The following is a 57,671-nucleotide window of genomic DNA, read 5'->3' as shown; positions in this document are numbered from 1 at the left end:
TTCATGCTCATGAATCTATTCAATTTCTGACAACGAAATGCTTAATAGATCCCCCGCTAATTTTATTTGACAGATTTCTTCAAATACTTTAGCTATTTGTTTTTCGGTCAAATCTAATCCTTTTATCTCAGCATCAATGTCTTCCGTGGATCTTTTATCGATACCAACAATAGCCGACAACCAAAAACCACCTTTTAAAATGAAATTATCTCGATATTTTGATACTGAAATTCTTTCTAGCAAATCATCTAACATAATTTCTTGCCATAATCGACCAATCTCATTTCCTTTTATATTATGCTCTCTAGCATACCTTCTTACATCTGCTTTGAACTGCTTCTCATCAACATAATTTTTCACAACAACACCTCTAAGTAGCTATTTACCTTTCTAGTTACCCTAAACTTTTCTGCAAAAGACATTAATGTATTTATGTCTTTTTTCTTTTCCTTATTCCACATCTTGAAGGCATTGGTAATTATTTCGATATCTACAGCATTAATCGGTCGCAATATTTCAGCTAGAGTTCTTTCAGGAGTATAGAGATTAATCACATTTCCATTGAATGATTCAGTTTGAGTTATTCCCTGAGTAGCCAAACTTTTAGTTTGAATATGTGGATTTATTTCAATATCCAAAGTTGGATTATTGTAGCCCCTAGGAAAAGTCATATCTAAGCTAAAAGGATATTGATCACTTAACCCCCATAAATATAATGCTGTTTCTAAAGAATAGATTCCTTTTTTATATTTTTGTTGCAAACTATAAAATATATCCTCGGTATCATCACCAAATAAATAAATTCCCGGACGTATTTTTTCTAACGTACCATCCTGAACAGCTTTCGAAATACTATAACTTGATACTCCATTTAATGCTAATTCACGATGAGTAATTGTACCGTTATGTATTTTTGCTAGTTGACTAATCAATGATTTTTGTTTCATAAGTACTGTCAATATACGAATATGGAATTATATTACCTACAATTGAAAAATATATTTCTTCTTTCATTATTTCGAACACAAGTTTAATGAATTACAAATATAAAAACAAGCGAACAAATTATTAAGATTTTATTATTTCCATATTCTTCTTTTTCAATTGCTTTTTTACTTATTTTACTACACTTTACTATGTAGTGTAGTAAAATAAGTAAATTTAGCATCTTTATGGCAAGTATTAGAGACATTGCACGTATTGCTGGGGTATCGCCAGCTAGCGTATCACGAATTTTAAACAATGATCCAACTTTTAGAATCAATGAGGCTAGTCGTGCCCGCGTTATCGAAACCGCCAAAAGCCTGCATTATTCGAAATCTCAAAAACATCCTGGTCCCAAACAAACTGATAACCAGCTCTCGATTGCACTAATCATGCGCTATAACAAATCTCGTGAGATCACCGATCCCTATTTTCTCAATCTGCATAAAGGCATTAATGAAGAAGCCAAGAAATGGCATTTACGTATTGAGCAACCTTTTAGAATAGAAGATGATGATAAAAATTGGGCTGACTTAGCTAAATTTGGCGCAGTGCTAATCGAGGGTGAAATGACACCTGTAGCAATTAAGCAGATTCAAAGCATTAATCCCCATATAATTTTTATCGACGTCAACACCAATATTCATAATTGTAATATCGTTCGTAATGACTTCGTGGAAGAAACTTCTCATATTCTTGATACCCTCTATAATCTGGGACACAAGAACATTGTTTATATCGGTGGAAAATCATTGGTTCTTGATCTTGACGGTAAGATTGCTTGTGAAAAAAATGATCTACGTGAACTCACTTACTTGTCCTGGATGAAGCTACATAATCTTGATCAGTACTGTCACTCTTTTATTACTGATTGGTCAACAGATTCAGCATTTGACGCAGGAAAAGAAATTTTAAAATTAAAAGATCGGCCTACTGCTGTAATTGTAGGTAGTGATCCTATGGCACTAGGTGTATACAAAGCTTTCAATGATGCTAGTGTTAATATTCCAAATAATATCTCTGTTGTTAGTTTTGATGATGTAGATATCAATCGCTTCTTAACTCCTACCCTATCCAGTGTCTATATGAATACTGAAGAAATGGGCAAGACTGCCGTTCGTTTGGCTAAAGATCTAATTACGGAAGATATTCAAATTCCACTTACGATCACTTGCCATAGTCAATTAAATATCCGTGACTCCATTTCCAAAAGAAAATAATAAAAAAGAAAAGCCTCGAAAGCACACAACTTTCGGGGCTTATTATTTTAACCAAAAAAGAGTACTTATGTACTCCTTTCTGTTACAACAGTCTTTAGTAAAAGACTGAAGCGGCATCTGCCATAGTTTCTATATTCATCATAGCGAATTTATGCATAATAATCAACAACTTTAATCCATAGCATATTGCTATTTCTGAAATCTGTTAGATTGGCATTGTCTTGAATTAATTCTTAAACAATTCAATAACCATCTTCATCTATCTCATTCGTGATAATCCTTAAAAAATGGTTTTATCCCAGTGTTCAATATCAAGATAAGTATGCAATAAAATATATCTTAATTCCATGCCAACAAGAGCCATATCTATCAATTAAAAGAGACTTCAAGATTTTGAGTTTGATCAAATCTTATCAACTTGTAAAAAGTATGTTCTTTGCTTTAAATATTCCTCACTTATATTTTTATTAGTGACTTATACACCATAATTTTTAACTCATTTACTTTATTCTCCAAAAGACAATTTTTTATCTATTATACTTGTAAACTTCCTAAAAATTCGGTTCTTAATTGTATTATATGTAACCTCAAGAAAGATTCAAAATCAATAAGAAAAGCCTCTATAATCTTTCTAAAACTATCCTCTAGTAGTAAACAAATCCATGGTGTACTTGAAGCGTTGCGGATCTTCATCTGAGCCATCGCATTCAACAACTAAGAAGTAATTTTTGTTAATATCGTATTGCGCGTCTTGAATTGTGATCGTGACGGCGATTGTGCGATCGGCAGCAGAGCCCTTGCGATCGGCTTCTATCGTTACGCTGTTAGAGATCAACTTGCCATCCTCATCAGTGAAGTAAACATGGTATTGCGTTGGTAAAACTACATCGCTGACTGGTGCGGTTTGATTGAACAATAGATTCATCTTCAAGTTATTAATTTTGAAGGTCGTTGCAGCAAGTTTAATTTCTGCTGGCTTAGCGGCGGATCTTCTTGAAGTTGCCTTAATATCAAGTACAGGAATCAGCATTTCTTGAATGGATGAACCACCATGAACGTAATTTTTACTACCACTTTTGGCAATGAATTCGTTAGGACTTGTCGGGTAATAAACATTAGTCTGATCGTTATTGCCCAGACCAACGCCCATTGTGGTGCCTTTCACGCCCTTAACGCTAATCTTGTCTGGCGTAATCAAGTATCGTAAGTGAGCATTGCCCTCATAACTTTGATCACTCAAGTCAATCTTATCCGTATCTTGAATTGGTCGCTCTTGATAGATAAAACCGTGATCGGCAGTGACAATAATATGGGCTACACCGTTAGTTCTCAATGATTGTATTGCAGCTTTGATTTCTGCAATCGCCTTTTCAGTGGCATCAACCAACTCTTTGGTTGTCTTTAATTCATGACCTTTTGCGTCAATTTGATTGTGATAAAGATAAATTACATTTTTTCCAGTGATAAACTGCTTGATCTCCTTGGAGGTCATTTCCAAAATATCTTTTAATTGAGCAGCCGAATTACTGTCATCAACGGCCTTCAGAATCTTATCACGGTTAGGCGTTGTTTCCGCATTCTTGCCGTTTACTCTAACCTTGCCAGCTTTGACATCCCAAGTTAAAGCATCATGCGGCAACATCACATTCATTCCCGTGTAAGTGACTGATGGCAGTCCCGTCAAGGCATACTGCATCTTCATCGTTAAACGGTCGTTGCTGTTGAGTTCTTCTTCAAGTTCCTTAGCCACTTCAAAACGTAGCGCATCAGAGAAGATAACAACCACACGCTCACGAACATGTTTGACATAATTATGGTAAAAACGCTCTTGTCTTAATTCAACAGGCACTTGCGCCAGATCGAAGGTTTCATTCCATTGCTTAACTGAACTGTTAAGCAAACCGTTGCCGTAGTAAAGATCAACCGTCTTCTTAATTTCAGCATATTCATCAGTGTCCGCAATTCTGGTATAAGCTAGCAAGCATTTACGATAAATCGTGTCAATCTGGTACTCATTATCAAGATATTCGCTCAATTCTTTCTGCCAGTTTTCTACCAATGGCACACGCAAATTCAACAATTCAGCTGCATAACGCAAAAACTTATACTCATTCTCAGTACGGTTAGCGAAGTTATTGCGCGTCCGCTTCAGCATCTGATCAATGATCTCCAAAACTTGCTCATAGTCGGTAACTTGATTGCCAACGAATTTACTGCGAATTTTAGCTAAAATCAGATCATTAACTTCATCAAAAATTGTCACTTGCGTTAAATCGCTCAATGTCTCTTGCACTAGAAGATCATGTAACTCAAGATCAACCCAAACCCGTGTTGACTCATTATCATAATATTCTTGATACTTGTTAGAATCGGCGAAGCGATCAATGAAGATTTGAACGTTGTCTTTATTTTTAAGAACCAATTCTTGCAGCTTGTGTGGCAACTTGCTGCTTAATTCGTTAGCCAAATAAGTTACAAAAAGTCGGTTGAACAGGTCAAGAAGGCTAACATTCTCTTCTGTATCATAGCCAAAGTAGCTACCGACCATTTTCCAAAACGGATCCAAAACATTGTATTTAGCAAACGAGAACAAATAGCGATTATTGGAACTGCCAGCAGCGATGATTTTCATGAGCAGTTCGTTCATGTCTAGCTTTTCAGTCTTCGTAATTGCCGCAATAATGCCCCTTTCTGGATTAGATTCAAAGTCTTCTGACCAATATTTAACAAAATCACTACGTCTAGTCTTAGCACCAAAGTATGTGTGATATCGTTTTACGAAAGACAATTTATTCTCAGGCAGATTCAATTCTTCCAGAATAATTTGTGTTGCATCCGCGGTGAAGAGCTTGGAATAATGTTCCATATCAGTTAAGTAATTTTCTTGGATCTTTGGGCGCTCATATGGAGCATAAATCAAGTATTTATGTTGTGGATCATCTAAAAGATCGATCTTGGTCTTAAATTGTTGATCCGCTTGTGCCTTGTAGAGCTTAGCTTCAGTTAATTTGCTAGCGATCTGGTCAATGATGTCTTGGAATTGTTGCTTATTGTCATACCAAAAAACGTATTCATAGTCATCAGCGAAATAGTTATTAAGTTCTGAAATAATTTTATCGGTGGTTAATGTGGTCATGCATGTTCACTCCTACTATTGTTAAATAAATTATATCAGTAGGCGGGGATGCAAAAAAGGCAGATTTATCGCATACTAATTGACATTTCTGCCTATTAAGTACTATATGTAGCAGTTAAGTTTGCCGCTTAGTATACATGTTGTGTTTTTACTTGACATAATGATAATTTTGATGTTGAATGTAATTGTCGATTAATGAAGGAGACATAATAATGGATAACTTAGGCAAGCGAATAAAGGATTTACTAAAGACAAACGGTATAACACAGAAAGATTTAGCAGAAAGAACAGGTTGCACTCAAGCTGCAATTTCGCATTATATCAAAGGTGACCGCACGCCAAGAGCACGCGTAATGACTAAAATTGCGAGTGCATTAAATACCACTTCTGATTATTTAATTGATGGTATTCCTCAAGATCAAAAATCAGAATTAGGTTATGCGAAAAAGCTTATTGCTCGTAACGCTAAAAATATGACTAAAAAAGAAAAAATGGATTTAATTAATATTTTATTAGGAGAAAAAGATGATTGACTATCCTCATAAGTTAACAGATGAAGTATATGAATACATCAAAGGAGAAGCTACACATGTTCTCGTACAAGACCACATTCGTCTTCGGCCTATTTTAGGTCAAGAAATTGCTATGAAAGAACATATTAAATTGATTCCTTATTCAACCTTATCTGGAAAAAAACTAGAAGCAATCAAAGCACTTAGCAAAGACGGAGCATTTGAAGAAAACGGTAATGAAGATTGTATTTACTATAATAACTGTGACTGTCCTCAACGACAAAATTGGACAATTCTTCACGAGTTAGGACATTTCTTTTTAGACCATATAGGTAGAACTGATACTGAAGAAAGAGAAGCAGATTTTTTTGCTAAATTTATTATTGCACCACCTATACTTGTTTATAAAATTAAAGCTCAAGATCCTGATGATATATATGAAAATTTTAAAATTAGCAGCGAGGCTTCACAATATTCATTTAATTATTATCAAAAATGGCTACGACATTATAAGCAAAACGGTGAGTTAACCGATTATGAACAGCAACTTTTAGATTTGTATAATTTAGAAATTAATAACTTAATTGCTTCTTGATCGGCAATTAACAGCAAAGGAAGTGATGTCCATACAAATATTCCATTTTAGAAGAAAAATGTCATTTTATTTCGTAATTTGAGCAAAGAAAAAACGTATTAAATTGCTCAGGCAATAGCAATTAATACGTCAGCAAGTGTACGGAAATACAAGCTATATGATTCAGTTGTATTATCGCACATTTAGCTATGTTTCTCAAATATTATTGAAATGTTTCACCTTAAATGGTGTAGAAAGGAGCTAATTATGCCCCTAGCTATTAATAATATCGTAGATATTTGTCGATTTATGCAACAAATGCATGACGAATTAAAAGAGCAAATTGAATTCGATTCCGATGGTTGGCCTATTTTTCAAAGAACGAATTTTGTAAGTGAAGTTCCCGAAGAATTTGTAACTTTTGATTATCGTAACAATTCTTTAATTACTGCGCCTAGGAATAAAACCGTATTAGCTTTCTTTGAGCCCGATAGACGAATTTATCCTCGCTTAAGTAAAATCAAACAGGATTTGCCTATCTATAAGCAATACGCAGGAGTAGTATTCCCTGACATCACCATAACTACAGATATGGATCATGAATTACAAGAAACTCTCATTTTGGCTAATCATTTATTTGCGGCTTATCTTGTCGCCAATGGTGTTAAAGTTGTATTTAATACCCGTACTGCTGATATTACAACACTCGATACCTTTAAAAATATCCCTCAAGGAGTAATGTGTGCCTCTGGATTTTTAGGTTGTAAAAATTCAACTAATTTTTTTGAGGCATCTAAGTACACCAATAAGATTCTTAGAATCTTCCCTGAAACATTGCTTATTTACGGCAAGCATGACAAGAAAATTGACATGCAATTAGATACTTTAGGTATTAATTACTTGTATTTCCAAGATTTTCACAGTAAAAGCAAAATGGAGGTAGTAGCCTAATGAGCGATTATAAGACTAGATACTCCATTGCTTCAAATACTTATATTAAAAAAACGGTACCAGAAAATCATTTAGATCAAGAGCGGTATCAAAGAAGTAAAGAACGGGAACGAAAATGGAATAAAGATTGGGTTAAACAAAGCGTGGATTTAAACGAAGTGGTTAATAAATTTATTCCAACCAACGATCCCAATCGACATATTAAAACAAATTCGGGAGTTAAATTTAGCTTTTACGGAACTAGATATATAGTAAAAGCTGACAAAGTTGCAGGTTATCTTAGAATTTATGATAAACAAGCGCGCAAATATTGCAAGATTGACGGTACCCCATCAAATAGTTTGCGATTAACTCACTTTAAAATTAAAAAAAGAAAGGAAAAATAATATGTGGTTACATGTTGCGTTAAATCCTACGGCTGTTAAATGTGATCCAGAATACCCTATCCCTTATGTGGACGGTGAACCATCAGATAATTATTTTTTTGACGAAAAAGTGGCTCAAGCATTAGAAAAGGATGGATTTCTGAGTGAAATGTGGCACAAATTTGATGCTACTTTCGACTGGGGAGATTATGATTACTTCGATTACAAAAAGTGTATTACATTTCGTCAATGGCTTATTGAGCGTCTAAAATCTCCAACAAACACCATTGTAAAACCAGTATATGATACTATGTTAGACTATGCGAATAAGGCTATTAAATATCATACTGGAATAGGTTTTGATTTCTAGAGGTGCTTTATGAAATCTACTTATAAACTATTGTCAATTCAATTAGATGGTCTGCCATTACCCAGTTGTCCTCCAAAGATTGTTTTTAGTCTAGATCTTAATTCAATTGACGATCTTAATACTAGTTTCAATTTATTTGACTACGATCACTGTATAAGGAGAGTCAATTGTTCATCGTTATTAAAAACGAATTCATTCTCTGAAATTGATGCCGTTGTTAGCAAAGTTCCTGAATGTACTAAGCTAATTTTAGTAGCAGACGAATGCTGGTATGCTAAAGTAATGAATGAGCTTTACATCAGACGTGTTTTACAAGTTTACGCATATCTTGATAAAAAATATCCAAATCTTCAGCTTGAAATATATGTACCAAAAGATTCGACTCAAAAACTCTTTCCTATCCTGAAACAAATGAAATTTTCTTAGAATAAAAAGACGCGTTAATCTCACTGATTGACGCGTCTTTTTTTGGACTCTATAATCTATAACTTCGACAACAGCTTTTCGCCTTGTTGCAGCTTATCATGATTTACTAGTACGCCGTCATCAAGATCCAAGTCAACTGGATTTTGGGATAAGTGATCTAAGATTTGGTCATACTTAACCATTTCTGCCATTTGCTTATTCAGAGTTGAGATAGTCTTACGATACTTACTCTTAGCACTAGCTGTTGTTTCTTGATCTAATAAATTCTGGTCAACATTGATCAGGTTATTCATTGCTGGTTGCAGGTCATGAAGATAATGACGAACCATGGCAAGTTGATCTGGAGTGTAGCGGTGCAGATACATTAGAGCTTTGAAGCCTTTATTTCTGCCGGAACTGAATTCCCAGTAGATTGGTCTCTTTTGATAGATCTTAGAGTGATCCTTGTAGAAATCATTAAGGAAGTAATCTCTGATGATTTGCTCAGCGTTGGTACCTTTCTCAAATTTCTTTAGATCCAGAGTTTGAGCAATGAAATTCATATTATCTGATAAGTGATCTGGTTTGAAGGTCTTAGACAAGAATTCTTTCAGTCGAACAATGATATCACGACTATCTTCGAAGTATTGACGATCAGCTAAGAGAATAATGTTGTCTTTGTTAGGGATGAAGGTTTGATAATTAAAATCATTCCAATCACCACCAGCGTATGCAAGACCATCTTTATCTAATGAATAGCGTCCAAAGACACAACCGATGAAGTATGACAAAAATGCTTTGATATCACGGACTTGATCAGCCTTACGGACGGAGACTTCCTTATCATCTTCTTCTGGGGTTAATTCATCTTGTAAGCCATAGAGATCAATGAAGATTTTATTTAACTCTTCTTCATTTGATTTAAGTTGATTGAAACGATCTGATGCTTCTTGTGACCAATTATTATAGGCTTGTTGCAAAGTTGCTGCATTGGTAGTTAACAGTGAACTACGCTTGAAATCCCAAGAAGTTTCGAATGCATCCCAATCTTGCTCTGATAACTTAATACTATTTTGAATAATTTCCCTACTATTATCATAATTTGATGCTAAAAAAGGAACTGATATAATATTACCAATTTGGAAATTTATAGTAGGATTTAACATCGAAAGAAGATATTGACCTACTTTAGTGTTCATAAGGCCCATAATTATCTTTAAATCTTGATCTTTATAAAATAAAGACATACCACTTACATCATGAATACTACCCGCCAAACGATATCGCATTGAAAATAAACTGCTTGTTATCAGTGACCAAGTAATAGAGGGCTTAAAGTATGAATCAGTATTCTGAGGACGTGATCTTACTTTTCCCCTATTATCTGTAAAATGTCTAATTTCATATCCATCATTTTGCCAATTTACAACATAGTCATAATTTCCATACCATTTACGATAGGCACCGCCCTTATTATACGGAAACCATTTTTTCTTAGATTCTACAGATTCTTCGATACTACGAGAACTAAAGCTTATATTATCAATTTGCACTTCAAACCATTGACGCAAAAATTTTTTGTTGTCACCAGTTTGTAACCCTACTTTAGCATCAACTAATTGACCTAATGGTGTTCCCTTTTCAAAGTCTTTAAATAAATTTTGACTTGCCCAATAAGCAATCGGACTATTAGGAATTTTATCAAAATTAGATTGACCTACTTGATAAAGATCTTTTTGATCACTACCTTTTATTATCTCAAGAAAGGCATTCTCTTTTTCATCCTGTGAGCCATAGTTAACTAATCTTTCATAGCTACCTATATAGTTCTTTCTAGAGTGATTTTGCAAAATAAAAGTAGCAGTTTGGACAACTTCACCGCCAATATCTTCAAAGGCACGCGTACCAAGATGAGCCATATTGATAATAGTATGACTTTGAATTTTCACTCTTAATTTTTCAAAGTTGGATAAGAACATCCAAGAATGCATGGTAATCATTCCAATGTAGCCAATCTTTGTAGTTAAATTCATTAATTTTTCCATGAATACACTAAACAAATCAGCTTTAGCATCAGGATAATTCTTCTGAACATACTTCTTAAGTGAAGCATCCATCTTTCTTCCACCCATATACGGAGGATTAGTTACAGCAATATCATATTTATTTCTAAGTACTTCAGCTACGTTTAAAACTTCACTTAGTTGCTCACGTTTCATAATGGAATCAGCTAAGAAGCTTAACTGTTCAGGTTCTTCCTTCATTTCAGTTAACTTCCTTAAATTATCAATATCGATATCTTTATCCACCTTTATAATTGAGCCTAAATCATCACCATATTTAAATACATCTAGAACTTTCTTCAAGTCCTTTGTAGTCTTCTCTTTGTTTAAACCTAAGTCAGTAATTAAATCATGATAATCTTCAACAACATAATGAATTGTAGGTACATCATAAAGATGAACTTGATGATCTCTTCTGAATAAACGACGGTCATTTTGTCTAGCTTTCATTAACAAAGCAAAATACGAAAGTTGATAAGCACGAGTATCGATATCTAAGCCATAGAGATTATTCTTAATAATTAGGCTCGCCGCATCCCTATCAGAATACCCTTGAGTTTCATAGATTTGCATGAAAACTTCAAAGGCATAAACAAGGATATGTCCTGAACCCATTGCTGGATCCACAAATTTAATATTAGTTACATCTTTTTTAGCCAATTCATCACTAGTTTGAATTTCATTTTTCTCTGAACTTGGCATGTAATATTTCCATCCGAAATCTTCAGCAATTTCTTTTTCAGAACGGGAGTCCCCCTTACTATGAAGAATATCAATCCAATATCTTCCTAAAGAATTTTCTACCATATAACGGACAATCCAGTCTGGAGTGAATAATTGGGTTACTGGTGGAATATCATCTGTTTGATATCTCTTTTTCTTAAATGAGTTTTCTTTAGGAACTGTATTGTAATACTGATAAAGCCAACCAATAATCTGAACTTGACCTTCCTCATTTACGTCAAAGTAACTTTCCGGAATCTCATTAATCAAGTCCTGAATAACTCCGCGATCATAATGCGGCGTAAACAACAACTTCAGATAATTACGCGTCTTTTCAAAAAGACCAGGTAAAATTTCACTTAAAGCATCACATTGCTTAATAAACAACATCATATAAAGTTGATCCATCAACTCTGGCGTCTTATCAGTCAAAGCGTTAGTGATCAACTCTTTTTCCTGATCTGAATAGCCACCAAGATCATCTTCAATTTCCATTGCTTCATCAACAATGTCAGGTTCAGCCTTACCTTCTTCACTTGTTAACACTCTTACTCGACTTGGCAAGTAATTGTTAACTTCCATGAAGCGAAGCGCAATAATCCGGTTAAACCATGTGTAAGCAACTTCTTCAACGAAGTCGTTAAAGGCAGTTTTAGGATCATTATCATAATCACGATTCTTTAATTCATTAACAATATCTCTGCGCCAACCAATTTGTGCACCTGTTAATGCATTATTTTCGTTATCATCAACGTAATATTTTTTATCGGTGGTTGAGATCGGCAATTCATTGTTAATCTTATCAGCTGTGATGCCTAAGCCAGCTAATTTGACTTCAACCGTATCTCTTAAGTGTTGTCTTGCATTAATTGCAAACTTTTTAATTTTATTTTTGTCCATGAGATATCTCTCCAGTGCTTAATAATACCTATTAATTATAACAAGAGACTTTCATTATTTGTGTTCCCTAGCAAAAAAGACTGATTTTTCGTCAGTCTTTTTAATATTTGCTTCTTTTATTTAAAATCGACATTCAAGATATCAGTATTTTTTAATTCAGCTTCTAGCTTGGATCTTAATTGTTCAAGATACTTATCGATATCTTTTTCACTTTCAATCTTCCAAGATCCCTCAGTGACTAAATCATTAATGTTTCTAAAGATTGTTCTCTTCGGTTTAACAATCGGTTCAGTTGGTTGCGGTGCAATTGGAGTTACTGATGGTTTAGTATCCTCATCATTCTGAGCAGGTTTAGCAGGAATTGGTTGAGTGTTTTGCGTAGGTCTCTCTGCTAATTCACGACTAACTTCAGAAATCCGCTCCTTTAATTCACGATTGATACCATCGATCTTGTTCGTTAAACCAATCAAGTTCAAGTAAGCATCCCCATCATTACTCTCGCTATAGCCTTGTGCTTGAGCTGATAAAGAATCAAATTTATTATCGATCTCGTCATTTAACAACTTGGTTTCTTTTTCTGGGAAGCCAGTCTCCGTTACTTGTTGCTTAAAGACTTGCGTATTTTCCTTAATCTGCGCATCAATTTCGTCATATGCTTTTTGCATATCATCGTTATAACGCTCTGCAAAGGCAGAATTTAATTCACTCAACTTTGGAATTGATTTATTAAATTCATCCATTGCCAAGTATTTATCAAGATCGTTAGCTATATCTTTTAGCTCATTATCATTGACAAAGCCCTTCGCATGATTGAAGCGATCAAGGTAATCATGTGATCTATTCCAGATTCTCTCTTGGCTGCTCTGTCCTTCAACATCGCCGTAGAACTGCAAGATAGATCGATCATCTATGTCATCACGCCAATCTTCAAAGTCATCTAAATGATCTGAAATAACTTGGAAGACACGATCACTATCATCAACTTTAGTAATTCGGCTTAATTCGTTAATTCCTTTTTGCAATAATTCAGAGCCTGGATATGGTGTATTGAAGTTATACTTTTGTGTCTTAAGTAAATTCTCCAGAATGTTTACCGCTACCGCAGTCTTCTTTTGAATTTCATCAGCCATTTGTTCAGAGGTGGCATCTTCAGGTAAATTCAATTGCGCTTCAAGAACATCACTAACGAACTCGCGTGCATCTCTCTTTTCACGCATTGAAATTTCTCTAACTGGCTTAATCGTCAATTTAGAAATATTATTTTTACTAATGAAATAGCGCTGAACGGATTTAGGATCTTGATGAGCATCATTCAAAGAAATTTGTGAATTATTGAAGTAAAGCTTCAATCTTCCGTCAGCAAAGGCCTCAGCAACCATCCATGCAACATCGATTTGCTTATAACCGTATGGGATATTGTTAAAGTGACTAACCACACTAGCAAAGGAAACATTGTTCATTGAGCCTGCTTGAACGCCAACGTAGTTAACTACTTCATCAACAGCGTGGGCATTTTCCTTAAATAAGGTAACATCACTCTTACCCTTTAAGATATCAAGTACATCTTGATCAGATTTAACTGAAGCTAAGTATTGCAAGTTGCGGTAACTGTTATCAATTATCTCTTTCTTAGCTTGTTCTAAACGAGCTTCAAAGTTACTGCCTTTAGTAAGAACGTCATCTAAGACATAGATATCTGCATCGATTAAGTCGTCTCTAAGCATTTTTTGCGTAGATTCTTCCGCTTGCTTAGCTTCAGCACGACGGTTAAGAGCAATTTCTTGCTTTTTATCGTCCGAACGACTTTCTGGAGTTTGTAAATATGTAGTTATCTTCTCAATTCGGCGATAGTTTTCAATATAACGATCATCATCTTTTAAGACAATGATAATACGCTTACCATCACTAGCTTGTTGCTTAAAGTCAATATCACGATAGCTGCCTTCAAGTAATGGTGACACAATCTGAATATTAAGATCATTACGCAACGGGTTAAGCCCCATATCATCAATATACATGTTGAATTCAAAGATATATTGATTCTTCATCTTTGGATATGTGTACTTAGAATCAATCAATCCTGAAGTAAATAAGTAAGCACCGATATCACGTGCAACGCGACGATCATCGACTTCGATGGCATTAATTGCCTCGTTAACTTCTTGCTCAGAGTCAGTCAAGAATTCGTAAGTATCCATTTTCTTTTGGATGTAGTTCTGTCTAAGCAAAACGTGAAGAGCATCCTTAACTTTAGCAGTCAATGCTTGACGATCTTCGTTAATATCATCTAAGAGCAGCGTTACGATGTTTTCTAAAGTTGATGGATAATTATCAACATAACGAACCATGAATAAGACGGCTAAAACTTGAATATTAAAGCCGTAATCACCATGATCACCGTTAACATATTTATCGCCAATTGCCTTATCAAATACAACTTGGTGGTCATGACTAAGGAATTCTTTCATCCCAATGAAGAAGGCAGAGAAGGGTACTAACTTACCCAAATTATCATTCTCATATCTTCTAGTAGCTTCTTGGAATGTTGCCAGCATTGAACGCTCACCATCAGACATGTGGCTACCGTTTGCACCTTTTTTACGAACTGCAGACAAGACATCCTTTAATAAACCGAATTGATATGGCACAAATGGGTAATTATCAACGAAGGATTGCGCACTTTCATATTTTTCACGCTTAATCGCATCACTAAAGTTGATTTTATTATTGATACTGTATTCCTTCTGCGTGAATAAATCTTCTAGTTCTTCCTTGGCTAATGGAGTCTTAGCAAGCAAACGTTTACGAATAACTTCATCAGCGTTAGCAGAACTCATCGTAATTAAAGTATTGAAACGACCTTGAATCTTAGAAAAGTCACGCTCGTGCTTGGAGAAATTACCAGTAACTTCATCCATTTGCTGCTGCGAAGTTACGACAACCCACGCGCGGCCTTGGCATTGAACACCCAATTGTTCAACAATCGTTTGCAAGTTAAGCATCCGATTATCATCGTCACCAATGAATTGACCTACTTCATCAGCTAAGAAGACGAAGTGGTGATCGTTACCTTTTTTATCAAGATAATCCTTCACTAAACTGGCAAAGCCAATAGCATCAATACTGAACTTCTTACTTTGCAAGCCATCAACATAATTCTTAGCATCCACTTCATTTAAGGCATCACTATTAATAAGCGCATTTTGAATACGAGTGGTCATAATGGCATAGTTTCTGCGAGTAGCTTCCCAAGTTGAATTATGTTTGATATCAAGTTTCTGGAAAGCTTCCTTAAAGGCTTCATACTTACCTGCATTATCAAGCCAGCGTTCCATATCCGCAATTTCCGCAATCGGTGAGTAACCTAATTGTTCATTGAAGACCTTAAGAAAAACATTAAGGATCGCGTTACTATCATTAGCCGCATTAGAATCAGCTTTTGAATCAATGTTAAACAAAGCCACATCCGTTGGGACACTAGTTGCCTTGTTAATAGAATCAGCTAAATGGTCATCATCAAACTTGCCGTCTTCCAAGAAATAATCAATTGCCTTACGACCAGCAACTGTATCATTTTCTAATAAATAGGAAAGAATCTTTAAGAAGTGAGATTTACCGGAACCGAAGAACCCACTAATCCAGGCGCCTATCTCATCAGTTGGATTATTAATGCTCTTGTCATAAGCATCAAAAAATCTGGTGAAATTATTCTTCAATTCATTAGTTACAACGTATTCTTCTAGTTCTTGCTTCTTGATCGCTTCACTGTCTTGACCAATCTTAATAACTCCGCGGATATCACGATTGATATCTTTTTGGAAGATGTCTTTAATCTGTGTCATATCTATATTCCTTAATCTATTCTGAATGCTCTGTAATAATTTTGATCTTTTACTTCACCGAAGGCTCTTAGGCTCATTTCATCATAATTACCCGGATAGAACATCACAACAGGATTTTTATCTAAAACTTGATGCATCGTGTTGAGAATCTTATGTGCTCTAATAATCGGATAAACTTTGCCCAATCCGTCTAAAAAAACGATGCATTGCTCTGGCAATCTTGACTGGATATATTGAACAATCAAATTATTATTTTCGCTCATTTCAAGAATATTGTTGATTTGTTCAATCAGTACATCAAAACCTTGCTTTTTTTCTATATTTTCAAGAATTGGAATGGGATCAGCACCAGTATATTCTTCTTGCTCTCTGAGTAACTTCATCATGACATCATAAATATCAAAAACACGTAAATTTACTCTAGAGGCTAAAGGACTGTCACTTATTTTGGCAATTTGCTTACGCACTTCCAGCTCTTGATCAGCTGGATAATCGAAGATCCAATAGCCGACTTCATTGGATAATCCTTCATTATGTTGAAACTTAGGATCAACCATTTTTTCCTTCAGATGGCTGAATCTAAGATTGATATCTTCAGTCATTATATTCCTCCTAAAGCAGCCAATTCATAATCTAACTTGGCATTTTTCATAATTAAGGCTACTTGTGTATCAATTAGTGGAAAAAGCAATTTATCTTCTTTTTTATTTTCAGGATTGATTTCCATTAAACCTGCATCCCGCAAAAAAGTTTTGAGTGCACCCTTAAGCCGCTTAAACGTATTCAAGGACCATTTTGCTATTTCAGGACTTTCAATTCGCTTTTGATTAAGAAATGCTTCAACTTCGTAATCCTGCAAAGTAGTTTCGTGCATCGTAACTTTTGGCCGATAAACGTCATAGACAAATTCATCAAGAATCCGACTCGTTAACATCACTGAAATTAATGAAACCAATTTTTGATTAGTAGTATTTAGATGCGGAAAAGCATCGATCATTGGCTCAGGTAAGGCTGTTATCCTGATAGCTAGGTTTCTTGAACAGCGCTTAGCACGCGCTTTTGTCGACATTTGAAAAATATTTTCGTCATCACTAAGTTGCTTTATTTCATTGACACTCTTGCCAGATTGATAAAGCTGAATAAATTGCGTAAATTCTGGCAACCAAATTGCGTATGAAGCAATCCCACCATTATAACTGTGTGACATGATTTTTCCCCATTTTCGTTAATTGCTTACATGTTTATACCAACATGTAATTCTACCTTATTTATTATATATGTTGTTTTATAATAGAAAAGAGAATTATAGTTTTTTCTGTGACTCCTTATCTGACTACATCCAAACAAGAAAAGCCCCGGAAGCACTTAACTTTCGGGGCTTTTCTAACTTAATTTTATCTAGAGGGAGAGAAAATTATTATTTATTAAGTTATTCATCAAAGCCATTATTATCACTCAACTGGCGATACCAATGGCCCGACTTTTTAAGAGTTTTAATTTGGGTATGAATATCATCTCGGATTAAGCCATAACGATTGCGATATGCGTTCATCCATGACCAGCAATCAATTCCTGTCCAGACAAAGTAACCATGACAGTTAGACCCTGCCTCAATTCCTTTGTGCAATTCTAACAGGTGATCTTTGATAAACTTAATCCGATAGTCATCTTGAACAACACCATTTTTGATAAAGCGTTCTTCGCGAGAGACACCCATCCCGTTTTCAGAGACAAACCAATCGATGTTGCCGTAATTATCACGAATGTTGATCGCAATATCGTACAAAGTCTTAGGATAAATCTCCCAGCCCTTATCTACATTCATTACCCGACCTGGCATCTCATAATTATCAAAGTAAATGTCGGGCATCCAGTCTTGCAAGCTCTTCGGAGAAACCTGTGGAGCTTGAACTCTTTCTGGATGATAGAAGTTCACACGCTGCTAAAATTTTAGGCTTAAAACAATACTTGAAGCGTAAGCCTGCTGCTTTATCTGGTGGTCAACGTCAGCGTGTTGCTTTGGGACGTGCTATTGTACGGGATGCTCCAATCTTTTTGATGGATGAACCTTTATCAAACTTGGATGCTAAATTGCGTGTAACCATGCGTGCTGAAATCGCAAAACTACATCAACAATTAAAGACTACTACTATTTACGTAACTCACGATCAGACTGAGGCTATGACCTTAGCCGACAGAATTGTCATTATTAAAGATGGTATCCAGCAACAAGTTGGTACGCCAATGGAGGTCTACAACAAACCTGCTAATATTTTCGTAGCCGGCTTCATCGGCTCACCTGCGATGAACTTCTTCAATGTTACCTTGAAGGATGGTATGATTATCGACAACGATCACCACGATTTTGAGATTCCTGTCCCTGAAGGTAAGCTTAAGATCTTAAAGGACAAAGGCTATGAAGGTAAAAAGCTAGTCTTTGGTATCCGTCCAGAGGATGTGCACACTGAGGAAGTATTTTTACAAAGCTTCCCTAAACAAGTTGTCACAGCTAAAGTTGTTGTTTCTGAACTTCTTGGTGCTGAAACTCAACTCTATTGTAAGGTTGGTGACACCGACTTAGTATCTAAGGTCGACGCACGTGACTTCACTAAGCCAGGTTCTGAGATCAAGATGGGCTTTGAAATGAACAAGGCACACTTCTTCGATCCAGAAACTACTATGACTTTAGATAATTAATTATTCTACCTTCCCCCTCTAAATCAAAATAAAACAAAGAGCGATAGTACCGCAATCGTTGGTACTATCGCTCTTTTTGGTTTATTAACTTTTATTTTTGAATATGTTTCAAAGCATCAGATACGGCTTCTTGAAAGGCATGACTAGTAACAGAAGCACCGGACACAGTATCTACATCAGTAGTATTGTTGGCAATCATTGCTTTGGTTAAAACTGGAATTGCTTTTCCTCCTAATGATGGTGATTCTTTCTGTTGCAGAGTTTCAATCTTTTTAAGTTGATTTTTATCATTAAGTGTTACTCTAACTACAATCGGTAAATCACTTATTCCATTTGAACTGATACCTATACCCTGATTTTTACCAGCATCAAAATTGGCTATCATAGTATGAGCATCGGATTTCAAATCAGCAACTTTAGAGGCACCAGTAACTGCATCTAATCCAACCTCTTGATCCTTGGGCTTAGCAGCATTCTCGCCAGCTATCTTTCCCGAAATTAATAAGTCAGCAATACTATTAGCACCGATATATTTAGTAGCAAAAATATCACCTAATTCACCAGCCTCATATAAATGAGGGATAACTTTGCCATTTAAATCAATTACTTCACAATTTTCATTTCTTTTAGCTCCACCATGAGTATGAAGAATATTATGTCTTACAGGAATTGCATAATATGGTCCTTTTCCAAAACTACGCATAGTATCAATTTTTCGATGAAGAAACATATCTCGCTTTTTTACATCAGTTAAGAAATTAAAGTCTGCAACTTCTTGCTTTAATCTAGGAGCGGATATATTTTCAGCAAGTTCTTCAATCGTATTTGCTTTAATTGCGTAAGAAATTAATTCTTTTATTTGACTTGCCTTCGCAGAAGTATCGTTACTCAATTGCTCATATTGTCTTTGATCCATTACAATATGAGGATGATTTTGGTTAGGAATCATTATCCAATTGCCATGATTATATTTATAACCATGACGATCTTCCTCATCTTCACGGAAATAACGTGTACCATCATCACCCGCCACAAAAATTGAGCCATTAAACAATGATTTCCAATTAATCATATAGGCAAACTTTTCACGTGGGTCGTTCTGTCTTAATGATAAACCGTGCGAATCATAGTTAGACATATGCCATAATCGTGCTCCTGCTTCGACAGCTAAATCAATTCCTTTGCCTTGATTATATAAAGAGCCTATTGGAGCCAAAGATCCTTGACCTAAAAAGTTTTGAATCATCGCTTGATTATTTTCAAAACCACCGCAGCTTAGAACTACACCATTTTTAGCAGCAACCAGTCTTTTATTGCCATTACGATTAATTACTACGCCCATAATAGTCTGATTTTTTGGCGACTGAATCAAATGCTCTACAGGAGAATCAAACCAAATATCAATTCTATCTAATCTTTCATAAACTTTCTTACGTAGCAGCTTCCAGAAACCGCCATTATACATCCCTTGGGTCATACTTTGCGATTGCATTGCATCCCCATGCCGATATTCAGGATATTCACCCTTAGGTCTTCTTCCTGTAGCTTTTGCCTCAATACCAAAATACTTTTTAGAATATTCTTTCATCTTAAGAACATTCTCAACAAAAGCATCTAAATCTTTTTCATCGTATTTAAATGGATAATAAGTTTGTTTGTAGTAATCTTTTAGATCATCAAAATTACTGCCCCAGGCAAAAGCACCACCAGCATATCTGGTATTACCACCTTCGCTACCTTCTGGAGCCGAATCCACTAGTAAAACATGAGCACCGTTATCTGCTGCAAATCTTGCGGCTCCTGCACCGGCACCACCAAAACCCACAACAATTACATCATAGACTTTGTCCCATTTTAACGAAGAATTATATATCATTTTATTCACCTATTTTTACCAGTATCCAATAACTTTAGTCCAAAGCAATCCGCCACCAAGCCAGATAATGTTGAATACCACACCAATAATTGCACTTAACTTCCAGAAGTCCTTATTAGAAATATATCCTGTTGAAGAAACCATTGCAGCAGGGCCCGCAGAATATGTAGAAGTTGAAAGATATACTGTACCACACATTGCTAGCATTAGTGCTGCCATAATTTTTGGCACTCCCGCACCTAGAGCAATTGATAAAAAACCAGCATACAAAGCTGAAATCTGAGTTGATACACTTGGGAACAAATAGTGTAAGTAGAAGTAAACTAACCACAGAACTACTAAAACTAATACCCAATTCATGCCTTTAAGTCCTGCACCCAATGTCTTTGAGAACCATGGGAAAAAGCCTAAAGTCATTAATTTTTGTGACATTAGCATAATAACTGAAAGCCAAGTTAAAATATTCCAAGCAAAACTTTCATTTAGAATATCTTTGGTATTAATTACTCCAGTAATTAAAAGTAATGCTACAGCAATAAAACTAGTTTCAGTCGCATCAATTCCAATATGTGGCCCCACTAACCAGAGCAAAATAGCTACTACAAAGACCACTGACATAATTTTTTCAGCAGCCGTCATTTTACCTAGTTCTGTTAACTTTTTATCTGCCCAAGCATGAGCATTTGGAGTCTCTTTTACTTCTGGTGGATAAACTTTATACAATAAAAATGGCACAACAAGTAAAGAAATCAGTCCAGGGACAATAGCAGCTAGGAACCATTCCATCCAAGAAATTTCAATTCCTTGTGTTTTTGCCAAACCTAACGCTACCATGTTACCTGCCAAACCTGTTAAAAACATACCGGAAGTAACATTGTTGATTTCATATTCATTAAACACTAAGAAAGAACCTAATTTTCTCTGTGTTCCCTTTTCAGGATCAGAACCCATTTCACGAGAAAGACCATCGATAATTGGATACATGATCCCATTAACACGTGCATTGTTGCTTGGAATACCTATTGCCAAAACAGTTTCTACAAATGATAAAGCATAAGCTAAGCCTAAAGTGCTTTTGCCAAAAGTTCTAACAAAAATATATGCAATTCTTTTACCTAAACCTGATTTAATAAATCCAGCTGCTAAAAACATACACATAGCAACCATCCAAGAGGTTGAATTACCAAATCCAGCCGCCACTTCTTTCATGTTAAATATACCGGTTAAGGTTGCTATCACAACTGCAATTAAAGTGGTAGCCATCATTGGTAATGGCTTAGTAATACATGCTGCAATAGTTGCAACAAAGATTGCAAATAAATGCCAAGCTGGCACACTAATATCTGTTGGCTTAAATGGTGTTACAAGCCACAGTACAATTCCAATTACTAAAGGAAGAATCCATTTCTTCCATTGAAATTTATCTAACATTTTTCTACTCCCTAAATTATTAATCAAACTTTGTAAGCACTTATCTTTTGTTGACGATTACAATTTATAACATTATTTCGTTAAATGCTAATTTGAATTTGTGAATAAAATGATTTATTTTTTTGCTTTAAATCTCAATATAATAAGTTTTATAATGATTGTGAAGTTCATAACTTATAATCAAAAAAGATCAATATATAAAATATATTTATAAATGGAGTTTATGATGAATAATCAAGACTTAATGTATTTTTGCAAATTAATAGAAACTGGTAGTTACACTAAAACAGCTACATTTTTTAACGTTACTCAACCAACGATCTCAGCAGCTGTTAAACGTCTAGCTAAGCATTTTAAAGATCCTTTAGTTGAACAGGTTAATCGAAAAGGCAAACTCAACACAACAACTGCTGGAGACTTGCTTTACAATAAATCAGTTAAGCTTCTACATGAAATTAATAGCGTTAATTATGATGTAATGCATGCCAGTGAGAAGAAAATACGAATCTCTTTTTCTGGTGTTGCTGGCAGCATGTATATTCCTGAGGTTATCGCTCAGTTTCATCACGCTAACATAATGTCAATGCTTGACACGCATCTAGAGCGATCAGCAGATATATTCGAAAGTTTAACCAATGGAGATATTGATGTGGCCATTTATTCTTGGATGGTGCCTATTAACGACTCAAATTACTATATTCGTAATTTAAATAAAACAGAATTAGTCATAATAACTGGTCTTAATGATCCTTGGGCTAATAAAGAGCAAGTTAAAATTTCTGAGCTGTCAGAGCGAGACTTTATTGCGCGTTCAGAAGGATATTTGACCAGAGAATGCTTAGATCAAGAAGCAAAATTAGGTAATTTTTCTCCAAAAATAATTTTTACAGCTAGAACTATGCAACTAATGATCGACTTAGTTAGTCAAAATGTAGGTATTGCTTTAGCAATGGAAGATACACTTAAAGATAGAAGAGATTTGCATATTATTCACTTGATACCAGATCAAAGGTTATGGGCTTATATGCAAATTGCTATGCGTAAGAGCTTTATTCCAAATGACTATCAGAAAAAAGGTATTGATATTCTAAGACATTTTCGTGAAAATTAGCTATTTGGCCTTCTTAATTGCTTTATTAACCGCCTCTTCAACTGCTCTAGTAGTCGTTGAAGCACCTGAGACTGCATCAATTTCCGTACTATTAGCCTTAACAATTTCATCAGGTAATTTTTGAATAGCTACTGCTCCAATTCCCTCAGTTTCATGATTTTCAAGCACTTCAACATTCTTAATCTTTTTATCTTTGTAAGTAACTCTAACCACAATTCGACCACCAATACCAGCCTCGGTAGAACCAACATATTGATCTGGACCTAGTTCTATATTGTCAATTTTATCCCCAGCTATTAAATCATTAACCGATGGCACAGCATTTTCTAGTTTAACTTCTTGTGTATCCGACTTCATCTTAGCTGCTTGCTCACCAGCAATCTTACCGAAAATCAAGCATTCAGCGAGATTACCGCCACCTTGATAACGATTGACACACATACCGCCCATTTCACCAGCACTGTATAGGTGAGGAATTGGTTGATCATTGTTATTCAATATTTCAGCTTTTTCGTTATGTTCTGCACCACCCTGAGTGTTCAAAACGGCTGGAGCTAATTTGAGAGCATAAAGTTTGTTAGTACTGATTTCATCCATCGAGTCTGTGGCACGACCAAATTCAAGATCCTTACCATTTTTAGCAAATTCATTGAATTGGTTTATTGTAGCAGTCAAGTTTTTAGCCGGAACATTCATCTTATCAGCTAATTCAGAAACGCTAGTAGCATTAATCATCTTATCAAATAACTTGTTGTAACGAAGCTTACCGCTTTCTTTTTCTTCAACAAATTTTTGGTATTGTTTTTGGTCAAAGACTAACCATGCATTGTCAAAAGCATGAGGCATGTTGTATTCGCCATGATCATAAATGTGACCGTGACGGAACTTAGCATCTTCTTTCATAAATCTTGAACCATCATTAGCAACAGCAATAACTGAACCAGACTTAACATTCTTCCAGCCCCCGATCTGACGACCACGAGTGCCCTCTTCTTCAGCGATCACGTAGCTTGGGATAATTCCAAGTGATTCGTAGTTGCTCATATGCCACATCTTTGCACCAACGCTTTGGACCATCTTTACACCATCGCCACGGTTATATAAAGTACCAAGTGGGGTCAACTTGTGAATATGTAAGTAATCTTGTTGCATTTGTGGATTATTTTCAAAACCACCAGTTGAAACAACTACACCGTTTTTAGCATGGATAAAGTATCTCTTATGGTTACGTTCAACTATTGCACCTACAACTTGATCAGTCTCTGGGTCTTGAATCAGTTCTAAAGCGCGAGAATTAAGCCATACATCGATTTTATCTTTACGATCTGCTACTTCCTTACGAATCTTTTTCCATAGACCAGCGTCAAAGTCGCGGTTATGCACTAAAGCAAAGTCAAAAGTATCTGAACCTTCAAATTCTGGGTATTCACATAAGTGATCCTTGTGATCTAGGGAATCACCTTCTCGGAAGTCATCACCCCAAATAAATGGCTTAATACCAAAATATTTTTCAAAGTATTCGGGCATATTTACAAAACCGTCTAGATAAACATCCATGGTCTTCTTTGAATATGAATATGGTTCTGCTAATTGATCAAAGTACTTACCAATCTTTTCACGATCATGAGCCATGGCTACATGTTGAGCAGAATATCTAGTATTACCACCCTCATGTCCATAAGGAGCTACATCAACTAACAGAACATGAGCATTATTGTCTGCTGCAAATCTAGCAGCAGTACCGCCTGCTCCGCCAAAGCCTAAAACCAATACATCATAACTTGCATTCCACTTAATATTTTTTACATTTTTCATTTTTTGATCTCCCATAAAAATCAACTTGTCGTGTATTAAATATCATGTGAAAAACTAAAGTGCAAGCATTATTTTGTAAGCGCTTTTTCACAAAATAACCTTTTTGTCTTATTTCATAGAGCTTTAGACATGTGAAAAGTAATCTAAAATAATCAAATTTATATTTTTGTGAATTGATGATAAGCGATATATATATTTCGATAAATTATATTTATGGAGTTTAGTTAATGCTATAATCTATAATGTATTTGTGAACGGTTAATTTATATGTCCAATAATAGATATTTATTTAAAAATGGAATTCAGAGATTTAAAGTATTTTCAAAAACTTGTAGAAACTAAAAACTATAATAGAACAGCTGAATTTTTCGGAGTAACTCAACCAGCTATTTCTTCAATGGTTAAGCGACTTGAAAAAGAAATTGGTACCCAACTAATTTTTCAGGCCCACAATCACAAAAGAATGACTATATCACCCGCTGGCTTAGTTGTATACCGTAACGCAAAAGGGCTAATTCAGAAAGAACGATCAATTATTTTAGAAGCCAAAAGAGCAAACGAAAACAGTTTTCGTTTAGGCTATTCTGAGTTAGCTGGTAAAGAATGGCTAGCTTCCGTCATCACTCAACTTAACCAAGGACATTTGCTAGCTTCAGTTGAAACGCATGAAGAAAATTCTCATTATTTAGAACAACATCTTCGTGAAGGAAGATATGATGCCATTGTTTTTTCTCGTCTTGACAATGAAAAACTCCCTGGAATTAAATTAACCACACTTGAAACCTTCCAATACAATCTCGTTGTTCCCAGCAATAATCCGCTCGCAAAGCAAAAAGAAATTGATCTATTTCAAATTGCAGATATTCCTTTAATTATGAGACATAAACGTTTTCTATCTAGAACTGCCCTGGAACAAATTTTTACTAACACAAATTTTAAACCAAAGAAAAAATTAGTTGTTGATAGTATCGATGCTACTTTGCAACTAGTCAAACAAAATATGGGTGTTGGTTTCTTAATGGATATAGCTGCCAAAAACTATCCCGGAGTAAAATCTATTCCATTAATACCCAGCCAGCAGATTTATTGCTACTCTACTTTAGGGATTCGTGAGGATTTTATGCCAAACAAAATTCAAGCAAAATGTCTCTCCATTTTAAAAGGTTTTTAATTTCAAAAAAAGCGATAGTACCGCAATCGTTGGTACTATCGCTATTTTGGTTTATTAGAAGATTAGCTTTGCTTCAAGAAATCCTCTAACTGCTTATCGGAGAAAGTATTGCCATACTTTTGCTTAAGCTGTTGTAAAATATTTTGATTGTCTTCACCATAATCACGCAAAACAGAAATCAAGTTTTGCACTCCGGTGATCAGGCCTTCTTTCTTGCCTTCTTCCATTCCGAGCTGCTTTGCTGCTTCTGCGACTTCTTCCGTGTTCATGACGTGTTTCCTCCATTCTTCGGTTCTGCGATAATTATTCATTGTCTCCTTAACTCGGCTAATGAACTTACCATTTGAAGTTGGCTTGCCTTCAATCAAGCGATAAAGATCGTCAAGACCTGGTTTCACTTTACCTTTGGTTCCCTTGGTGTTTAAGTATATTATCTCAGATCCATCATTTAGTTCAACTGATGGGTCTTCTTTGGCAGTATAAACAAAACTATACCGCTTCAAGCCTTTTCCTTTTGGGTCAAACGGCAAGATGAAGATCACATAAGCCGCATGCAATTCTTCATATTCTTGTCTTCGCCGCAAAAAGCCATCCTCCATTAGCTTAAATAGATACTGTCTGGCGCGCTTATCCATGTCTCTTTTGTTGGCAACCTGCATCTCAACGTTGTAGCGCCTGCCCCGGCTATCGGTGATCAAAACATCAAGAATCGAAACCTTCTCCAGCCATTGAATGCGATCCTTTCCTGCGTGCGGACCGTTAAGTCCTTAATGTCCAAGTGTGGCAGCACCTCATTCAAGAACATACGGCAAATTTCTGGATCCTTCATGACGTTCTGAAACATCAGATCATCAGTAAAGCCCAATACTTCCGCGACATTTAGTTTTTTATCTTTGCTCATGCAAAGTCCTCCTAGAAAAATTTTTTGAGGATGTTTAACCCTCTAATATTTATTACGCAAAAAAGGCGCCAAATTTTTTTAGAAGTTGAAAAAAGGACAAACACCATAAAAATGTTCGTCCTTCGAATATTATTTGAAATTTTTTCATTTTAAAACTGCTTGCAAACCAGCTGCTAAAACACCACCAACAATTGGCCCCACCATTGGCACCCAAGCGTAGCTCCAATTAGCTGACGACTTATTAGGAATAGGTAAAACTGTATATGCTAATCTTGGCGACCAATCACGAGCAGGATTCAATGCGAATCCAGTAGTTCCGCCAAGAGCTTGACCGACAACCATGATCAATAGACCAACCGCAATCGGCTTTAATCCTTTATCAAAATCACCTAAGTTAAGTAACGCAAAAACAAAGATAAAAGTTGCTATCGTTTCACTTAAGAAATTAAATAAATTGTTCTTAATCGCTGGTGCAGTAGCAAAAATCCCAACATTGTTTCCTGCTTCTGATGTTTTAGTGGCCTTAAAATGAGGATAAAACTGAATTGCTACTAAAGCTGCACCGACAAAGGCACCTAAAAATTGACCCAGCAAGTATGGTCCAACTTCGCTCCATGGGAAAAAGCCAAAACTAGCAAAGCCAATGGTAACCGCGGGATTCAAGTGCCCCTGTGAACCAAGACTGGCAGCAACATAAACACCGAATGTAACCGCCATGCCCCAAGCAATAGTTACATAAAGCCAGCTAGCGCCTTTAGCATACGATTTTTGCAAATTAATTGCAGCACCACAACCAGTGCCCAAAACAATTAAGACTAAAGTTCCAAAGAACTCTCCTATGAATCCTGACATAATGCCCTCTTTCTATTAATCTTTAACAATTAGTGGTTTAAGTTGCTTTTCAATATCGTTTAAGCCCACACCTGCTTGAATAAGTGATGCAGCTGTATAAGCTCCCTCGATAAAAGCAGCATCATAGAGATGAACCTTTTTATCAGTCATTTCCATTGCCATCTCAAGGTTCATTTTCGCACTGCCTAAGTCATAAAAAGCTAAAATTTCATCTGCAGTGTTTTCATCAAACGCTGTCATAATCTTTTCCATGCTAGTGCCAATATCATTGTCGTTTGTACCACCTGCGGCAGTAATCGGCACATCCTTTGCTACTTGATTAAGCAATTTAGGTAATCCGTTAGCAATGTCTGGTACATGAGAAACCAAAGTTATACCTAAGCTCATAGCAAGCCCTCCGTCTCAAGCATTGCTTCAAAAAGATACCCGCTTGATTGAGAACCAGGATCAATGTGTCCCTTGGACCGTTCACCTAAATATGACGCTCTACCTTTTTTAGCAATCATATCTTTAGTAGCCTCAACAGCATCTTTGATTTTTTCTTCAGTTAAATTGCCACTCTTAACCTCTGGTACTAAAGTGTTCCAGACATCTACCATGGTCTTATCGCCTGGTTTAGCGCCACCACGCATTTCAATTCCAGCTAGCGCAGCATCAAACAACTCACCAATATCATCAGTTGAGGCACTCTTCTTGGCCATTTCTAGAAAAGCCGTTCCATACAACGGGCCAGATGCACCACCAACTGTTGAAATTAACGCCATGGCAATCGTCTTAAAACCAGAAGTTAAATCAGCTGGTTTAGTAGCTAATTTTTCTTTAACTGCAGTCATCCCGCGATCCATATTAAAGCCATGATCTCCATCACCAATTGGCGTATCAAGATCACTTAAATATTGTTTATTTGTATTAACCTTGTCAGCGAACTTATTCATCCAAATAGTTAGTGTATCAGTAGTTAATGCCATTGTTTTTCCTTTCTACCAAGCAATTGTTTTAACTGGATAATTCAAATAATCTAGCCATTTATCATCCTGAATTTCAAAAAGCGTAAGTGAAATACCGGCCATATCAATTGAAGTCATATAATTACCGACCTTCATAAAACTAGGTTCAATATCAAAAGTTTCTAATTTATTTAAGACATCGTTTGAGAAAATATATTGTTCCATTAATGGAGTAGCACCCATGCCGTTAATTAAACAAGCGTATTTCTTGCTACTATCAAGATGCATTTCATCGTTCAATTTACCAATTAATTCATCAACTAATTCTTTTGAAGGCTTAATTTTTTCACGACGATAGCCCGGCTCACTATGAATGCCAACACCATACTCAATTTCATCCTCTTTCAGGATAAAGCCGGGTTTACCAACTTCTGGATTAGTTGCTGCAGAAAGAGCTACAGCAATTGTCTTGATATTTGGTAAAACCTTTTTAGCTAAAGCTTCAATCTCATCAAGACTAGCTCCCTGTTCAGCAGCTGCACCAAGAATCTTATGCATGAAGATCGTTCCAGCTACTCCACGTCTTCCCTGAGTATAAAGGCTATTTTCAACAGCAATATCGTCATCAACTACGATTGACTTAACAGGAATATTATCCATACTTGCTAAATCCTTAGCCATGTCAAAGTTCATGACATCACCTGAATAATTTTTAACAACCATGAAGACGCCTTTACCCCGGTTAACAGCTTTAATAGCTGCATATATTTGATCTGGCGTAGGTGAAGTAAAGACCTGACCGCAAACAGCTGCACTGAGCATCCCTTTACCGACAAAACCAGCATGAGTGGGTTCATGACCCGATCCGCCACCACTGATAATTCCGACTCTATCTTTCATTGATGCTTTATCTGCGCGAACAACAGCTTCAGTTCCTTCAATTTTTTCAATATATTGCGGATATGATCTAGTCATTCCATCAACCATTTCTGGCACCACATCGTGTGGATCATTAATAATTTTCTTCATCAAGTACCCTTCTTTCTTTGTTTAGATTTTTAATCTACTTTTACAGAAATCGCTTACATAAATATTATAACTAAATTCTTCTCATTAGTTTAGTTTCTCGCTTATGTGCTAATATGTTATTCTCCAAAAAATGTACTTTGAAATCGTTAAGCTTATTCGTCATAGACAGAAGAAAATTCAAAACAAACTACAAGCACAAAAATAGTCAAGCATTGCAAAATTACAATACTTGACTATTTATCTGTATTTCTAACTCACTACAGTTTTTCGTAACTTAGCTTTTTTAGTAACAGTATTAGCCACTTTTACAAATTGACCATCAGCTAATTTGTAATATAACCTACCCTTGATTACATATTTATCTGCATTGTTCAATGCACTAATCCATTGATTCTTCTTAAGTAAAACTTTCTTGCCATGCTTTTTGACAACATTACCTTTTTGATCGTAAACATAAGCATTGTGAGTCAGCTTGAGTCTCTTAGGTGCTTGAAGAACAGTATTTGCCGTTTTAACAAAAGTATTGTTGCCTACTCTATAAAACTTAACGCCATTGATAAATGTTACTTTAGCATTATCCAATGCAACGATTGTCTGTCCTTTTTTGAGCAAGCTCTTAGCATTCTCAACATCAGTCAAAACAACTTAACCATTTTGATCATAAAGATATGCATTATGCAATAATTTAAATGATTTACCTACTAAAGGATCAATTGGTTTTGTTTCAGTAACTCCATCTGTGTCACTCGTGCTAGTGTCAACTACTACATCTGTATTGTCTGTAGGTACAACATAGTTAGGATCAAAATGCACAGTTAGCTTCTTGGTGACGGTATTTCCAGCCTGATCTACTACATTAACAGTAAAGATATGAGTAGTCGGTTGATCATTATTATCGTTAAGATTTTCAACTTGCTCAAATTCATGATCGCCATATGGATTTGTAAACTCTGTATCAGTATTCAAACCTTCTAAACGATTATAACCTGAGTTTAAGAATTCACGATAAATGTTATTACCATTAACGTAGAGTCTATAACCATCCAAGTTATCATTTACCTTACCTGATAAAACAAATTTAGGATTATTAGTCCAAAGCTCAAGTTCATTACCATTAACTTGGTTGACTTCAAGAGTTGGTTTTACTGTGTCTAAGATAAGATTTAATGTACCACGAACAGTTTGACCGTCCTTCGTCCTATAAAGATAAGCAATTGGACGTTGACCAGTACTATTTGCAGTCACGGCAAAGCTAAACTTACCATTTTGATCTAGTTTAACTTGATTTGCAGGGTCATTTTCATTGGAACTATCACTCAAGACAGTTAAGCTAGTTACATTATCGTCTACATTACCAGTTACCGTAAACTTCATTGTAGTGGGATCATAGTAACCCTTTAATACTGCGTTTTGACCAAAACGAGTGGTATCATTATCATTCATATAATCAAAATGAATGTTTGGATTAGAAGCTGTTCTAGTTGTTAAATCAGATGGAGCATGTCCTGGATATGCTCCTGGACCAAATGTATCCACATTTGCTGCCTCGTCTTTTACTTCAACACCTAGCTGATTACGGTTAGTATAAACTGGACGATCAGCTGCATCTACTTCATAGTAAACACCTAGGTGATTTGAACTTGCTACGCCTCTTTGACTAGTTTCTTGCTTATCATTATAAGATGGTCCATTAACAACAGTCCAACCAGTTAATAATGCACGCCTGCCACCATTAATTGAAGTATGTACATGGAAAGTTGCTACTCCATCGTTAACTTCACCTGTATATAATTCACCTGTAAAGTAATCTTTGGCAAAAGCTTGGATATTTTCGCCTTTAGGTACAGCAGCTTGAACAACTACATCATCTTTTCGATTAGTTTCAACAGAGTTGATTGAAACACCAAAGTTACCTGCAAAAGTGTCAGTAACTTGCCAATTAAAGAATGCTTTTGGAGTTACAGTTGAGAAATTCTTTAACACATTTTTACCAGCAGCATCAGTGCTAAATACCAAGTTAGTTGAATTGACATCAACGGGAACAGAATACTGACCATTTTGAACCTGAACTAATTTACCATTCAAATAGAAATCTTGATTTGCTCCACCAATTAACGTGTAAGTCTTAGTATCATTATTGTAACTAGTAGAACTTTGATCAAATGCTAATCCATTAGTAGCATTCCAAACACTGACTGCAGGTTCATTAATATCTTTTCCTGCTACATCAACACTGTAAACTGCAGTATTATCAGCCACATCACTCAAGGCAACACTTACCTTATTTTCAGCGTTTGATAACGCAGCAACCGCATTCTTGTCCAAAGCAAAACTGAAATATCCTTTTGTCTTTTCAGCATTATCAAAAGCCGACTGGCTATCACTAAGTTTATAGCCGAAGACTTTATCGTTAACTGTAACTGTCGCATATGAATAATTAGTAAAGCCAGCCCCAGTATCTTGGTATTCACCGCTTAAAGTATTCGTGGCTTCATCATATTTCACATTAGACAATGTTGGTGCAACAGTATCAATTACTACAGGGAAATCTGCAGTTTGCACTTGATGAGGTCCTTCATTCCAAAATGTAGCTACTAATCTATAAGTATAATTACCATCTTTAGCAACTTCCATTTGACCAGTTTTACTATTATATACCTTGCCGTCCCATTCAAACGCATCAGGATTATCTCTCATTGAAACTGATAAGCTTGTATCTTTAGTTACTCCGTTTTCATCATAAGACTTATCTACACCTTGCACATCTGCAACAACTCTTACGACATTACCTTGAGCGTCAAGGACCACAGCTTTTAAATCCTTAACATTTTGTTTCAAATAAGTATATGGTTTAAGAAGATCACTCTTATTGTCGTTATTTGGTGAGAAAGCTACCTTTCCGCTTTCATACAATTTTGCAACTTCTTGCCAGTTGTAATCTCCTTCTACATTAACAAGTTGCTTTAATGATTCTTGATCAGCAACACCACGAGGATAGTTTTGCTCATTAACGAATCGATTTTCCTGGATGTCGGAGTGTGCTTCATTAGCATTTTGATCAAAAACATTTTCACTGGTTAAGTCACCATAGTAAGCTAAATATGGTACTGAAACCGTAGATTTATCATTAGTATTGGTGAATCTTAAAAACCCTTCTACTAATTGATTGTTGTTTAAGCCATTTAGATTTAAAGAATACGTAACCTGTTTAGTTTCTTTAGGAGCTAAACTAAATGAATTTTCACCATAAACACGTGCACCCGCTAATTGAACATCATGATAAACTCCAGTATTGCTATCCCTTTGTTCAGTATATCCACCACCAAAGTCATCAAAAGTATAAACTTGTTCTTGGTCCGTTAGATTATGGAAAGTTAAAGTAAATGGCGTGTTTTCTTTAACTTGATGAAGTGAGACTGAACTTGTTCCATCATCAGCAATTACATAAACTGGATTCGAAGTCGCAGCACCAACATCGATTTGTCCGGCACCCTGTCTACGTGGAGAAACAGGTGTAGTATACCCATTTTGCGTTTGAGGTTTAGCACTGTTCATTAAAAGAGCTTTAGTAGCAGCAACCAACTGCGCTCCTTTTAATTCAGGATTAGTCTTCTTTAGCCGTTGCATTACCAGTGCAGCACTTGCTGCTGCGAATGGACCAGCCATTGAGGTTCCACTCATTGTTTGGTAATTATTATTGTTGACGGTAGAAACGACTTGATACCCTGGAGCAGCCAAATCAGGTTTTAAAGTAAAGTCTTGTACCGGTCCCCAAGATGAAAATCCAGCCATGTCACTATCTTTACCAGTAGCTGAAGTCTCTGCAGCAACTGTTAATGCATTTTTAGAGGCACCAGGATTGGCCACTGTACTTGAATTAAGTGGTTCATAATTACCATCTGCACTTCCAGATTCATAACTTTCTACAGAAGTCACATTACTTGTATTATCAACTGAACCTGAATGACCATTATTTGATGCAGAAATTGAAACAAACACACCATGATCAATTGCATATTGAACAGCTTTTTGTTCAATATTAGTTAATTGCTGATCTGCAACACCTTGACCAAGGGACATTTGAATTACATCCGCACCTAAATTAGTAGCATCGTAAATAGCCTTAGCAACATCATCAGTTTTTTCATCTGAAAACTGACCGAAAACACGCAATTGCATCAATTGAGCTTCTGGAGCAACACCGACAACGTATTCTTTATTACCATCTGGTTTTCCATCAGCAGCAATGATACCTGAAACGTGTTGACCATGAGGAGAATCATTTGAGTTAGTGTCATCAGAAGTAATGTAATCATTGTCTCTATCGGCATAGTTATAAACATATGGGAACTTTTCATTTACGTACTTCCCATACCCCTGCTGTTCAATCTTTTTTTGAATATCATCCTTTGAAAGCTTAGGATTTTCAGGCATTGTTTGAAAATCCTTATGGCTTGGATCAGCTCCTGAGTCAATAACAGCTACGACAGTACCTTGACCTTTATATCCTTGGTCCCATGCAGATTGAACATTTCCTTTAACATGATCAGCCTGATTGGCCGGTGCTTGTACTTGATTATTATTTTCCGGTGTATTGTTCTGATCAGCTGTATTAGTTTCTTGATTACTTTGTTGAGATGAATTAGCCTGCACTGTAGCATTTTGTTCAGTATCATGGCTATTAGCTGTATCTCTAGCTTGCGTCTTATTCTCTGTTGTGTTTTGATTTTGTGCTGTTACCTGCACTTCAGAGTTAGCATCTGAAGTTGCAGCATTAGCAGTATTACTAGTTAATAAAACGGTAGATCCAGAAGCAAGAGCAATCATGGCAGCAGCTACCCACTTCTTGCGAACACTAATAATCGTATCGGCCTTCTTTTGTGTTTCTAAAGCTGCCAATCGATCCACTGATTTAAATAAAAACGACAGATCTTTATGATCATTTGGATTTGTTAAATTGCTCATACTTGCATCCCCTATCTAATTTTGTAAGTTTTATTAAATCTCGTTAAAGAAATTTAACAAATAATATCATCTATTTTTTAGATAAGCAATATTTATTTTATATTTTTTTAATTTTACTAAAATAACAAAAAAGCCAACAATCAACAATATCATTAAATTGTTGATTTATTGACTTTTCTAAAATGCCCACTTGTTCGCACGAACAAAAGTTTATATAATATAAATGTGCGCACGTTAGTTCGTGCAGTTTACTAAAGGCGGACGGTATTATGTATGATTTCAAGTACGAACCTCATCGTATTATTTTTATGATTGATAACAAAAGCTTTTTCGCATCATGCGAAGCCCTACGATTAGGCCTTAATCCTATGAAAGCTTGCCTAGTGGTTATTTCAAGACAGCCAGATGCTCCCTGGGGATCAGGCTTGATTATGGCTGCTTCTCCTCTAGCTAAGAAAAAATATAACCTACACAATGTCATGAGAGCTAGAAACTTACCCTCTAAAAAAGAAGCACCAGACTTAATGCTAGTTGATCCACATATGAATCTTTATATCAAACGCAGCATGCAGGTACTCGATATTTTTCGTAAATATGCAGCTGATGAAGATATTCATATGTACTCAATCGACGAAGGCATGATTGATATGACAACCTCTTGGAAACTATTTGGTAATGATCCATATAATGTTGCTCATAAAATTCAAAAAGATATTCACGATACTCTAGGGCTTTATACAACTTGTGGTATTGGTGAAAATCCCTTATTAGCTAAACTTGCCATGGACAATGAGGCTAAGCACAATAAATCTATGGTTGCCTTCTGGCATTACATCGATGTTCCAGATACGATCTGGCGTATTCCAAAATTAGAAGACGTTTGGGGCATTAATACTCGCACTGCTAATCATTTACGTAGAATTGGCATTAATAATGTCTACCAACTGGCGCACACTGATCCAGCCATTCTCAAGAAAGAATTTGGTATTATTGGTGAGCAGCTATTTGCGGAAAGCTGGGGCGTTGATCGCAGTATTATCAGTCATAAGTATCACCCAAAAACTAAAAGCTATGGCAACTCACAGGTTTTACAAAGGGACTATTCTCAGCAACGAGAAATCGAAATTGTCATTCGAGAAATCGGCGAACAAGTTGGAGCTAGAATTCGAGCACATAATTTGTGTGCAGGCAAGGTCAGTCTTTATATTGGCTTCTCCCTTTCAGAACTAGATTATGATAATGATCGTGATGGTTTTAATGTTCAAAGAAAAATCACTCCAACTAATGTTAATCATGAACTTGTACAAACTTTACTAGCTATTTTTAGAAAAAATTGGCGAGGTGAAGCTGTACGCTGTATTGGCGTTAGCTATAGCGAGCTCGTTCCCGACCACAGTATGCAGTTAAATATCCTGGAAGATCCAGAACTACAGATCAAAAGATACAAGCTTGACCATGTAGTAGACAAATTGCGTAAAAAGTACGGCTTTTCGGCAGTAGTTAAAGCATCCAGTCTATCCAAAGGTGCAACAGCTATCCAGCGTAGCAAATTAGTTGGTGGACATAATGGTGGTAATGCTTATGAATAAAAATGCATTCGACCAAAAACTAGATGAGTTCTTTCGTAATTATCAGGATTCTGGCATGAAGAAATGGTCTGGTTTCTTTTTGAGTGATCATACTGTAAAAATTAGCAAGAGCAATATTGAAAGAAATACTAATTATTTTAAAAAGTCTGAAATGACTGTCGATAAAATTAGTGAAATTCTGCTAGATTCCTTTTGTAATCATAGACTGATCTCACTTCAACTAAAAGACCTAGATGAAAATGGTAATTTATCACCTGATATTAAAGGCTTTGTGGAAGGTTATTACGATCAAGAAACAATTATTGTATCAGGATCTAAGTTGCCTTTGGAAGCAATAAATCATGTGCAAATTATTAGCTAAAATATTAGTAAACCAAAAACCAGCATAGGTTAACTTACCTACACTGGCTTTCTTAGTTGATCGATATTGCGATGTGACTTTACTACTGCATCGTAGTTAGAATTTTTGGTTCTATGATAAATCTTGTTGATAGATTTCTATGATATTCTATCAATAGGATTTTTTGCATTAAAAAAGAGGCACAAGCCTCACTGCATAATGTCCTTTGATACCACTCTTTAGAAATTAAGGTGAATTGCTTATGTCCTCTTGCAATGATTGTATTAAATTTTCTCTGAATATTAAAGACCCTTTGTTAGAATTTTTGGATATCTCAACTGGCAAATATCGTAATCGTGAAGCCAAGTTCTACCACGCTATTGTACATTTAGACCATTGCTTAAACTGCGGCTCAGATACCATCGTACATAATGGTCACCTATATTCAAATGTGCGTTATCCTGCTTTAGATGCTAGTCTACCTGGCTTTATCAGAATAGCTAAAGAAAGAATTATCTGCCGTAATTGTCAGACGAATTCGATGGCTCAAACGGAACTAGTAGATAAATACTGCTGTATTTCTAATGCCACCAAGCGTAAAATTATTGGCTCTTTAACCGAAGACTGGTTCATGAAGAGCATTGCCAGACAAACTTCAACTTCAGCCAATACCGTGCAACGCGTACTAGAGAAATATAGTCCGTCTTCCTTTGAAGATACCGACTGGCTGCCGGAATACCTGGCTTTTGATGAATTCAGAGGCGTTGACAGACAGCTGCACTTTATTGCCATTGATGGTCACACGCACAAAATAGTTAAGGTACTGCCTACCAGATTAAAAAAAGATATTATCAATTACTTTAAACGTTTCCCAATAACCGTAAGAAACAAGGTTAAGACTGTAACTATGGATCTTAATTACTATTTATGACATTATGGCTAAGGAGCTTTTTCCTAATGCTCAAGTAATCCTCGACCGTTTCCATATCGTTCAGATGCTTAACCGTTCCTTTAATTCCTGTCGCATTCAAGAAATGAAGAAGCACAAAAAAGGTTCATGGGAATACAACCTGCTTAAATATTACTGGAAACTTTATCTTAAGCCTTTTGATGACCTGGAAAAAGTTAAGCCATGCTATCAATCCAGATTAAAAGATACCCTAACTCAAGAACAAATCGTGGCTGATGGGCTTTCTTTAAACAATAAGCTTGAAAATACTTATAACCTTATGCAAGATATCAGTAAAGCTTTAAAAGATAGAGATACCAAGAAGTTACGAAACCTAATTCAAAGCAAAGATCATGTTGGCAATATGATGCACACCACTTTAAATACTTTCAAACGTAATCTACATGATATTCTCAACGCTGCTAAGTTCGATGAATCAAACGGTTGCCTTGAAGGAACCAACCGTAAGATTAAACAGATTGAACGTACTGCCTACGGTTACGCTAACTTCAATCATCTAGTAACCAGAATCAAGCTAGAAGAAAAGGATGCCATTATTAAAGAAAAAGCATCAGACTACTATTTAGCAGCCTAATGCCTTTCCCTATTATTTAATTTTTAATTGACTTTTATCAACACCATTTGACAAAGAGCCTATTTTATTCACTTTTAATACTGTAGATCGCTAAATTGCTTGTTGGAGTTTTGCTTAGCCAAGGCTTCGCTCTTCCAGTAGACAGCATTAGTTGTTCCCTTAGAGTTAGCTGAAACAATTACACTTTGACCATTTTCAGTATGCGGTGCCAAATATGTACTGCCTTGACCTGGTTCTTGACCCATATTAGTAAAACTATAGAAATTAATTCCATTAATAGTAGCTTGTTTCATATAGCCTGAACTAGTTGATGAACCTGAATTTTTAGCCTTTACATCCATGCTAAAACCAGCTTCATCATTGATCTTATTAGCAGTTACAGTCAAAGTATCGATATTGCCATTGCCAGTATCTGCAGTGTACCAAGTACCTTGCAAGCTTGATGGAATTACGGCACTAGCAGATTCCTTAGCACCAGCTGCATTGTCATTATCGCCTTCAAGTTTAACATCTAGTTTGGCATTTTTAGCCAAGCTTTGAACTAGATCAACATCATTATTTTTATTAATGTAATCAACTACATCTTGTAAAGTTACAGTACCAAGGTTTCTTTGCTTAACAAAAATAGTAATTTTCTTTTGTGCTCCATCTCCGTTTAGCATGTAACGAGCATTACTGCTTTTACCGGTACCGGAGACCTCATAAACATATCCTGAGTTATCAGAAGTAATACCTGTTGCGGCTTTGGTTCTGAACGCAACACCTAAATTACCATTTTTGGCAGCATTAACTGCAATTTCCCAAGTGTCGCCATACTTTTGTGCAGCATAGACAGAGATTGCACTAACCTGCGTCTTATAGTCCATATTCTCAGCAGATAATTTTGCTGAGTTTTGACTGTTACTTGATTCTGAGGTGCCAGTTTTTTCTGAGTTACTCTTAGAAACTTGACTTGATTTTTCTGACTGTGATTGTGAATTACTATTACCTTGTGTACTTTGGCTACATCCTGCTAAAGTTAAAGCAGCTGAAATTGCAACCAAAACAGTTAATTTACTTTTCAAAAGGAATCCCCTTTTCTTTCAATAATTCTATCTCTTTGCTTAATAGTATTATAAAAAATACGATCCGCCAACTTCTTACATGATTATTTTACAAAAATTATACTTCTTGTTCATTGCAATTATTTTAATACTTCTTTACAAATATTAATTTAAAGTCTTAAATTCTGCATTTCGGTGTTCCTTGGCTATCTTGGTGCTCTTCCAATAAGTAGCCGTATAATGACCTGTATCAACGCTATAAGTTACTACTGCCGTATTGCCATTATCTTTTTGGACAGAATAAAGTAAGCCAAAATCTTGGGCATTCAATGTTTGAACATGATAGCAATTTAATCCATTAATATTTTCGATCCGAGCTCTAGCCCACTTTTTCGTTTGATCTAAGGATTCTGCTGCTACACCAGAATTAGAAATATGATGAATTTCTTCACCATTAACAGTATGATCAGTAATTACTAACTTCTTTCCTTTATAGTTGTACCAAGTACCCCAAAGTCTCGTTGGAACTAATGCTAGGCCATCGTCACCCTTAACCCCATATTTGTCAGATGTAACTTCAGCAGCCAAAGTAGTCTTAGTTGCTAATTTTTCTACAGCTTTTACTTGATTATGTTCATTTAAATATGAAGCTATTTCAGATAAACTTGCTACACCTAAATTTTTCTTCTGATTATAAAAATATACGGTTTCACTTTTCATTGTATAAAAAGCATTATTTTCTTGACCATTGCCAGTTACTTCATAAATGTAGCCTCTACCTTTTTTTATCCAATTAAAACCAGTTCGATTTTTTACACTAATGCTCAAACGATTTTTCTTGGCATCACTATATGCAGTCTTCCATGCATCCCCATATTTCATCGATCCATAAATTGAGATTGCACTAGATTTTTCAGTATCTGACATACTCTTAACAATTAATCTTTTGGGAGTCTGTTTCTGAGTCACACCAGATTTTTCAATAGTTTGGCGATTATTAGTCTGCTTTTGCGATTGGCAAGCAGTTAAATTGATCATTGCAGCTATCAAACAAAATGCTACTAATGTCTTATTTCTCATTCCATCGACTCCAATACATTCTCATTAACACAAAAGTATCCCTAAACTAATTAGGGATACCAGTCCGGTCATTATTACAATTATATAGCAGTTTGCTCTTCTTTGAAGAGAATATTTTTTGATTTTTGGTAAAAGTTTATCCTACTAGATTTAAAAACTTATCCATAAGTTCACTTATCTAATCGTAATTAGACTAATTACGATTAGATATGCTTTGGAAAAATCTATACTTTACAAAAAAATCTCGTGGCCTCAATCACCACGAGATTTTCCAATTACTTATTTATTTTTACCAGTTCATGTAACGTTGACGTTCCCAATCTGAAACTGATTGTGAGTACTTAGACCATTCTAATTCCTTTGATTCAATGAAGCTGTGCATTAAGTGATCACCTAATGAGCTCTTAATTAAATCATCTTTCTTGAAGGCCTTAATTGCGTTGTGAAGAGTAGTTGGTAATGGCTTAATACCATGTTCTGCTCTTTCTTCTTCAGTCATTTCAAAGATGTTTTCTTCAACTGGCTTCATTGGCATCTTTTGTTCTTTAATACCATTCAAACCAGCAGTTAAACATGCAGCAAGTAACAAGTATGGGTTAGCAGTTGGATCAGCTGAACGCATTTCCAAACGAGTATTGATTTCACCAGCACTTGGAATACGTACAAGTGGTGAACGGTTCTTAGCAGCCCAAGCAATGTAAACTGGAGCTTCAAAACCTGGAATTAAACGCTTGTATGAGTTAACGGTTGGGTTACCAATTGCAGTAATGGCACGAGCATGTTCCAAAATACCATTCAAGAAGTAAAGAGCAGTATTTGAAAGGTGGAATTCGCCATCCTTGTCATAAAAGACGTTCTTGCCATTCTTAAATAATGACATGTTGTTGTGCATCCCGTTACCAGCTTGACCTTGAACAGGCTTAGCCATAAAGCTTGCAAACAAACCGTGCTTTCTAGCAATTGCACGCGTTACCATCTTAAAGGTTTGGCATCTGTCAGCAGTAGTCAAAGCATCATCGAATCTAAAGTCGATTTCTTGTTGACCATCACCTACTTCGTGGTGAGCTGCTTCAACTTCAAAGCCCATGCCCTCAAGAGTTTCAACGATTTCACGACGGCATCTTGCACCTTCATCGTCTGAAGTCATGTCAAAGTATGAAGCATGATCTGGAACTTCAGTAGTCCAATTGCCATCTTCGTCTAACTTGAAAAGATGGAATTCCATTTCAAAACCAATATCAAAAGTGTCGAATCCAGCTTCATTCATTTCACCAAGAACACGCTTCAAGTTATTTCTTGGATCACCAGCAAATGGCTTGCCATCAGTGGTGTGAACTGAACAAATCAAACGACCAATCTTACCACCGTGTTCGTCACCCCATGGCAATACTGTCCAAGTTGAGAAGTCTGGATATAAAACCATGTCACTTTCTTCAAGACGAACAAAGCCATCAATTGAAGAACCATCAAAGCGAATGTCATTAGTCAAAACTTTATCTAATTGACTCTTAGGTACTTCAACGGCCTTTTCAGTACCGTTAATATCAGTGAAGGCCAAGCGTAAAAATCTAACGTCCTTGTCTTCAACTTCTTGCTTAATTTCTTCTGCAGTATATTGTTTACTCATAGTTAATTCACCTATAAAAACAAAAAATATTAAATTGGTATGGTCCTATGATTTATTCTTATCTCCTAGAACTGTTTAATACAATAGCAGACCAATTTTAAAAAGTCAAATTGGTCTAGTGATTATTTTTAAATTTTATTTTTTGTTAAAAAAAGTATCACGAACCGCGTTAATAATAGCTACTTTGTCATGCGCATAAGTCAAGCCACCCTGCATATAAACCGCATAAGGTGGTCTAATTGGACCATCCGCTGAAAATTCAATAGTTGAACCCGAAACAAAATTACCAGCAGCCATAATAATCTTATCTTCGTAGCCCTCCATATGCACAGCTTCAGGCGTTACAAAGGAATCAATCGGTGAGTTTTTCTGTACTTCTTGCACAAATTTAACCATCTTATCAGGATCACCAAAAATAATTGTCTCAATAATATCGCTTCGCTTCTCATCCCAAGCTGGGGTAACATTCAAGCCCATTTTGGCAAACAAAGCAGCCGCAAAAATCATTCCCTTTTCAGCCATACCGGTAACATTAGGAGCCAAGAAAAAGCCTTCATAAAAGTCATGCAAATTGCCAATAGTGGCGCCCTCATCGGTGCAGCCTGGAGCAGTCAATGCAAGTTTTGCATTTTCAACCAGGTCCTTTTTACCAACAATATAACCACCGGTCTTAGCTAGACCACCACCAGCATTCTTAATCAGCGATCCTGCCATTAAGTCAGCACCATACTCAGTTGGCTCATGTTTTTCCGAAAATTCGCCATAACAATTGTCAATAAAGACAATACTCTTAGGGCTGACCCGTTTAACAAAGGCAATCATGTCCTTAATCTGATCAACTGTAAAGGTCTTTCTGGTGGAGTAGCCACGTGAACGTTGAATGGCAACGATCTTAGGCTGATCACGTTTAAGAACCTTTTCAGCCTCGTCATAATCAACTAACCCATCATCGGTTAACGGCACATATGAAAAATGCACGCCGCGCTCGACTAAAGTACCACGCTTATCATCAGTCAAGCCAATCACTTTTTGCAAAGTATCGTAAGGCTGTCCAGTTAAATAAGTTAGCGTATCGCCGTATTTCAAGTTACCTGCTAGAGCTACAAACAAGGTGTGCGTACCTGAAACAAATTGAGGCCGAACTACCGCATCTTCAGTTTGAAAAACTTGAGCATAGATCTTATCTAGCTTATCTCTTCCCATATCATCGTCGCCATAGCCATTAGCCCCATTCAAGTCAGCTTCAGCGACATCATTAGCTTGGTAAGCCGCCAAAACTTTAGCCGTATTATAAACAATTTGATCTTCAATCTCAGCCAGTTTAGGTGCGATCTGTTGATCAACTTCTTTAACAATTTTTTGTAATTTTTCTGGCAAATTATTCATTTTTCCATTCCTTGACTTTCTTCAATATCTTTTGTTCGCAACCCGGATCATCTAACGGATCAAACCAAACTACTGGTAATTTATTTCTAAAATAAGTCAATTGACGTTTAGCATAGCGGCGCGAAGCTGTCTTTAAATCTTCAATGCAATGCTCTAGCGTCTCTTGCCCTTCAAAATAAGGGAAAAATTCCTTATACGCAATTGCTTGCAAGACCTGATACTCTCGTGCTCGATTTTGATAAATAAATTTTGCTTCATCGAGCATCCCTTGCTCCATCATCTTATCAACACGCAAATTAATCCTGCGATATATCTCTTGACGGTCAGAATTCAAGCCAATAATCAAGTAATCATAACGCGGCTCGATCTGCTTTTGTTGCTCTGAAAACTTTTTGCCTGTACGCTCAATCACAGTCAATGCTCGCATAGTTCTGCGACTATTGGCTACTGGTATTTTTTCTGCCGCCTTAGGATCTTGCTCATTCAAGACCTGCCACAATTTTTCTGCGCCTTTTTCCTTGAGGTAGTTTTCCCACTTTTGCGAAACGCTACGCTCTTCTGGAGTTTTCTCGCCTAGCTGCATCTTATTCAATAAAGCATTAACATAAAAACCTGTCCCGCCTGCAATAATTGGTAACTTACCTTTTTGGCTAATCTCTTCAATCGCTTTTGTTGCTTGATCCACAAAATCTTTAACTGAATACTCGTCAAAAACGGATTGCGTATCAACTAAGTAGTGTTTCACTTGCGCCTGTTCCTCTGCAGTTGCCTTTGCAGTTCCCACTGCCACTTCTTGGTAAACCTGCATGGAATCGCCAGAAATAATCTCGCCGTTCAACCTTTTAGCTAAATCAATCGCCAAGTTTGTCTTACCGATAGCTGTTGGTCCTACAATCGCTAGTACCTTTTTCATCCCCATCACCTTTCTTAATTTTGATACAAAAAAAGAGCGCATTAGAGTTACCCCCCTCCAAATGCGTCTTCTTTTCATTTAATATTTTGACTTCTTAGTTCTACCATCCCAAGCTTCAAAGCCATCTTTAAGCCAATGGATAGAAACAAAACCCTTTTTCTTTAAAAAACGGGCAGCTCTCAAAGTAATGGTCTTTGAATCTGAGTAAAGATAAACTGGCAAGTCGCTTCTAAGCTCAGTATATTGATACTTAAGCATGGTATATGGCAAGTTGCGAGCGCCATCAATATGCTTGCGTTTAAACGGTTCTTTTTCACGCAGATCAATAATTTGTGCCTTACGCATGCCTTCTTTAAATTCTTCATTAGTCAATTCGCCACCGATTGATTTAGCTTGAATTTTATTCCAAGCCCAGATACCAACCATGACTAAAATAATGACTAATAAAACTAAATCTAAGACAATTAAAAAACTCGACATAAACTAAATCTGCCCTTTCATAAAAAACTTACATCTATTATGATACCGCTAAACTAATTTACTGGCTATCATTTTTCGGATCTTTGAGCGCCTTTTTTTGTTCATTTTTGACTTCAATTCGATGTTCTCGACTCAAAATCATCTTGGCAATCAAATAATCATGTTGGTCAATCAGACCGGCACGATTGATATTGTCGAGCTCTAAAGCCATTAATTCAATATCCCAAATTCTTTTGCCAACATGAACCAAAATTCCGTATTTTTCTAATAATTGTTGTACATCGTAGAGAGTTTTCATTAGAAATTAATTATCATTCCTGTTCTAACCGTCCAAACAACATATACGACTAACACTGCAGCAGCCAATACGCGCCACTTAGGATTGTAGGTCTTCATTACACGATCGCCCAAGATAATCGCTAATAAGAAGCCAGCAATTAAGCCACCAATATGACCCCAGATATCAATCTCAGGCACAAAAATATCAAGCGCTAAGTTAATCAAAGCTAAGACAAAGGCTTGTCGACCTAAAAAAGCAATCATTGGATTATGCAAATTGCGCAAGCCAATGGCAGTCATTGCCCCAAACAAACCAAATAAAGCTGTTGAGGCACCAGCACTTAAGCCGCGATCAGCACTGAAAGCCAAGCTCATTAGATTGCCGCCGACCCCAGCTAAAAGATAAGTCACTAAAAAGCGCACATGTCCCATTAAGGGCTCCATATACTGCCCCATGTAGTAAATAATAATGGCATTAGAAACCAAATGCATGATGCCAATATGCAAAAACTGGGCCATAAATAGGCGCCACCATTGGTGTCCAGCCACCACGGCAAAATTATTCATGGCTCCCATTTTCATCAAGACATTGGTATTCTCTGAGCCACCTAAAAACACTTCAACTAAAAAGACTATTAATAAAACTACTAAAATTCCTAAAGTCACAAATGATTGTGAGAGGTTAATTTTTCGTTGAGTATTCATTTAATCCCCCTTATCTTCGTCATTGTGACTATTTTAATAAATTTTATCAGGAGTAACAATTGTTTGAACCGGAATATCGGTTTTTTCGATAGGCCAAATGCTAGTATCGAACGTCATCTTGCTATTGGCTAAAGCAACAGTTTTAGGATCATGCTTAGCCAAAAAGCGATCATAATAACCTCCACCAAAGCCAAGTCGAATATGCGAATCTAAGGCAAAGGCTAAACCTGGCACAATGACTAAATCCAAATCATTATTGATTTTCGCATCTTCATCGGCGACTTCTTCCACACCGAATTTAGATTTTACCAATTTGCTCATATACGTATAGCGTAAAAAGCCTAAAGTATGATTTTGATCGCTTCGTGCCTTTGCCAGATAAACTTCTTTTCCTTTATCCCACAAACGAGCAATTAATTCAGAAGTATCTACTTCTAGTGGTAAAGAAGCAGTTACCCCAATCGTCTGACTTCTTCTAATTAGATCTGTCGACATTAATTTCTCTAATAAAATCGCATCTTCTGCTCTTTTTTCTTTAGTATTGGCAAATTCTTTTAATTTACTGATTTGTTCTTTTCTTAATTCTGATTTTTCCATCTTTTTGTCCAAAAAACAAAAAATAGCAGGCACGTAGCCTGCTATCTTGGTTTATTACTTAGTTTCACGGTGAAGTGTTGCGCGTCTTTCAACTGGGCAATACTTCTTTAAGGATAAACGTTCCGGATGCTTACGCTTGTTCTTCTTAGATAAGTAACTTCTATCGCCACATTCGGTGCATTCTAAAATGATGTTATCTGCCATTTTTTTCACCACCTACACTTTTATTCTGACTGTACTAGAATAGCATTTTTCAAGCTGTTTGACCAGTATTATTCTTTATTTTGTTGAATGAAGTTTGAAATAATCTTGTACCATTGCTTTGGCAACTTGCAATGTGTATGTTCCTTCACCATCAGGGTCTAATCCTGGGAAAACAACCGCCACTGCTAATTTTGGATTTTTCGATGGAGCATAGCCAATAAAGGTTGCGTTAATCAATTCGATATTGTGCTTTCTATTAGGGTGTTCAGCATCATAGTAGAAAGTTTGTGCAGTACCAGTCTTACCAGAAATTGATGGCTTAACATTCTTCAATGGGTGAGCAGTTCCCCAACCATTCGTACCGTGAACAACACGATAGAACCCTGTTTGAACTACATTAAGTTCCGCAAGCGTCCAAGGAATTACTTGTTGGACATTTGGCTTCTTATTGTAGCTAATGTAAATCTTCTTGCCATCTTTGCTAGTTTTACCAACTGATTGCACAATATAAGGTTGCAATCTCTTACCACCATTAGCAATAGTTGACACATATTGAGCTAATTGAATTGGTGTATAAGCATCATAGTTACCATAAGCTAGGTCAAGTACAGAACCGGAAAGAATATTACCCTTGTCATTAAATGACTTACCTTCAATTCCTGACACTTCACCAGGTAGGTCAACGCCTGTCTTTTGACCTAAGCCAAACATAGCAAAATTACGCCGTAAAATGTCAAAGGCATCGTTTGGCATACGAATGTAGCTCTTCGGTACATAACTAGCCTTAACCCATTTCATTGCTAAGTGCATCATGTAAATATTACTGGAGACTTCCAGCGCTGTTTCAGCATCCAATGAACTGAAAGTACCAACTGGATAAACTGACTTTTTAACTGGTGAACCTGGCAAATAAATTGCCGTATCAGGCAAAGTATTGTTTTCGGGAGTAATAACCTTATTAATTAATCCACCACCAACAGTAGCCCCCTTAACAACTGATCCCATAACAAAGGATTGGTTAATTACACCTAAAGCATTATCAGTCGTTTTACCAGTGTTCGTGTTTCGATTAATCCCGGCTACAGCTAGCAAAGCACCAGTCTGAGGATTCATCGCCACGGCATAGGCACCATTAGAGTATCTTGCTGCACCGTTACCAACAGCTGTACTGTAAACCCGTTTCAAAGTAGCCTGTACTTGCTTTTGATACTTAGCGTCAATCGTTAACATTAAGCTGGCACCGGCTTGACCATTATAAACAGTCTTAGTCTGCTGGATATTACCATTCGATTTAGTAATAACCTGGTTAGTCGACTTAGTTCCCTTCAAAAGTGGTTCATATTCTTTTTCAAGATATGAAGTACCTACCCGGTCGTTACGTGAGTAACCATTTCTTAAGTAGTACTGCAAGCTATCACTTGGTAAACCAGATTTTTCAGTTGAAACCGAACCAATGATACTTTGAATAGATGAACCATTTGGATAGGATCTTTGCCAGTCAGTTCCGATACCCACACCAGGAAGCTCTGATAAGTGCTCACCTACTTGGGCAATTTCACGATCGGTTAAGCCTTTATTCTTGATATAAATCGTGGATAAAGTATAAGCCCCTGAAATCTTATTAAAGATTAAAGCCGCTGTTTTTTGCCGAGTGGTTAGTTTAGGATTCATTTTTTCAACATAAGCCAATTCCGCTTGATAGATTTCAGCTGAAGTCTTCTTATTGCCATCAGCATCAATCTTGGCTGACTTCGGCAAAGCATTAGATATCTTAGTATTATTATCTTCATTAGCTAAATAATAATCTGCTGCCATTTGCTTTGTCGGCTTTTCATCGCTAATCTTGATATAATTACTCAAGGCATTAGATATCTTGTAAATATCTGCTGTTGTAGTCGAGGCACTCTTAGTATAAGTAATAGCATTGGTTGCTTTATTACCTACTAAAACGCGGCCTTTGGAGTCATACATGACACCACGTGGCACTTGATGCAAAACAACAGTTGAATCAGTTTTTTGCACTTCTGCCTTGAAACGTGAACCATAAACTAGTTGCAAATAAGCCAATTGCCCAATTAACATGGCAAAGAGGACTAAAATTACCCCTAGAATGATTCGCATTCTAATTGGAGTTGAGGAATGCTTGTTTGAGCCAGTCCCACTATTTTTTCTAAAATAATTCACGTAAATCACCTTTATTAAAACTAGATGTATTTTAACAAAAAGTAAACATCAATTCTACAATTCATAAGGGAGCTTATATAATTTTTAATGATGCTTAAATTTCTTAACTCACGACACATTGCAATTAATCGTAAAAATATTTTTTTCTGGCTTAGTTTTTTGCTACCGGCTTTGATTTTCTTGAGTTACTTTTTCTACAGCAAAAATGGAGTGCTCACTGTCGACTTAGGTCAACAATATGTTGATTTTCTTGCCTTCTTCAGGCGAAATTTGTTCTCCCATCCCTTGCGCTTAATCTATTCCTTTTCTAATGGTTTAGGCGGTTCAATGCTAGCAACTGACGCCTATTATCTCTGCAGTCCTTTCAATCTACTCTTATTTTTATTTCCGCAACATTTTTTGCCACAAGCAATTTTAATTATTATCGCATTAAAAATTGGAGCGGCAGGACTATCTTCCTACTACTATTGGAAGCAAAAAATCACTAATCACTTTTACGCTTTAGCGGCTAGTTCGGCTTATGCCCTTTCAGGCTACGTTATTGGCAATCACTATAATCTGATGTGGCTTGATTCTGTGATTTTGCTTCCTTTATTGATTAATGCCATCGACCGCTTGCTGGCCCAACGAAAAAATAAGTTAATTTTAATTACCTTTTTGCTTTGGTTCACTAATTTTTATACCGGATTTATGGCATTAGCCTTTGGTTTGCTTTATCTGTTAAGCAAAATTTTCTTCATCAATAAGCAGGAGCGCCTACGCCTTAACTGGATTTATTTAAGAAAAAGTATCGCTGGTTCATTTTTAGATGCCTTTATGCTCTTCCCCGTTCTGGTTGAAATGTTGCAAGGCAAGGCTAGTTCTACTGCCTCCTGGAATTTGGGCTGGCAGTTTTCTCCAGTTGAACAGCTGACTAAGTTAGCCGAAGGGGCCTATAACTTTCATGAAATGCAGGAAGGGATGCCCAACATTTACCTGACAATGCCTTTCTTGTTGCTGACAATTTTATATTTTTTAAGCAAAAAGATTAACTGGCAGCGTAAATTAGCAAACGGAATTTTACTCATTTTCTTAATTGCTTCTCTTTTTTGGACACCACTGGTTTTACTCTGGCATTTAGGCCAATTCCCTGTCTGGTATCCTGGTCGTTTCAGCTTTGTGTTGATCTTTTTTGCGCTAAATCTAGGCGTTATTGCATTAGAACAAAAAGAACGTATAGCTTACTGGCAGACCGGACTTCTGACTCTATTTTCTTTAGGTTTAATTGTTTATATAGTATTTAATGCCTCACATTTTGACTTTCTAACTGAAGATGCGCAGATTGCCACGGGAGCTTTTCTAGCCCTCGGAATCTTGTTTATTGGCTTTATTTATCATCAACACAGTTTTGCCGCGCCATTTTTCTATTTAGTTATCGAGCTTGAGTTAATCGTCAACCTAGTACTATCTCTAGGCAATTTAGCTTATCAAAAAAATAGCGATTATCAGAACTTTACCACTAATGTCAGCCAAGCAGTACAATACGCAAATCAACATGATTCTAGATTTTACCGAACTGAAAAGACTTTCTATCGTTCTGATGATGATCCTTTTAGCGCTGGTTATTACGGTTTAAGTAATTTTAATTCGATTTCTGATCAAAAAGTACTCAACCTGATCAGCAACCTGGGATTTCTAAACAATAGTAATTCCTACACTAATTTTGGCGGAACTACTTTGACAGATGATTTACTTGGAATCAAATATTATCTTTTGCCCAATGATGAAATCACAACGCTCAAGTCTGGTAAGCAAATGAAGTATGACAATTCCAACCACCGCGTTGACGCCAGCGATTATCATTTGCAAAAGCGCTTTGCCCAACTATATCTAGTGAAAAATAATGCCGCTTTGCCCCTACTCTTTTTAACATCACAAAAAACGCAAAAAATCAATTTTAACTCTTTAGATATTACTGGCAATCAAACTAAATTCCTTCAAGCAGTTACAGGGTCAAAAGTGCAGCCGTTTAAGCAGATCAATTGGCCTAAAGCAAAATTAATTAATGTAACTAGTATGAAAAACGATCAACTACAATATAATCGTAAAAACAATAAGCAAATCGCACGCATCATTTTCAATTTCAAACCACAGACTGATGATTCTTACTACATTGAAATGCCTGGTGAGATCGATGATAATGCCATTTCAATGACAGTTAATGGTGCTAATATTAATCTGGCAGTACGTGATCAAAATGCCCGTCTCATTAATCTAGGTAGCCACCAGCGTGGTCAACGGTTGCAAGTTACTTTTGAACTAAAAAAAGATAAACTAGACCTTAGTGGCATTCACTTCTGGCGCTTAAACACACAAAAGCTCGAGCAGATTATACATCGTTTTAAGCAAAAACAACCAAACTTTAAACAAACATCTGCTTTGATCATCAAATCTAATCATTTCACAACGAAGAAGATGATGACATTGGCGTCAACTATTCCTAATAACATTAACTGGTTAGTTTTAGATAATGGCAAAATAATTAACAAGAATAAAACCTTGTTCATGAATGCTTTTTTAAACTTCAAGTTGAATCCAGGAAAACATCAAATTACATTAATTTATGTACCATGGGTTCTTCTACTGGGGATGTTGGTTAGCTTAATTAGTTTAACAATTTTATTAATTTGCAAGAAAAAAGCCGCTGTTAGCGCTAACAGCAAAACTTTTACTAGACCTACTGTATAAAAATATAATACAATGTATACGTTATCATTCGGATAAATTAATATAGAAAGAAGATTTACAACATGGCTCTTAAATACCAAATTGGTGTTGATGCAGGTGGTACTCACTCAACTGCAATCGCATATGACGAAACTGGCAAGGAAATCGGTCGTGCAGAAGGCGGCCCAGGCCAAATTAACGCTGACTACGAAGGCGGAATTAAGAATATCTCTGACACTATCAACGAATTGATCGACAAGGTTGATGGTGACTGCATGCGCGTTCTTGTTGGTATTGCCGGTCTTTCAGTTGTCGGTAATGCTCCAGAAGTTGCCGCAACTATTTCATCAAGAATTAACAACTTACCTACTCGTGCTATTACTGATTCACTTTTAGCACTTTACGCTGGTCTTGAAGGTGATGACGGTGCCTTAGTAATTGCCGGTACTGGCTCAGTTTACAACGGTTTACAAAACGGCCACTTAATCGCAGTTGGTGGCTACGGCAACATCTTAGGTGATGAAGGCTCAGGTTACGCAATTGCTCGTTCAGCAATGCAATCTGCTCTTCTTAGCTGGGACAAGCGTGAAGACAACGCTTTGATTCAAATGTTTACTAAATTATTTGGCGTTGAACACATGGATGAATGTAACGCTAAATTCTACAAGATGTCTAACCCAGAAGTTGCAGGAATGGCTGTTCACGTTGCACAACTTGCTGATGAAGGCAGCGATGATGCAATCAAAGTTATTAAGAAACAAGCTCATCTGTTAGCCCGTGACATCATCATCGGTCTTGACCGTTACGAAGATCCTAAGCCAATGAAGATTGCTTTAACCGGTTCAGTTTTAGCTAACAACGAAATGCTTAGAGGATTGGTAGAAGATGAAGTTAAGAACAAGTACCCTGACGCTATCTTCTCAATCTCCAACGGTGAAAACGCTCGTGCCGTATTGTTCGACAAGAGTAAGGACTACCGTTACTTCACTAACCACGAAGACCGCTAAATTATCTTTTCTGAATAGTTACAAAAAGCTCGAAGTTACTACAATTTGTAGAAGCTTCGAGCTTTGTTTATGTTTAAATTTCTGCTGGTGTATTACGATTAAAGATATAAATGTCACTTTTAGTTTTTTCCCCTAGTATTCATAATAAGACTACCTATAATCTTTTAAAATTCTTTTAAAAGCAAACGCTAAAAATTGATATTTTGTATTTATAGTATATAGTACTATATAGATAAAGTAATACATTTTGTGAATAGAGGTTGTACTATGGCTCAAATTAGTGTAAAAATCGATGATAAATTAAAAAAAGAAGCTCAAGATATTCTTGCTTCATATGGGGTTGATATATCAACAGGAATTAGAATGTATTTCAAAGCTATTGTTAGAAGTAATGGCATTCCTTTAGAACTAAGACCCATGACAGAACTAGATGAAGCGAACTATGAAGCTGATAATCACATTTATCATGGAAGTTATAGCTCTTTTGAAGAATACAAAAAGGCCATGCGGAAATAATCATGCAAGTTAATCCTACCAAGCGCTACTACCGCGCTTACAAGAGATATGAAAGAAAACATTATCCAATGGATTATGTTGATGATTGTGTTGAAGCAATATTAACCAATGACAAAGAATTTCTAGCCAAACATAAAGATCACCCTGTAGGAAAAAATCGCGAAATGCACGTTAATCGTCAATATAATGACGATTGGCTATTGTACTACCGGATTGATAAAGAAACACATGAACTAATCCTAGTTTTGGTTGCATTAGGAACACATGATGAACTAGATCGATTTGCCAATATGTAATAGCATGCGTTGTATTGAATAAAAACAGATTAATGCAGAGCTCGAAGTTACTACAATTTGTAGAAGTTTCGAGCTTTATTTTGTTCCAATCACGCTAATGATGTTAATAATAATTTTTGCAACTGTAACTTAGCTGCATCTTGGTTAGCCTGTTCTGGTTGCTCATGATTCAATTGACAATTCTCAAGATAATCATCAATACCCGCTTTGAAATCTTTCTTCAACTCTGCCAGAGAATTTCCTTCATAAGAAATAAAAGTATTTTCTAGACCTAAGACTTCGCCAAATAAAGTATCATTTTCAACTTCGATAAGTACCTTGGTAACCTTTATAAGTTAGTAGGCTCATAGTCTTATACCTGCCATTCTTAATCCATTCTTCAACGTTCTTAATTGATATTGTTTAAGCATATTTCGAGGATGTGATTTGTGTAATTAAAGATTATTCACCTCTCTTATATATTCCATCACTGTACAAAATTTGGAATTCAAAATTTAGGCTTGTCTCCCATCATTTATTACGCAAAAAATGTCTAAATTTTTTGAAAAAAGTTAATTTTTCAAATCAAAACAAAAGAATCATTACATGAACTACATTTTTGATAGCGAATACAATATTTTTCGCTTCAAATACATAGAATTTCTTTCCTTTTTAAAAAAATTCTTTAAAGAGGCTGTTTCCCCTTGTAAATACGCGGATTACTGTTAAAATAAGTAATCGTAGTTTATATTAAAAGAGGTATTTTTCATGGAAACTATTTCTAAGAAACAATTAGTAGATCAAATCGCTGCAAAGACTGATGCTACTAAGACAGACATTAACACTATTTTGGACGCTTACATCGACGTCGTTAAGAGCAATGTTGCTGAAGGTAACAAGGTTCAATTGGTTGGCTTCGGTGCCTTCGAACTTCGTCACCGTGCTGCTCGTAAGGGTCGTAACCCACAAACTGGTAAGGAAATTGAAATTGCTGCATCAAACGTTCCAGCATTCAAGCCAGGTAAGAGCTTCAAGGATGAAGTTAACAAGTAATAATTTATTATTACAAAAAAGACCGCGAGTTTTCTCGTGGTCTTTTATTTTGCCTCAGAACCTGCCATTAACAAGACTTTTCCCTGCTCAGTTTCGATCATCTCGCAATCTATGCCAAAGTTTTGCCTAATCGCCTGCGCCGTAATTACCTCTTCTGGCCTGCCCTGCTTTTGAATCATGCCTTGGTTGAGCAAAATTACCTGATTACTATATTGCAAAGCCTGATTCAAATCGTGCAAAATCATGCAAATCGTCAAATTCTGCTTTCGATTCAATTTTTTCACTAAATCCAAAAAGCGATACTGAAAATGCAAATCCAAGTATGTTGTTGGTTCATCTAGAAAAAGATATTCTGGCTCTTGCGCCAGTGCTGTAGCAAGCCACACACGCTGCTGCTGACCGCCAGATAATTGCGCTATAAACTTATCTGCCAAATCAGCAATCTCTAGCTCCTGCATAATCTGTTGAAGGCGAGCAGATCCATTTTCTTCATCCCCCATCAAGGAATGATACGGCAGACGCCCCATTTTAACCAGTTCCTTGACAGTTATCTGATCATACAATTGATTCTGCTGGTGGACAATTGCTACCTTTTTGGCAAAATCCTTCGCAGCTAGCTGCCAGATATCTTGCCCATCTAGCGTAATTGTCCCCGCAGACGGCCTTATTGCCCGTGTAAGCAAGCGAAACAAGGTTGACTTGCCAGATCCATTAGGACCAATTAAAGTCGTAATCTGGTTCTCCTGCAGGCTCAGAGAGAATTGATTAAATAATTGTTTTGACCCATATGAAAAATCAATCTGCGACGCTTTAAGCATTTTTCTGCCTCTTCCATAAAATTAAAATCATAACTGGACCACCAACAATAGCCAAAATAATATTAGCCGCAATCTCGTTTGGCGCTGTAATCACCCGGCCGATGGTGTCAACGAACAATAAAAACCAAGCTCCAGCAAAAATCGAAAATGGAATGATTTTTTGATAATCATATCCAAAAAGCAAACGAGCAACCTGTGGCACAATAATTCCGATAAAGGCTAAAACACCAATGCAAGCCGTTGTTGTTGCGGCCAAAACCACTGCAATTAGCATCAAGACTAAACGCAGGGTTTTAGCAGAAACACCTAAAGACGTCAGCTCTTCATCATTGATCTTTAAGTAATTAGCCCAATTCATAAAACAAATCGCGCAAATCAGCCCTATTATGCCAATAACCAATAAATACATTGTTGATCCCCAACTACTTGTGGCCAGGCTGCTGCCACTATTTTGATTATTAGTGAAAACTTCCTGCATCCCCGTGAACACCGCATTCAATGCCACTCCGATGATAATTAACTGATAAGGCGTCATCTTTTTTTGGAATAATAAAAGAAGCCCAAACGCTAGCAGTCCGCCAATAATCGCGAAAATAATTTTACCAAAGAAAATTTCTGGCAAAATAATAACCGCTAGCAATTGACATAAACTGGCTGCACTAGAGATCCCCATAATTCCAGGTTCTGCAATCGGATTGCGCAAAGTTGCCTGAAAAAAGGCACCACTAACAGAGAGGCTAGCTCCTGCTACTAGTGCCGAAATAATCCGCGGGACACGGATATTAAACAAAATATTCAATTGGCTGTTAGTCATCTTTTGCATTGAAAAATTGCTTGCTCCGTGAGTTAATGCAAAGAAAATCGTACTGATTAACAAAACTGCTAAAATCAAGTTTATCCAAATTACCTTTTTCTTCATTTTGATCACTTTCCAGGGTACAACCAGTTGCTTAATTTATTCAATGCTTGAGAAACATTCATGTTAGCTGAAGCATTAAAGTCTGGTTGCTGTAGGTCATAAACTCTGCCTGTCTTTACGGCTTTCATCGTCTTCCAAACAGAATTTTTCTTAAACTCTTGCTTAAATTGTGGCAAAGTTACATTTGGTAAAGCATGTTCTAATCGCAAAATGACATCTGGATTTTTAGTAGCTAGCGAGTCATTACTTGGTGACAAATAAATCTGACTATCAGAGTGATAGACATTTTCCCCACCAGTTATTCTGACCAAATCACCTAAATATGATCGATTAGTTAGAATCATGTAATTAGCGCCAGGCAAGCCCATCAAGATCAATACTCTAGGCTTACGACCGTGAACACGTGCTTTAGCCTTTTTAACGGCTTTTTTGATTAAGCCAATCTGATAATCAGCCTGTCTCTGCCGGTAATACTGCTTGCCTAATGAACTCAGTGTAGCTTCAAGGTCAGCTACTGAATCCAGCTTCAGATATGTAACTTTAACGCCTTGTTCTTTAAATGATTGATCATACTGATCTTTTAAAGTTGAGACTGCATAGACACGAGTGGGATTCAAAGAAGCAATCTTTTCAACACTTGGCTTCATTGGACTCCCAATCTTGGGCACCTTTTGATAGCGTGCTGGTAACTTAGCCTGCGTCTTTGGAACCCCTGCTAAATTAACGTTCAATTTATCAAAAATTTCAGTAATCGCTGCACTTGTGGCAACAATCTTTTCATTATTGGCAACTTTTTGATCAATCAATCGTTTAGCACCAATTGCCACTCCGATGATTGCTACTAAAAATATAATTAAACCAATAATTAATCCTTTACGTTTTTTCATTTACTTTTTCTTTCCTTGGCATTTACGACAATCAAAACAGCAACGCCAATTAAAATTAACGAACTAAGCACTCCAGCCAAAATAACATAATAAAAATTTCGCTGCCTTTGTTGATTAGCACGTTGATTGCGTGCATTCTGTGCTATTTGCCTGTTAGCTATTGCCGCTTGCTTCTTTTGTGCCAATTGCTCCTTAGGCTTAACACTCTTGTTTTTCACCTGTGGCGCGCTACGTTTTATCGCACTTTCTGCATGACTTGCTCGCTCTTTTTTATTTGTTAACTTAGGCAATTGCGTAGTGTCAAAGGCAAATGTAATATTGTGTGTTGCTTGGTAAACATGTGGCACATCTATTTTAATTTGACTAGAAATATCACGTTTTAAATTATTAGTGCGAAAACTATAGCGATAATCATAGTCACTGCCATGCCGCGTTTTTACTACGTTTAGCGGTGCTTGTCCATTAATCGTTAACACCCGAACCGGATAGGGACTTAGATCTTTCTTAGTGCGAATTGTCATCGTTACCAGGTACTGATTGTCGTCTACCACAACCTGAGCAGGACGCGCATAGTAGCCATCAGCCATCGAGGTCTGATGCGTGCCATACTTGTAAGTACGATAACTCACGCTTTGTGCACTAACAGTCACACCAAAAATGGCGGATTGTAAAATCAAAT

General features: G+C 36.4%; 47 protein-coding genes and 5 pseudogenes (1 of these 52 running past the window's edge). 18 read left to right on the top strand and 34 right to left on the bottom strand.

Annotated elements, in window-relative coordinates:
• Together CP367_RS08760 and CP367_RS08755 are read right to left on the bottom strand one after the other, a co-directional pair.
• Positions 1-360, bottom strand: a pseudogene (locus CP367_RS08760) (nucleotidyl transferase AbiEii/AbiGii toxin family protein); it reaches 516 nt to the left of the window's first position.
• On the bottom strand, positions 357-947 hold the full coding sequence (locus tag CP367_RS08755; RefSeq protein WP_005719553.1) for a type IV toxin-antitoxin system AbiEi family antitoxin domain-containing protein: 591 nt from the start codon (positions 945-947) through the stop codon (positions 357-359). The pseudogene CP367_RS08760 and the gene CP367_RS08755 overlap by 4 nt, the downstream one beginning before the upstream one ends.
• A gap of 225 nt (positions 948-1,172) precedes the next feature.
• Here CP367_RS08755 and CP367_RS08750 point away from each other — a divergent pair, with 225 nt between their 5' ends.
• The gene (locus tag CP367_RS08750) at positions 1,173-2,204 is read left to right on the top strand and encodes a LacI family DNA-binding transcriptional regulator (RefSeq protein ID WP_089146196.1); all 1,032 of its coding nucleotides are present in this window, start codon (positions 1,173-1,175) and stop codon (positions 2,202-2,204) included.
• Positions 2,205-2,841: 637 nt separating this feature from the next.
• On the opposite strand, the gene pglZ is transcribed toward CP367_RS08750, so the two are convergent.
• Positions 2,842-5,340 (bottom strand): BREX-1 system phosphatase PglZ type A, encoded by a 2,499-nt coding sequence (gene pglZ / locus CP367_RS08745; protein ID WP_089146195.1) that lies wholly within the window; start codon positions 5,338-5,340, stop codon positions 2,842-2,844.
• 212 nt (positions 5,341-5,552) lie between these two features.
• On the opposite strand from pglZ, the gene CP367_RS08740 reads away from it, so the two are divergent.
• The 6 genes from CP367_RS08740 to CP367_RS08715 all read left to right on the top strand — a co-directional run bounded on the left by CP367_RS08740 (position 5,553) and on the right by CP367_RS08715 (position 8,538).
• Complete coding sequence (locus tag CP367_RS08740; protein WP_089143240.1) at positions 5,553-5,873, top strand: helix-turn-helix domain-containing protein; 321 nt, start codon at positions 5,553-5,555, stop codon at positions 5,871-5,873.
• Positions 5,866-6,447, top strand: a complete 582-nt coding sequence (locus CP367_RS08735; RefSeq protein WP_065989563.1) for an ImmA/IrrE family metallo-endopeptidase — start codon at positions 5,866-5,868, stop codon at positions 6,445-6,447. The genes CP367_RS08740 and CP367_RS08735 overlap by 8 nt, the downstream gene beginning before the upstream one ends.
• 246 nt (positions 6,448-6,693) lie before the next feature.
• Complete coding sequence (locus tag CP367_RS08730) at positions 6,694-7,377, top strand: DUF4417 domain-containing protein (RefSeq protein ID WP_158227330.1); 684 nt, start codon at positions 6,694-6,696, stop codon at positions 7,375-7,377.
• Positions 7,377-7,763 (top strand): hypothetical protein, encoded by a 387-nt coding sequence (locus CP367_RS08725; RefSeq protein ID WP_065989567.1) that lies wholly within the window; start codon positions 7,377-7,379, stop codon positions 7,761-7,763. Before CP367_RS08730 ends, CP367_RS08725 begins: the two co-directional genes overlap by 1 nt.
• 1 nt (position 7,764) lies before the next feature.
• Positions 7,765-8,112: a hypothetical protein gene (locus CP367_RS08720; protein ID WP_065989569.1), complete on the top strand. Its 348-nt coding sequence runs from the start codon at positions 7,765-7,767 to the stop codon at positions 8,110-8,112.
• 9 nt (positions 8,113-8,121) lie between these two features.
• Entirely contained in the window at positions 8,122-8,538 is a 417-nt protein-coding gene (locus tag CP367_RS08715) for a hypothetical protein (protein WP_089146193.1), read from the top strand.
• 56 nt (positions 8,539-8,594) lie between these two features.
• Here the strand turns inward: CP367_RS08715 and pglX are convergent, their stop codons facing one another.
• The 5 genes and pseudogenes from pglX to CP367_RS08690 all read right to left on the bottom strand — a co-directional run.
• The gene (gene pglX / locus CP367_RS08710) at positions 8,595-12,203 is read right to left on the bottom strand and encodes a BREX-1 system adenine-specific DNA-methyltransferase PglX (protein ID WP_089146192.1); all 3,609 of its coding nucleotides are present in this window, start codon (positions 12,201-12,203) and stop codon (positions 8,595-8,597) included.
• Between the two features lie 116 nt (positions 12,204-12,319).
• Positions 12,320-16,045, bottom strand: a complete 3,726-nt coding sequence (brxC, locus tag CP367_RS08705) for a BREX system P-loop protein BrxC (protein WP_089146191.1) — start codon at positions 16,043-16,045, stop codon at positions 12,320-12,322.
• Positions 16,046-16,056: 11 nt separating this feature from the next.
• Positions 16,057-16,647 (bottom strand): DUF1788 domain-containing protein, encoded by a 591-nt coding sequence (locus CP367_RS08700; protein ID WP_089146190.1) that lies wholly within the window; start codon positions 16,645-16,647, stop codon positions 16,057-16,059.
• Positions 16,647-17,252: a DUF1819 family protein gene (locus CP367_RS08695; RefSeq protein ID WP_065989575.1), complete on the bottom strand. Its 606-nt coding sequence runs from the start codon at positions 17,250-17,252 to the stop codon at positions 16,647-16,649. The genes CP367_RS08700 and CP367_RS08695 overlap by 1 nt, the downstream gene beginning before the upstream one ends.
• 222 nt (positions 17,253-17,474) lie before the next feature.
• Positions 17,475-17,981: pseudogene (locus CP367_RS08690) on the bottom strand (family 1 glycosylhydrolase); the annotation flags it as partial.
• On the opposite strand from CP367_RS08690, the pseudogene CP367_RS08685 reads away from it, so the two are divergent.
• Positions 17,963-18,742 (top strand): annotated as a pseudogene (locus CP367_RS08685) (ABC transporter ATP-binding protein); the annotation flags it as partial. The pseudogenes CP367_RS08690 and CP367_RS08685 overlap by 19 nt on opposite strands.
• Before the next feature lie 91 nt (positions 18,743-18,833).
• Here CP367_RS08685 and CP367_RS08680 read toward each other — a convergent pair.
• Entirely contained in the window at positions 18,834-20,618 is a 1,785-nt protein-coding gene (locus tag CP367_RS08680; RefSeq protein WP_089146189.1) for an FAD-binding protein, read from the bottom strand.
• Positions 20,619-20,633: 15 nt separating this feature from the next.
• A complete protein-coding gene (locus tag CP367_RS08675; RefSeq protein ID WP_005723335.1) occupies positions 20,634-22,049 on the bottom strand; it encodes a DASS family sodium-coupled anion symporter in 1,416 nt (471 codons plus the stop codon).
• Positions 22,050-22,275: 226 nt separating this feature from the next.
• Between CP367_RS08675 and CP367_RS08670 the strand changes: the two genes are divergently transcribed.
• Complete coding sequence (locus CP367_RS08670; RefSeq protein ID WP_060464190.1) at positions 22,276-23,160, top strand: LysR family transcriptional regulator; 885 nt, start codon at positions 22,276-22,278, stop codon at positions 23,158-23,160.
• Here the strand turns inward: CP367_RS08670 and CP367_RS08665 are convergent, their stop codons facing one another.
• The gene (locus CP367_RS08665) at positions 23,161-24,975 is read right to left on the bottom strand and encodes an FAD-binding protein (protein ID WP_233186494.1); all 1,815 of its coding nucleotides are present in this window, start codon (positions 24,973-24,975) and stop codon (positions 23,161-23,163) included.
• 295 nt (positions 24,976-25,270) lie between these two features.
• Between CP367_RS08665 and CP367_RS08660 the strand changes: the two genes are divergently transcribed.
• Positions 25,271-26,146: a LysR family transcriptional regulator gene (locus CP367_RS08660; protein WP_060464188.1), complete on the top strand. Its 876-nt coding sequence runs from the start codon at positions 25,271-25,273 to the stop codon at positions 26,144-26,146.
• Positions 26,147-26,208: 62 nt separating this feature from the next.
• Here the strand turns inward: CP367_RS08660 and CP367_RS08655 are convergent, their stop codons facing one another.
• The 7 genes and pseudogenes from CP367_RS08655 to CP367_RS08630 form a co-directional block, all read right to left on the bottom strand.
• The gene (locus tag CP367_RS08655; RefSeq protein WP_232783887.1) at positions 26,209-26,844 is read right to left on the bottom strand and encodes an Rpn family recombination-promoting nuclease/putative transposase; all 636 of its coding nucleotides are present in this window, start codon (positions 26,842-26,844) and stop codon (positions 26,209-26,211) included.
• Complete coding sequence (locus CP367_RS11035) at positions 26,841-27,047, bottom strand: hypothetical protein (RefSeq protein ID WP_225520358.1); 207 nt, start codon at positions 27,045-27,047, stop codon at positions 26,841-26,843. Before CP367_RS11035 ends, CP367_RS08655 begins: the two co-directional genes overlap by 4 nt.
• A 144-nt stretch (positions 27,048-27,191) precedes the next feature.
• Positions 27,192-27,899 (bottom strand): MIP/aquaporin family protein, encoded by a 708-nt coding sequence (locus CP367_RS08650; RefSeq protein WP_005723341.1) that lies wholly within the window; start codon positions 27,897-27,899, stop codon positions 27,192-27,194.
• A gap of 15 nt (positions 27,900-27,914) precedes the next feature.
• A complete protein-coding gene (dhaM, locus tag CP367_RS08645) occupies positions 27,915-28,286 on the bottom strand; it encodes a dihydroxyacetone kinase phosphoryl donor subunit DhaM (protein ID WP_061204855.1) in 372 nt (123 codons plus the stop codon).
• Positions 28,283-28,867, bottom strand: a complete 585-nt coding sequence (gene dhaL / locus CP367_RS08640) for a dihydroxyacetone kinase subunit DhaL (RefSeq protein ID WP_023488668.1) — start codon at positions 28,865-28,867, stop codon at positions 28,283-28,285. The genes dhaM and dhaL overlap by 4 nt, the downstream gene beginning before the upstream one ends.
• A gap of 12 nt (positions 28,868-28,879) precedes the next feature.
• Positions 28,880-29,875, bottom strand: coding sequence for a dihydroxyacetone kinase subunit DhaK (gene dhaK, locus CP367_RS08635; protein WP_089146187.1), 996 nt, complete (start codon positions 29,873-29,875; stop codon positions 28,880-28,882).
• Between the two features lie 249 nt (positions 29,876-30,124).
• Positions 30,125-34,840 (bottom strand): annotated as a pseudogene (locus CP367_RS08630) (S8 family serine peptidase).
• 269 nt (positions 34,841-35,109) lie between these two features.
• Here CP367_RS08630 and CP367_RS08625 point away from each other — a divergent pair.
• The 3 genes and pseudogenes from CP367_RS08625 (at position 35,110) to CP367_RS08615 (ending at position 38,313) form a co-directional block, all read left to right on the top strand.
• On the top strand, positions 35,110-36,429 hold the full coding sequence (locus CP367_RS08625; RefSeq protein WP_089146185.1) for a nucleotidyltransferase: 1,320 nt from the start codon (positions 35,110-35,112) through the stop codon (positions 36,427-36,429).
• The gene (locus CP367_RS08620) at positions 36,422-36,790 is read left to right on the top strand and encodes a hypothetical protein (protein ID WP_054833006.1); all 369 of its coding nucleotides are present in this window, start codon (positions 36,422-36,424) and stop codon (positions 36,788-36,790) included. The genes CP367_RS08625 and CP367_RS08620 overlap by 8 nt, the downstream gene beginning before the upstream one ends.
• Positions 36,791-37,031: 241 nt before the next feature.
• Positions 37,032-38,313: pseudogene (locus CP367_RS08615) on the top strand (ISL3 family transposase).
• Between the two features lie 74 nt (positions 38,314-38,387).
• Here CP367_RS08615 and CP367_RS08610 read toward each other — a convergent pair.
• From CP367_RS08610 to CP367_RS08560, 11 genes are all read right to left on the bottom strand, one after another.
• Positions 38,388-39,377, bottom strand: a complete 990-nt coding sequence (locus CP367_RS08610; protein ID WP_089146184.1) for a hypothetical protein — start codon at positions 39,375-39,377, stop codon at positions 38,388-38,390.
• Positions 39,378-39,521: 144 nt separating this feature from the next.
• The gene (locus CP367_RS08605; RefSeq protein ID WP_089146183.1) at positions 39,522-40,436 is read right to left on the bottom strand and encodes an ABC transporter; all 915 of its coding nucleotides are present in this window, start codon (positions 40,434-40,436) and stop codon (positions 39,522-39,524) included.
• A gap of 289 nt (positions 40,437-40,725) precedes the next feature.
• Complete coding sequence (gene glnA, locus CP367_RS08600; protein ID WP_005719812.1) at positions 40,726-42,063, bottom strand: type I glutamate--ammonia ligase; 1,338 nt, start codon at positions 42,061-42,063, stop codon at positions 40,726-40,728.
• A 135-nt stretch (positions 42,064-42,198) separates the two neighbouring features.
• Positions 42,199-43,449, bottom strand: coding sequence for an aminotransferase class V-fold PLP-dependent enzyme (locus tag CP367_RS08595; protein WP_060462017.1), 1,251 nt, complete (start codon positions 43,447-43,449; stop codon positions 42,199-42,201).
• On the bottom strand, positions 43,442-44,362 hold the full coding sequence (gene miaA / locus CP367_RS08590; protein WP_013086631.1) for a tRNA (adenosine(37)-N6)-dimethylallyltransferase MiaA: 921 nt from the start codon (positions 44,360-44,362) through the stop codon (positions 43,442-43,444). Before miaA ends, CP367_RS08595 begins: the two co-directional genes overlap by 8 nt.
• 78 nt (positions 44,363-44,440) lie before the next feature.
• Positions 44,441-44,842 (bottom strand): rhodanese-like domain-containing protein, encoded by a 402-nt coding sequence (locus tag CP367_RS08585; protein ID WP_005719815.1) that lies wholly within the window; start codon positions 44,840-44,842, stop codon positions 44,441-44,443.
• A gap of 58 nt (positions 44,843-44,900) precedes the next feature.
• Positions 44,901-45,140, bottom strand: a complete 240-nt coding sequence (locus CP367_RS08580) for a YqgQ family protein (protein WP_005719816.1) — start codon at positions 45,138-45,140, stop codon at positions 44,901-44,903.
• Positions 45,140-45,826 (bottom strand): rhomboid family intramembrane serine protease, encoded by a 687-nt coding sequence (locus CP367_RS08575; protein ID WP_089146182.1) that lies wholly within the window; start codon positions 45,824-45,826, stop codon positions 45,140-45,142. Before CP367_RS08575 ends, CP367_RS08580 begins: the two co-directional genes overlap by 1 nt.
• Positions 45,827-45,859: 33 nt before the next feature.
• Entirely contained in the window at positions 45,860-46,423 is a 564-nt protein-coding gene (locus CP367_RS08570; RefSeq protein ID WP_089146197.1) for a 5-formyltetrahydrofolate cyclo-ligase, read from the bottom strand.
• A 54-nt stretch (positions 46,424-46,477) separates the two neighbouring features.
• Positions 46,478-46,627 (bottom strand): 50S ribosomal protein L33, encoded by a 150-nt coding sequence (gene rpmG, locus CP367_RS08565; RefSeq protein ID WP_003548272.1) that lies wholly within the window; start codon positions 46,625-46,627, stop codon positions 46,478-46,480.
• 75 nt (positions 46,628-46,702) lie between these two features.
• Positions 46,703-48,811, bottom strand: coding sequence for a penicillin-binding protein 2 (locus CP367_RS08560; protein ID WP_089146181.1), 2,109 nt, complete (start codon positions 48,809-48,811; stop codon positions 46,703-46,705).
• A 90-nt stretch (positions 48,812-48,901) separates the two neighbouring features.
• Here CP367_RS08560 and CP367_RS08555 point away from each other — a divergent pair, with 90 nt between their 5' ends.
• The 4 genes from CP367_RS08555 (at position 48,902) to CP367_RS08540 (ending at position 53,336) form a co-directional block, all read left to right on the top strand.
• The gene (locus tag CP367_RS08555) at positions 48,902-51,538 is read left to right on the top strand and encodes a YfhO family protein (RefSeq protein ID WP_180707095.1); all 2,637 of its coding nucleotides are present in this window, start codon (positions 48,902-48,904) and stop codon (positions 51,536-51,538) included.
• Positions 51,539-51,600: 62 nt separating this feature from the next.
• Entirely contained in the window at positions 51,601-52,524 is a 924-nt protein-coding gene (locus CP367_RS08550; RefSeq protein WP_005719826.1) for an N-acetylglucosamine kinase, read from the top strand.
• Between the two features lie 267 nt (positions 52,525-52,791).
• Positions 52,792-53,040: a type II toxin-antitoxin system RelB/DinJ family antitoxin gene (locus CP367_RS08545; RefSeq protein WP_005719828.1), complete on the top strand. Its 249-nt coding sequence runs from the start codon at positions 52,792-52,794 to the stop codon at positions 53,038-53,040.
• Between the two features lie 2 nt (positions 53,041-53,042).
• The gene (locus CP367_RS08540) at positions 53,043-53,336 is read left to right on the top strand and encodes a type II toxin-antitoxin system YafQ family toxin (RefSeq protein WP_013086638.1); all 294 of its coding nucleotides are present in this window, start codon (positions 53,043-53,045) and stop codon (positions 53,334-53,336) included.
• Between the two features lie 89 nt (positions 53,337-53,425).
• Here the strand turns inward: CP367_RS08540 and CP367_RS11140 are convergent, their stop codons facing one another.
• Complete coding sequence (locus CP367_RS11140; RefSeq protein ID WP_005719831.1) at positions 53,426-53,560, bottom strand: hypothetical protein; 135 nt, start codon at positions 53,558-53,560, stop codon at positions 53,426-53,428.
• Positions 53,561-54,083: 523 nt separating this feature from the next.
• Here CP367_RS11140 and CP367_RS08535 point away from each other — a divergent pair.
• Positions 54,084-54,368, top strand: coding sequence for an HU family DNA-binding protein (locus tag CP367_RS08535; RefSeq protein WP_005719832.1), 285 nt, complete (start codon positions 54,084-54,086; stop codon positions 54,366-54,368).
• Between the two features lie 44 nt (positions 54,369-54,412).
• On the opposite strand, the gene CP367_RS08530 is transcribed toward CP367_RS08535, so the two are convergent.
• From CP367_RS08530 to CP367_RS08515, 4 genes are read right to left on the bottom strand one after another with little or no spacing between them, the layout of a single operon-like run.
• Positions 54,413-55,186: an ABC transporter ATP-binding protein gene (locus CP367_RS08530; RefSeq protein ID WP_089146179.1), complete on the bottom strand. Its 774-nt coding sequence runs from the start codon at positions 55,184-55,186 to the stop codon at positions 54,413-54,415.
• On the bottom strand, positions 55,179-56,105 hold the full coding sequence (locus tag CP367_RS08525) for an iron ABC transporter permease (RefSeq protein ID WP_089146178.1): 927 nt from the start codon (positions 56,103-56,105) through the stop codon (positions 55,179-55,181). Before CP367_RS08525 ends, CP367_RS08530 begins: the two co-directional genes overlap by 8 nt.
• A gap of 5 nt (positions 56,106-56,110) precedes the next feature.
• A complete protein-coding gene (gene isdE / locus CP367_RS08520) occupies positions 56,111-56,992 on the bottom strand; it encodes a heme ABC transporter substrate-binding protein IsdE (RefSeq protein WP_065989602.1) in 882 nt (293 codons plus the stop codon).
• Positions 56,989-57,669: an NEAT domain-containing protein gene (locus tag CP367_RS08515; protein WP_089150841.1), complete on the bottom strand. Its 681-nt coding sequence runs from the start codon at positions 57,667-57,669 to the stop codon at positions 56,989-56,991. The genes isdE and CP367_RS08515 overlap by 4 nt, the downstream gene beginning before the upstream one ends.
• Between the last annotated feature and the right edge of the window lie 2 nt (positions 57,670-57,671).

Origin of the sequence: Lactobacillus sp. UMNPBX16, assembly GCF_002553775.1 — a bacterium.
GTDB classification, from domain to species: Bacteria; Bacillota; Bacilli; order Lactobacillales; family Lactobacillaceae; genus Lactobacillus; species Lactobacillus crispatus.
This window is presented reverse-complemented; position numbering and strand designations above follow the sequence as displayed.

What these genes read in the sequence shown, in the direction of transcription:
- pglX (WP_089146192.1), bottom strand. Translation starts at nt 12,203, where the DNA reads ATGGACAAAAATAAAATTAAAAAGTTTGCAATTAATGCAAGACAACAC.
- CP367_RS11035 (WP_225520358.1), bottom strand. Translation starts at nt 27,047, where the DNA reads ATGAGCAAAGATAAAAAACTAAATGTCGCGGAAGTATTGGGCTTTACT.
- CP367_RS08665 (WP_233186494.1), bottom strand. Translation starts at nt 24,975, where the DNA reads ATGAAAAATGTAAAAAATATTAAGTGGAATGCAAGTTATGATGTATTG.
- CP367_RS08570 (WP_089146197.1), bottom strand. Translation starts at nt 46,423, where the DNA reads ATGGAAAAATCAGAATTAAGAAAAGAACAAATCAGTAAATTAAAAGAA.
- CP367_RS08675 (WP_005723335.1), bottom strand. Translation starts at nt 22,049, where the DNA reads ATGTTAGATAAATTTCAATGGAAGAAATGGATTCTTCCTTTAGTAATT.
- CP367_RS08550 (WP_005719826.1), top strand. Translation starts at nt 51,601, where the DNA reads ATGGCTCTTAAATACCAAATTGGTGTTGATGCAGGTGGTACTCACTCA.
- CP367_RS08585 (WP_005719815.1), bottom strand. Translation starts at nt 44,842, where the DNA reads ATGTCGAGTTTTTTAATTGTCTTAGATTTAGTTTTATTAGTCATTATT.
- glnA (WP_005719812.1), bottom strand. Translation starts at nt 42,063, where the DNA reads ATGAGTAAACAATATACTGCAGAAGAAATTAAGCAAGAAGTTGAAGAC.
- CP367_RS08620 (WP_054833006.1), top strand. Translation starts at nt 36,422, where the DNA reads ATGAATAAAAATGCATTCGACCAAAAACTAGATGAGTTCTTTCGTAAT.
- CP367_RS08725 (WP_065989567.1), top strand. Translation starts at nt 7,377, where the DNA reads ATGAGCGATTATAAGACTAGATACTCCATTGCTTCAAATACTTATATT.
- CP367_RS08625 (WP_089146185.1), top strand. Translation starts at nt 35,110, where the DNA reads ATGTATGATTTCAAGTACGAACCTCATCGTATTATTTTTATGATTGAT.
- CP367_RS08580 (WP_005719816.1), bottom strand. Translation starts at nt 45,140, where the DNA reads ATGAAAACTCTCTACGATGTACAACAATTATTAGAAAAATACGGAATT.
- miaA (WP_013086631.1), bottom strand. Translation starts at nt 44,362, where the DNA reads ATGAAAAAGGTACTAGCGATTGTAGGACCAACAGCTATCGGTAAGACA.
- CP367_RS08720 (WP_065989569.1), top strand. Translation starts at nt 7,765, where the DNA reads ATGTGGTTACATGTTGCGTTAAATCCTACGGCTGTTAAATGTGATCCA.
- CP367_RS08605 (WP_089146183.1), bottom strand. Translation starts at nt 40,436, where the DNA reads ATGAGAAATAAGACATTAGTAGCATTTTGTTTGATAGCTGCAATGATC.
- CP367_RS08755 (WP_005719553.1), bottom strand. Translation starts at nt 947, where the DNA reads ATGAAACAAAAATCATTGATTAGTCAACTAGCAAAAATACATAACGGT.
- dhaM (WP_061204855.1), bottom strand. Translation starts at nt 28,286, where the DNA reads ATGAGCTTAGGTATAACTTTGGTTTCTCATGTACCAGACATTGCTAAC.
- CP367_RS08750 (WP_089146196.1), top strand. Translation starts at nt 1,173, where the DNA reads ATGGCAAGTATTAGAGACATTGCACGTATTGCTGGGGTATCGCCAGCT.
- CP367_RS08535 (WP_005719832.1), top strand. Translation starts at nt 54,084, where the DNA reads ATGGAAACTATTTCTAAGAAACAATTAGTAGATCAAATCGCTGCAAAG.
- CP367_RS08700 (WP_089146190.1), bottom strand. Translation starts at nt 16,647, where the DNA reads ATGACTGAAGATATCAATCTTAGATTCAGCCATCTGAAGGAAAAAATG.
- brxC (WP_089146191.1), bottom strand. Translation starts at nt 16,045, where the DNA reads ATGACACAGATTAAAGACATCTTCCAAAAAGATATCAATCGTGATATC.
- CP367_RS08715 (WP_089146193.1), top strand. Translation starts at nt 8,122, where the DNA reads ATGAAATCTACTTATAAACTATTGTCAATTCAATTAGATGGTCTGCCA.
- CP367_RS08680 (WP_089146189.1), bottom strand. Translation starts at nt 20,618, where the DNA reads ATGATATATAATTCTTCGTTAAAATGGGACAAAGTCTATGATGTAATT.
- CP367_RS08525 (WP_089146178.1), bottom strand. Translation starts at nt 56,105, where the DNA reads ATGAAGAAAAAGGTAATTTGGATAAACTTGATTTTAGCAGTTTTGTTA.
- isdE (WP_065989602.1), bottom strand. Translation starts at nt 56,992, where the DNA reads ATGAAAAAACGTAAAGGATTAATTATTGGTTTAATTATATTTTTAGTA.
- pglZ (WP_089146195.1), bottom strand. Translation starts at nt 5,340, where the DNA reads ATGACCACATTAACCACCGATAAAATTATTTCAGAACTTAATAACTAT.
- CP367_RS08740 (WP_089143240.1), top strand. Translation starts at nt 5,553, where the DNA reads ATGGATAACTTAGGCAAGCGAATAAAGGATTTACTAAAGACAAACGGT.
- CP367_RS08695 (WP_065989575.1), bottom strand. Translation starts at nt 17,252, where the DNA reads ATGTCACACAGTTATAATGGTGGGATTGCTTCATACGCAATTTGGTTG.
- CP367_RS08575 (WP_089146182.1), bottom strand. Translation starts at nt 45,826, where the DNA reads ATGAATACTCAACGAAAAATTAACCTCTCACAATCATTTGTGACTTTA.
- dhaK (WP_089146187.1), bottom strand. Translation starts at nt 29,875, where the DNA reads ATGAAGAAAATTATTAATGATCCACACGATGTGGTGCCAGAAATGGTT.
- CP367_RS08660 (WP_060464188.1), top strand. Translation starts at nt 25,271, where the DNA reads ATGGAATTCAGAGATTTAAAGTATTTTCAAAAACTTGTAGAAACTAAA.
- CP367_RS08545 (WP_005719828.1), top strand. Translation starts at nt 52,792, where the DNA reads ATGGCTCAAATTAGTGTAAAAATCGATGATAAATTAAAAAAAGAAGCT.
- CP367_RS08555 (WP_180707095.1), top strand. Translation starts at nt 48,902, where the DNA reads ATGCTTAAATTTCTTAACTCACGACACATTGCAATTAATCGTAAAAAT.
- CP367_RS08730 (WP_158227330.1), top strand. Translation starts at nt 6,694, where the DNA reads ATGCCCCTAGCTATTAATAATATCGTAGATATTTGTCGATTTATGCAA.
- CP367_RS08735 (WP_065989563.1), top strand. Translation starts at nt 5,866, where the DNA reads ATGATTGACTATCCTCATAAGTTAACAGATGAAGTATATGAATACATC.
- CP367_RS08670 (WP_060464190.1), top strand. Translation starts at nt 22,276, where the DNA reads ATGAATAATCAAGACTTAATGTATTTTTGCAAATTAATAGAAACTGGT.
- rpmG (WP_003548272.1), bottom strand. Translation starts at nt 46,627, where the DNA reads ATGGCAGATAACATCATTTTAGAATGCACCGAATGTGGCGATAGAAGT.
- CP367_RS08530 (WP_089146179.1), bottom strand. Translation starts at nt 55,186, where the DNA reads ATGCTTAAAGCGTCGCAGATTGATTTTTCATATGGGTCAAAACAATTA.
- dhaL (WP_023488668.1), bottom strand. Translation starts at nt 28,867, where the DNA reads ATGGCATTAACTACTGATACACTAACTATTTGGATGAATAAGTTCGCT.
- CP367_RS08650 (WP_005723341.1), bottom strand. Translation starts at nt 27,899, where the DNA reads ATGTCAGGATTCATAGGAGAGTTCTTTGGAACTTTAGTCTTAATTGTT.
- CP367_RS08540 (WP_013086638.1), top strand. Translation starts at nt 53,043, where the DNA reads ATGCAAGTTAATCCTACCAAGCGCTACTACCGCGCTTACAAGAGATAT.
- CP367_RS08595 (WP_060462017.1), bottom strand. Translation starts at nt 43,449, where the DNA reads ATGAATAATTTGCCAGAAAAATTACAAAAAATTGTTAAAGAAGTTGAT.